The following is a 53,159-nucleotide window of genomic DNA, read 5'->3' on the forward strand; positions in this document are numbered from 1 at the left end:
ACGGCGAGGCCGGTGTCGGCTACATGATGAGGGAGGGTTTCGACCTTCCGCCGCTGATGTTCACGCGTGACGAGATCGTCGCGCTGGTCGCCGGCGCCCGCATGGTGCGCGCCTTTGGTGGCGCGGCCATGGCGCGAGCCGCCGACGAGGCGCTGGTCAAGATAGGCGCCGTGTTGCCCGACGCCGAAAAGGACCGCATCGCCCGTACCGAGATCCACACGCCGATGTGGGTGGTAAGCGATGCCGCCCGCGAAGCCATCGACCTGATCGAGCGGTCCATCGAGAAACGTCAGGTGCTGACCATCGACTATTCGGATGAGGCCGGCCGCAGCACCGCGCGCGACATCCGCCCGCTCGGCCTGTGGTTCTGGGGCAAGGTGTGGACCTTGGTCGCCTGGTGTGAGATGCGCGGCGATTTCCGCGCCTTCCGCATCGACCGCATCGCCTCGGTGGTCATCGCCGGCCGCACCTTCAAGCCGGAGCGCGGCAAGCAGCTCGCCGATTTCTATCGCGCGGTGGAGCGCAGCGAGGATTACGGCATGGCGCCGGACCGGGCGGCGCGAAGCTGACACGGAAGATCACAAAAAAGCCCGCTTGAAAGCGGGCTTTTTGTTTTGGATGCCAGACCTATTCCTCTTCGTCGGCGTCCTTGTCCTTCGACTTCAGCGCCGAAAGCTTGGCGAAGACGGCGTTGGCGTCGAGTTCCTGGTCCTCGTCTTTCGGCTTTTCCGGCGCCGGCACCAGTCGTTCGGTCAAGGCGGCCGGCAGCAGCGTATCGCCGACCGGCTGCGCCTGCTCACGGCCGCGCGAGGCGCGGTTGATTTCCATATCGAGGTCGATCTGCGACGTCAGGCCGAGTGTCACTGGATCCATCGGCTGGAGATTGGCGGAGTTCCAGTGCTTTCTGTCGCGGATCTGGTCGATCGTCGACTTCGTTGTGCCGACAAGGCGGGCAATCTGCGCATCCTTGAGCTCGGGATGGTTGCGCACCAGCCAGAGGATGGCGTTGGGCCGGTCCTGGCGCTTCGACAGCGGCGTGTAGCGCGGACCCTTGCGTTTGGATTCCGGCACCCGCACCTTGGGATCGGAGAGCTTCAGCCGGTGGTTGGCGTCCTTCTCGGCGCGCGCGATCTCGTCGCGAGTGAGCTGGCCGGTCATGATCGGGTCCATGCCCTTGATGCCTTGCGCCGACTCGCCGTCGGCGATCGCCTTGACCTCAAGCGGATGCAGTCCGCAGAACTGCGCGATCTGCTCGAAGGAAAGCGCTGTGTTGTCAACCAGCCAGACGGCGGTCGCCTTTGGCATCAGCAGCGTATTGGCCATTACAAAAATCCTTCTCGTTCGCCCGCGTTCCCGCGCGGGCGGTGGTTTAGAGCCACCAAATGGGAAAATCGCGGCCTATATAACCGCTCGCTCGCCGTTTCGCAATGTTTTTGGCAGGCGCGCGTCAAGGACGGCACGGCAGCGCGACCAGCAGACCGCGAAGGGTCGGCAGATGACGCCATGCAGTCGAAAGCTTCAAAAAGACAAAGCCCGCCAGACCAAGGTCGGGCGGGCTCGGAACCGGCGACGGAAATCCGTCTGCTGCGGCTCTGGCTTCTAAAGCTTGATCCCGAACCGCGGCTCGGCGTTGCGGAAAAGCAACGCCCGGTCTTCGGGCGGGATCGTGCTCGAGATCAAAGCCCTTGGCGGGCGATTCTCTCGATGTCGCCGCGGTTGATGCCGAGGTCGTTGAGCTGACGAGCGTTCAGCCGGTTCAGTTCGCGCACGGTTTCGTTGTACATGCGCCAGTTACGGAAAGCGCGGATCGGGTTCATGGTAGTCCTCCATCGTTTCGATGCCGCGTAAGTAGGCATCGGCGATGAAAAATTGAACAGACGCTTTTGCATGGCCGCAATGCGTTTGTTGCATTGCACCATTAAGCTTTCGTTCAGTCTGTTTGCCGGTCGTCAGGCGACATCGAGCACAATCTTGCCGATGTGCTCACCCTCCTCCATCCGCTCATGCGCCCGCCAGGCTTCCTTGAGCGGGAAGATCGTGTCCATCACCGGCGCAACCTTGCGCGTGCCGAGCAGCGGCCAAACCTGCGCCTCCAGTGCCGCCGCGACTGCCGCCTTGAACTCCACGGTGCGTGGCCGGAGCAGCGATCCCGTGTGCACGAGCCGCTTTGCCATGATCTTGAAGAAATCGGCGCTCGCCACCGCTCCGCCCTGCGTCGCGATCTGGACGATGCGGCCTTCCATGGCTGCAGCCTCATAGTTCCGCGCCACATAGTCGCCGCCGACCATGTCGAGGATGACATTGGCGCCCTTGCCGCCGGTTGCCTCCTTGACTGCGGCGACGAAGTCCTCCTCGCGGTAGTTGATCGCCCGGTCGGCGCCGAGCTTGAGGCAGGCGTCGCATTTCTCCTTGCTGCCGGCGGTGGTGACGACATAGGCGCCGAAAGCGGCAGCAAGCTGGATCGCCGTGGTGCCGATACCCGACGAGCCGCCATGCACGAGCAGGGTCTCGCCGCTCTTCAGGCCGCCGCGCTCGAAGACATTGTGCCAAACAGTGAAGTAGTTCTCCGGCAACGCCGCCGCTTCGGTGTAGGTAAAGCCGGCGGGCAGCGGCAGCACGCTGCCGGCGTGCACTCTGACATATTCGGCATAGCCGCCGCCCGCCGTCAGCGCACAGACCCGATCGCCGACGCGCCAGCGCGATATCTCATCACCAAGGGCAGCGACTTCGCCTGCTGCTTCCAGGCCCGGCAGATCCGACGCTCCCGGCGGTGGCGGATAGGCGCCCTTGCGCTGTTGCACGTCCGGCCGGTTGACGCCGGCGGCCCGCACCCGGATCAGGATCTCGCCGGGACCGGGAACCGGTACGTCGCGGGTTTCCGCTTTCAGCACCCGCGGCCCGCCCGGTTCCGATATGGCGATCGCCATCATCTTCGCCGGAATTTTCTGTGCGTTCGCCATGAATTTTCCCGTCGTGCTCCGCCGGTTTCTCGTGCCAGCTCTTGCCCGCCATTTGCATCCATACCCTTGCCCTATGTATGCTCATTGGCAAATCAGGCAAATGGGCAATCACGGAGGAGCGACGATGGCGATCTTCGACGACGAACCCAAGAAGAAAGCGCGCCCGCACGAGATCGGGCAGGATCTGTCGCTGCTTTCTGTCGATGAATTGTCCGAACGGATCGGCATCCTGCGCGACGAGATCGCCCGGCTGGAAGCCGAGCTCAAGACCAAGGGCTCGACCAAGTCGGCGGCAGAGGCGCTGTTTCGCCGTGGGTAGTTACTGCGGGTAATTCCAAAAGCTCGGGCACGCCGCCGAAAAGCCCGAATGCCGCTGTCTCCAGACTTGTGCCCTAAACCCCAGCCGGATTGAAAAATGTTCGCAAGCTACAGACCGATCCTCTCGCTGCTGCGCGGCACCGCGTTCCTGTTGGCGGCATCCGGACTGCACGGTCTGCTGTTGCCGCTGCGCGGCCAGGTGGAGGGCTTCTCGACGGCATCGCTCGGCCTGATGGGCACGGCTTGGGCCGGCGGCTTCGTCACCGGCTGCTTCTTTGCGCCACGCATCGTGCGCCGCGCCGGTCATGTCAGGGCTTTCGGCGCCTTTGCCGCATCGGGAGCGATCGTCGCACTGCTCACCGGCCTGATCATCGACGAATATACCTGGATCCTGCTGCGCGCCTTCACCGGCTTCACCATGGCCGGCGCCTTCATGGTCATCGAAAGCTGGCTCAACGAGAAGGCCACCAACGAAAACCGCGGCACCGTCTTCGGCCTCTACATGATGGTCACCTATGCCTCGATCATGGGCGGTCAGATGATCGTTGCCGGCGGCGATGTGAGATCGGCGTCGCTGTTCATGATCACCGGCATTCTGTTCTGCCTGTCGCTGATCCCGACGGCGGTCTCGACGGCGTCTCACCCCAAGCCGCTGCAGGACGTGTCGCTTGACGTCAAGGGGCTCTACGTCAATTCGCCGGTGTCGGCGATCGCTTGCGTGCTGATCGGCATCGCCAACGGCGCCTGGGGTACACTTGGTGCCGTCTATGGAGCGCGCATCGGCATCTCGACAGCCGAGATCGCGCTGATGATGAGCCTCGTGGTCATCGCCGGCGCTGCCATGCAGCTTCCGGCCGGGCGGCTCTCCGACACGACGGACCGTCGTTTCGTGCTGGCGGGCGCGGCCTTCGGCGCTGCGCTGTTTGCCATCGCCATCTTCCTGTTCGAACCGCGCTCCGGCGTCTTCGTCATCGTCTGCACCGCCGCCTACGGCGCCTTCGCCTACACGCTCTATTCGATCGCGGTGGCGCATGCCAATGACCATGCGCGATCGGAGGACTTCGTCAAAGTGTCGGGCGGCCTGCTGCTGCTTTATGGCTTCGGCACGATGATCGGTCCGCTGGTGGCCGCCGGCCTGATGGGCTGGATGCGCCCTGAGGGGCTGTTCCTGGCCACTGCGCTCGCGCATCTCAGCCTGGCTGGCTATACGCTGCTGCGCATCAGCCGTCGCGCGCCGGTGCCGATCGAAGGCCGCGATGCCTTCAAGACCCAGCCCGCCGATCGCTCGGTGACGCCGGAAGCGTTGCGGCTCGACCCGCGTAGAAAAGCTGAAGCCGACAGTTGAGATTCGAGGCGCTTTGCCCCACAAATAAGGCATGATGCTTTCCGACGCCTTCATGGCGATTGCCGATCCCAACCGGCGCCATCTCTTGGAAGAGCTCCGGCGCGGACCGAAGACCGTCAACGAATTGGCATCCGGCTTGCCGGTGTCCCGCCCGGCCGTTTCGCAGCACCTGAAGGTGCTGCTTGATGCGGGGTTGGTCAACGCCAAGCCGGAAGGCACCAGGCGCGTCTATACGGTCAGCAATGCCGGCTTCCTGAAGCTCAACATCTGGCTTGACCAGTTCTGGGATGCGGAGCAGCTCGGTTCACCCGGAAGCTGAGAGGCATCGTCAGCGCGTCGAGCAACTATGCAGCATCGGGCCTAGAGCAATTCCAGGAAAAGTGTGAAACGGTTTTCCGTGCGGAATTGCGCAAAAACAAAGAGACAGAGCGGTTCGGCGTTTCCGTGAACGATGAACTACTCTAGCCATTGTTGTAGGGGAAGAGCTTGAAATACGGCTGCGCTTCCTCGATCACACGGGCAACCGAGGGGCGTTGCAGCAACCGGTCGTGATAGCGCCTGACCGCAGGATATTCGTCTCCGAACGGCTCGACCTTGTTGGCGTAGAACAGCGCGGGGGCGGCAGCGCAGTCGGCCATGGTGAAGCTCGCACCCACCGCCCATGTCGTCGACTGCATGTCCTGTTCAATGATGGCGTAGGAGCTGCGCAGCTGGGCGCGGGCCTGCTCGACGCCGAACGGATCGGTCTTGCCCTCCGGCCGCAGCCGGTCACCAACGATCTTCTGCATCGGTTCCTGGACATAGAAGTCATAGAAGCGGTCGGCGAGCCGGGTCTGGCGAGCGAGATCGAGATCGGCGGGGATCAGTTCGACCGGCCCAGGATAATACGCGTTGAGATATTCGATGACGATCGTCGATTCCGGCACGGTCCGGTCCAGCGCTTCATCGCGCAGCACCGGCATCTTGCCGAGCGGCCACAATTTCAGAAACGCGGCGCGCGACTGTTCATTGCCGAGATCGACAACGACGGATGTGAATGGCGTGCCGTTCTCATAGAGCGCGATCAGCGGTTTCCAGCAGAAGGAGGCCAGTGGATGAAGGTGCATAATCAGGGACATTGTTTTTCGTTCCTTGGGTGGTCTGTCTCGCGGTGTCGGGGTCGGATAACTATCTGGCCTGGCTGTGGGCGACGATGGCATCGATGATCGCAGCCCAGTCGTCGGGATGCAGTTCGTGGCCACCGCCCTCGATCCGGAGCAGCCTTGCACCGGCGACCGCGTCGGCAAGAGCGGCGCCATGCTCGACTGGAAAGATGGGATCGTCGGTGCCGTGGATAACAAGGAGTGGGATTTTCATGTCGCGCAGCCGACCGGTCCAGTCCTCGCCGCTCCCATCTTCGCCACTTTTGAGCATGAAATGATTGGTCGCACTTAGAAAACCGCCGGACCGGTCATAATCCTGTTCGACGAAAGCCCGTGTTCGCTGCTCGTCGAAAGAGTGCGCCGCACCGGTGAGCGCATGCGCGTCCTTAACGATGAAATCGACCACTTGGCCCCGGTCCGACCAGTCGACCTTCGCGCCTTCGGCCGAATGTCTCCTATAGGCCTCGGTGGTTCCGCGCAGATGCGACGTATCGATGCCCAAGGGCGAGCTGCTGATCACCGTCAGCGAAGTGACACGCGACGGGTATTTCAACGCAACGAGCTGCGCGATCATGCCGCCCATCGACATGCCGACCATATGCGCCTTTCGGATTCCATGGTCGTCAAGGACGCTGATAGCATCGTCCGCCATGTCGTCGAATGTATAAGGCGGCTCGCCCGGCGCGTATTTGGTCGAACGGCCGGTATCGCGATTGTCATAGCGGATCACGAAGCAACCCTCGCCGGCCAGCTTCCGGCAAAACGCTTCGGGCCACCAAAGCATGGAAGCCATCGCGCCCATGATCAACAACACCGCCGGATGGGCCGGGTCGCCGAAGGTCTGCGATACGATTTCGGGGTGTCCGGCGCTTTTCATGGTTTTCCTCCGTGGGCTTCCGATCCGATTGCAAATTGCAATCAGTTGCACGATATTAAAACCGATACAATAATGCAACCGGTTTTGGAGATTCGCATGAACATCGATCGTCGGTCCGGATGCCCCATCAACCTGTCGCTCGAAGTGTTCGGCGACCGGTGGAGCCTGATCATCCTTCGCGACATCATCTTCGGCGGCAGACGCCACTTTCGCGAACTGCTCAACGGCTCGATGGAGGGCATCGCCTCCAACATCCTCGCCGACCGGCTGAAGCGGCTGATGGAGCTCGGCATGCTGACCAAGACGGGCGATCCCTCCCACAAGCAAAAGGCGATCTACAGCCTGACCGAAATGGCGATTACGCTGGTGCCGATCCTGGCCCATCTCGGCGCCTGGGGCCGCGTCTGGCTGCCGGTCAGCGACGAGCTCTCGATCCGTGCCGAGCTTCTGGAAAAAGGCGGCCCGCCGATGTGGGAGCAGTTCATGAACGAGTTACGCTACGAGCATCTGGGCACATCTCCCGCGCCAACTGGACCCGCTGTCCGCGCGATCTTGCAGGCCGGATACGATGCGGTGGTCGCCCGCAACGCGGAGCGAGTCGGCTGCGATCCGGCGCCATGACCAACTTATTTTCCCAATTGCGGGCTGGCTCTGCTATCAAGGGACTGAAGATAATTTACGGGATTGGATAACGCTCTTGGTCGAGAACTCTAAGGACACTGCCCGTGCGCGGGCCGATTTGCGTTTCAAGAAACAGGAAGAGGCAGCCACGGTGCGCCAGAAGGCGATGGCGGAATATGTCGCCGAGAGCGACGCGCGCCAAGCCAAAACCAACAAGCTGCGGGCGCTGCGCCTCGCCAAGGAAGCGGAAGACCTGGCCAATGCGCCTCCGGCGCCGGTGAAGAAGCCTCGCGCCAAGAAGAAATAAGCCGGCGCTCCCTGGATCCCACTGCTTCCTTTCGTACGCGAAACAGTTTCACCGCGATCTGTTCTGCCGGTTGATAACTGGCGTTTAGGAGACGGCCATGACCGCACTGACGCTCGACAAAGCCCTTGAAATCATCGCCGCCGCCTTTGCCAAGGGTGCCGAGCTCAAGCTCAGGCCGCTTGGCGTCTCGGTGCTCGACGCCGGCGCCCATCTGGTCGCGTTCCAGCGTCAGGACGGCGCGTCGTTCCTGCGTCCGCAAATGTCGGCCGGCAAGGCCTATGGCGCGCTCGCTATCGGCATGGGCTCGCGCCGGGTGGAAGCCTTCGCCAAGGAGCGCCCGCATCTGATCGCCGGCGTCTCCGACGTGTCGGGCGGGCGCGTCCTGCCGGTCGTCGGCGGCGTGCTGATCCGCGACGAGGCCGGCACGATCATCGGCGCCGTCGGCATTTCCGGCGACACGTCCGACAATGACGAAACGGCAGCCATCGCCGGCATCGAGGCGGCTGGCTTTGGCGCCGACCCGGGCTGAGCCGGGATCCTTAATTCATATTGATGTCGCGGCTGGCCGACCGCATCGACACCGAAAAGCCGGCCAGCACGTCGATCAGCGCTATGACCATCAGTGTGAAGAAAACAGAATGGGCGGCGCCCTTCACCAGCAGGAACTCGACCAGATAGGCCACAAAGACGAAGGTCGACAAAAGGTGGTCCATGATCGAGGCATTTGTCGTACGCGTCGACTTCACTACTTCGACGAACAAGAAGATCAGTGCGATCAGCACGATGAGATCGCCCAGGGTCATCGAGAACACGCCACCCGACATCATCCGGACCGAAAACATTTCGGTCGCCCACGGATCGTCGCCGCTACCGAATATTCCTAGAAGCCCGAGATTGTAGAGGATGAAAGGCACGATCAGCAGCGGGATGGCACCGAACATGTGGCGGCTCCGGTTGGACTGATCTTTGTAGAGTGCGCCCGGCGTTCGCCGTCAAGAATTTTCGTGCGACCGATAAACACGGACAAAGACGGCGTGAAACAACAATGTCAGGCCCGGCTGATACGATCAGTTGTCACAAACGCAAAAAGACCGGCCAATGGCCGGTCGCTTCGCAACCTGTAAACCGTCGAAAGCTCTCTCAGCTTTCCTTCGGCTCCAGAACCTGGCGACCGCGATACATGCCGGTCTTCAGGTCGATATGGTGCGGACGGCGCATCTCGCCGGAGTTCTTGTCCTCGACATAGGTCGGGGCCTTCAGTGCGTCGGCGGAACGGCGCATGCCGCGCTTCGACGGAGAGGTTTTTCGTTTCGGAACGGCCATGGATATGCTCCACTACATGGTCAAAACGCCCCGGCGGCCCTCGTGAAAGGGCCACATCAGGGGCCGGAATCTGAGAAAGTCGGCTGCCTATACACGCCCGATGGCGTTTTGGCCAGCGTCGCCGTGTTTTTTTTGACACTATCGCAGGCAACCGACATAGGCGCCGGCGCGGCCCGCGCGCCGCTCGATCAACGCGGCAAGCCGCCTCAGTCCTGGCCCGGGCTTCGCTGGATTGCGCACGATCGGGTTCGGCAAGGTGACGGCAAGCAGCGCTGCCTGCCGGCGCGACAGCTGTTTTGCCGAGACGCCGAAATGATGCTGGGCGGCGGCCTCGATGCCGTAGACGCCCGGTCCCCATTCGGCGATGTTGAGGTAGATCTCCATGATCCGCCGTTTCGACAGCACCGCATCGAAATAGACGGCCAGCGGCAGTTCGACGACCTTACGGACCGAGCCCAACGGCCGCGACCATAGATAAAGGTTCTTTACCGTCTGCATGGTGATGGTCGAGGCGCCACGTGTCATCTCGCCGGCGAGCGCATCGTCGACAACGCCGCGCAACTCGCCCAGATCGACGCCGCGATGGAAACAGAACTGCCCGTCCTCCGACATGATGACCGAATATGCCAGCACCGGCGCGACCTCGTCGATGGAAACCCAGCGCCGATCGTAGCCGGAAAACGTCGCCAGGTCCTTCAGCATCAATGTCGACACCGGATGCACGAATGACGGCAGGTACAGGAAGGTCAGCAGCACCGGCACCAGCGCCAGCACGACGGCGACGGCGATGCCGCGCCGGACCCAGCGTTGAAGACCGATGCGGCTGCCGCGTCTCGGTCTCGCCATGTCCAACCCTTCGGTTTCGTGATCGACGATCGGTTCCGCCAAGCCACCCAGTCCGCGCTACTCCCTGCCCCCGGCATAATGGCGCTTGGCTTCTTGCGCAACGTCTGAGTGTCGGCTACCGCTCCCGACCATGACGAAAGACGACCAAATGGCGTTCGAAGCTGCACTTATTGCCCGGGCAGTTCCGCTCGAGGCGCTGCTGAGGCGGTTGCTCGACGGACGCACGCTTTCAGGCGAGGTCGCGCGGCCCGAACGCCTGATGGCGGCAATGCGACATGGCGTGCTGAACGGCGGCAAACGACTGCGTCCCTTCCTGGTTATGGAAAGTGCTGCACTGTTTTCAGCCGACGGCGAGGCGGCGCTGCGCGTGGCGGCGGCGCTCGAATGCGTGCACTGCTATTCGCTCATCCATGACGATCTGCCGGCCATGGACGACGACGATTTGCGCCGCGGCCAGCCGACCGTGCACAGGGCTTTCGATGAGGCGACCGCCATTCTTGCCGGCGACGCCTTGCTGACACTTGCCTTCGACATCCTTGCCGACGAGGCGACAATGCTGCCGGCCGAGCGCAGGGCAGCGCTGGTGCTGGCACTGGCCCGTGCCGCCGGGGCGGGAAGCATGGTCGGCGGCCAGATGCTCGATCTCGAGGCCGAACAAAGCCGGCCGGACGAGGCCGGCATCATCCGGCTTCAGGCGATGAAAACCGGTGCGCTGATCCGCTTTGCCTGCGAAGCGGGAGCCATGCTTGCCGGCGCGCCGTCGGGCGACCGCGAAAGGCTGGCCGAATTTGGTTCGGCGATCGGGCTTGCCTTTCAACTTGCCGACGATCTGCTCGACCTGACCGCCGACGCGCATCAGATGGGCAAGGCCACGGGCAAGGACGCCGCGGCCGGCAAGGCGACGCTGGTCGCGCTGCACGGACCGGGCTGGGCGCGGGACCAGCTCCAGGGCCTCGTCGACCAGGCTCATGCGCTGCTCGAGCCTTTTGGCGCACAAGCCGCGCTTCTGAAACAAGCGGCGCAGTTCGTAGCAGCCCGCAACAATTAAAAGCGCTCCCATGGCGCCGTACAGTCACGGAGAATTGCCGACTGTTCGGCCAGATGCCTTGGAGCAGCCGATCGGGACTCCGGCGATGTCGGACCATATGGCTCGCCACGCCAGTTGCCGAGCCATTCTTCAACCCTCGGCGGCAGGGTTCCGCGGCTAGCGTCGACAGCGGTCAGCCTTCGCCAGTTGCCTTTTCCGCCACGGGCTGCGGAACCGGTACCAGCTCGGCCTCCGCCTCGACCGCCTGCGCTTCGGCCGGCTTGCGCCGGTTGCGGATGAAGGCGGCGATGCGGTCGCGGATTTCGCCGGCGCTGAGGAACACCGGAACGCGCGCCACCGGCGCGGTCGGCTCGAAGGACAGGCCAAGGCCGGTGATCCTGCCCTTGTCGTCGACGTCGCGCACGATCAGCTCGATCGGACCGAGCAGCACGCGGTCGGCGTATTCGGCGTGGCCGCCGAGCCGCGTCGTGACCAGGTCGCCGATGCTGAGCTTGCGTTCCGCTTCGGTCAGGCCCGGCGCATAGGCGGTCTCCAGTTCCTCGGCGGAGCGTGACGGATCGACAGCGAAGGCGCCGAAGAAGTCGGCATCCTCGGGATCGACCACGGCACGGCTGGCGAACAGCTTGTCGAGCAGGCGCGGATAGCGGTCCGGCACGAAGATGTAGACGTGGTCACCGGCCGCCAGCCGGCCCATATCCTGGAAGCGCATCGAGCGTCCGTCGCGCAACACAAGCGATGGCCGCGCCCAGCGCGGAATGCGTTCGCCGCGCGCCACCGGGCTGCCGGGTGCCACGCGGTAGGCGAGAAGCTCATGATGGGCGGAGCCCGGCAGTTCCAATTCGACCTTGTCGAGCGGTCCCAGGCGGGCCGGCACGATAAGGCCGAGGCGGCGCGCCAGCGGCCCGACGGTCCATCCCTGGATGATCAGCGAGACCAGCACGATGATGAAGGCGGTGTTGAAGATGAGGCGGCCGTTCTCAAGGCCGCCGAGCAGCGGCGTGATGGCAAGCAGTATCGACACGGCGCCACGCAGGCCAACCCATGAGACAAAGGCGACTTCCGGGCGTGGCAGCCGGAACGGCACTAGGCACAGCCAGACCGCGATTGGCCGTGCCACAAATATCAGGAACAGGCCGAGCAGCACTGCCGGCATCAGGATCGCCGGAAATTGCGAAGGCGTCGCGAACAGGCCGAGGATCAGGAACATGATGATCTGCGCCAGCCACGACATGCCGTCCTGGAAGCGCTTGAGGATGGTGACGGCCCGGATATCGGAATTGCCGGCAATCAGGCCTGCGAGATAGACCGCCAGGAAGCCGGAGCCGCCGACGGCGCCGGCGGCAGCAAACACCATCAGCGACAGCGTCAGTACGAAGATCGGCAGCAGGCCGTGATCGAGATTGAGGCGATCGACAAGACGCACAATGGCCATGCCGCCGAGAATGCCGATGACCGCACCGAGGCCCATGTTGACCAGGAAACCGACGGCAAGATCGGTAACCAGCACCTTTGCCTCGGGGTGGATGTTGGCGGCGATGACCTCGACCAGCGTGATGGTCAGGAAGATGGCGATCGGGTCATTGGTGCCGGATTCCACCTCGAGCGTGGACCGCACGCGCTCGCGCAAATTGATCTCGCCGGCGCGCAGCAGGAAGAACACCGCCGCGGCGTCGGTCGAGGCGACGGCGGCACCGAGCAGGAAGGATTCCAGCCAGGTCAGGTCGAGCAGATAATAGGCGGCGGCGCCGAACAGGCCGGTGGTCAAAAGGACGCCGAATGTCGCGAGCGACAGCGCCGGCCCGGCCGCCTGCCGCAAGGCGTTGAGCGGCGTACCGAAGCCGGAATCGAAAAGGATGACCGCCAGCGCCAATGAGCCGGCAAAATAAGCAACTCGGGCGTTGTCGAAGTGGATGCCGAGACCGTCGGTTCCGGTAGCGAGGCCGATGCAGAGAAACAGCAGCAGGAGAGGGGCGCCGAAACGGAAGGCGATCAAGCTCGAAAACGCGGCGGCAACGACAAGTGCTGCTCCAACAAGCGTCACCAGATAGATACCATGCTCCATTCGTTGGTCGCCCCTAGTCGATATGCTCCGGCATCACGGGAGAGTGGGGCGAAGACATGGCCGCTGCAAGGCAGCAGCGTGGCTTTTTGCCCCACGCTGCCGATCGTCGAAAGTTTTGGCATCCCCGAGCAGCAGAGCGTGCGTTGGCGGTTCGTGCTGCAACGAAAAACGCCCGGACTGAGCCGGGCGTCTTCCAGGTCGAGAAGATGGTTCTGCGATCAGGCGATGGTCCTGCCGAAGGCGACGGCGGTATCGCCCATGCGGTTCGAGAAGCCCCACTCATTGTCGTACCACGACAGCACCGAAACGAAGTTGCCGTCCATGACCTTGGTCTGGTCGAGCGCCACGATCGAAGAATGCGGATCGTGGTTGAAGTCGATCGAAACATTGGGGTGACGGGTAACGGCGAGGATGCCCTTCAGCTTGCCATTTGAGGCAGCGATCACCGCGTCATTGATCTCCTGGACGGTGGTCGGCCGCTTGGCGATAAACTTGAAATCGACGAGCGAAACGTTCGGCGTCGGCACACGGATGGAGATGCCGTCGAGCTTGCCCTTGAGCTCGGGCAGTACCAAGCCGATGGCCTTGGCGGCACCGGTCGAGGTCGGAATCTGCGACAGCGCGGCAGCACGGGCGCGGTAGAGGTCCTTGTGCATGGTGTCCAGCGTCGGCTGGTCGCCGGTGTAGGAATGGATCGTCGTCATCATGCCCGTTTCGATGCCGACCGCCTCATTCAGCACGGCCGCCAGTGGCGCCAGGCAGTTGGTGGTGCAGGAGGCGTTCGAGATGACGATGTGGTCCTTGGTCAGCTTGTCGTGGTTGATGCCATAGACGACGGTGAGGTCGGCGCCCTCTGCCGGAGCGGAGACGAGAACGCGCTTGGCGCCGGCGGTCAGATGGGCGACGGCCTTGTCGCGGGCGGTGAAGATGCCGGTGCATTCGAGTGCGATGTCGATGCCGAGCTCCTTCCAGGGCAGTTGCGTCGGATCCTTGATCGCGGTGACCTTGAATTTTTCCTTGCCGACGATGATCTGGTCGCCGTCAACCGTCACCTCATGCGGAAAGCGGCCATGCACGCTGTCGAAGCGCAGCAGATGCGCGTTGGTCTCGACCGGGCCGAGATCGTTGACCGCGACGACATCGATATCCTTGCGGCCGGATTCATGGATGGCGCGCAGAATGTTGCGGCCGATGCGGCCAAATCCGTTGATGGCAACTCTGACGGTCATTGTTCTCTCCCTGGGAGCTGGAGGCCGAAGATCAAGTCCGCAGCTTCATAACGGCGGACGGGCAAAGAATCCAGCCGCCGAGGCTTGGATTTAAATCGATTAATGCTCCACCGCCCGGCAAAACCGCTATGCCAGCCCTTGCCGGGCGGGCTCACCTTCATTTGCCGTGCAGACGGGCTTCCGCCGCCTTCACCGTTGCTTCGGCGGTGATGCCGAAATGCGGGTAGAGCTGTTCGATGGTGCCGGAGGCGCCAAACCCGGTCATGCCGATGAAGATGCCGTCGGTGCCGATGAAGCGATCCCAGCCCTGGCGGATGCCGGCTTCGATGGCAATCTTGAGCGGCGCATTGCCGATCGTCCTGCTGCGATAGTCGGCGCTCTGCTTATCGAACAATTCGAAGCACGGCACCGAGACGACGCGGGTCGCATGGCCGTGCTTTTCCAACGCCTGGCGGGCGGCCAGCGCGATCTCGACCTCGGAGCCGGAAGCGAAGATCGTCACCGCGGCTTCACCGCTCGCGGCGGCAAGTTCATAGGCGCCGCGGCTGCTGAGGTTTTCCGCAACGAAGTCGTTGCGTACCGTCGGCAGGTTCTGCCGGGTCAGCGCCAATGTCGAAGGCGTCTTTTCCGACTCAATGGCCAACTGCCAGCATTCCGCGGTTTCGACCGCGTCGGCCGGGCGGAAGACATTGTGGTTCGGGATGGCGCGAAGTGCTGCCAGATGCTCGACCGGCTGATGGGTCGGGCCGTCTTCGCCAAGGCCGATCGAATCATGGGTCATGACGAAGATCGAGCGGATGCCCATCAGCGAAGCAAGCCGCATCGCCGGACGGGCATAATCGGAAAAGCACATGAAAGTGCCGCCATAGCCGATAATGCCGCCATGCAATGTCAGGCCGTTGAGCGCTGCCGCCATGCCGTGCTCACGAATGCCGTAGTGGACATAGCGCTGGCCATAATCGTCGGCGGTGATGTTCTTGGTCTGGCTGGTCTTGGTGTTGTTGGAGCCGGTCAAATCGGCCGAGCCGCCGATGGTTTCGGGCACTGCGCCGTTGATGACCTCCAGCGCCATTTCCGATGACTTACGGGTGGCGACCTTCGGCTTGTCGGCGGCGAGCTTCTTCTTGTAGTCGCCAATGACGGCGTCGAAGTTGGCCGGCAGCGTGCCACTGATGCGGCGTTCGAACTCTGCGCGCAATTTGGCGTCGGCCTTGGCAAGCCGGCTTTCCCAGTCGGTGCGCGCCTTGACGCCGGTCCGCCCGGCGGTACGCCATGCGTCGAGGATATCGGCCGGAACCTCGAAGGGCGGATAATCCCAGCCGAAGAATTTTCTGGCGCCAGCGATTTCCTCGGCGCCGAGCGGCGAGCCATGCGCCTTGTTGGTGCCGGCCTTGGTCGGCGCGCCGAAGCCGATCGTCGTCTTGCAGGCGATCATCGTCGGCTTGTCGGAGTGGCGGGCCGCTTCGATGGCATAGGCGATCGCTTCCGGGTCCTGGCCGTCGATATGGCTGGCATTCCAGCCGGACGCCTGGAAGCGGGCGACCAGATCGGTGTTATCGGCGAGCGACACCGGGCCATCGATCGAGATGTTGTTGTTGTCCCAGAAGACGATCAGCTTGTTCAGCTTCAGATGCCCGGCAAGCGCGATGGCTTCCTGGGATACGCCTTCCATCAGGCAGCCGTCGCCGGCCAGCACATAGGTGTAGTGGTCGACGAGATCTTTGCCGAAAGCGGCATTCATGATGCGCTCGCCGAGCGCGAAGCCGACCGAATTGGCAAGGCCCTGGCCGAGTGGGCCGGTCGTCGTCTCGATGCCGGCGGCATGGCCGTATTCCGGGTGGCCCGCCGTCCTCGACCCCAATTGGCGGAACTGCTTGATCTGGTCGATGGTGATGTCTTCGTAGCCGGTCAGATAGAGCAGCGAGTAAAGCAGCATCGAGCCGTGGCCGGCCGACAGGATAAAGCGGTCGCGGTCCGGCCAATGCGGGTTTTTCGGATCGTATTTGAGAAAGCGGGTGAACAGCACCGTGGCGATGTCGGCGCAGCCCATGGGCAGTCCGGGGTGGCCGGAATTTGCCTTCTCGACGGCGTCCATGGCGAGAAAACGGATCGCATTGGCCAGCCGGTCATGTTGTTCGCGCGAGGTCATGCTTCCTCCAAAATGGGGGTTTGGGCCTTGGGAAAGCCCTTGAAAAGGGTGCGCGACACATAACAGGCGCGGCCTTTTAGTCAACAAATCGGTGTGCTTTTGCCGGTCTTGTGATGGCCATGCGCGACTTACATTAGCGTTAGCAGGGGACAGTCGCGACAGCTTTATTGACGTGCGGTTTACACGACGCGTAATGTTTCAAGGATAACGCGTTCTGAACGTGGATGATTCGGTGATGGGCAGGGCGCAGGACGAAAGCCATGACCGGGGAAACGACCCTCAAGGAAGTCATTGCCAGGCTGGGTAAGGCCATCGAAGGGCTGGAAAACGCCGTCGCGGCCAAGCTCGAGCACGAGCGGGACTATTCGGAAGCCGAGGCCGAAGTGCAGCGGATGAACGCCGACCGCTCGCGGCTGGCGCAGGAGCTCGACAATTCCGAAGCTCGCGCCGAACGGCTGGAAGATGCCAACAAAGAAGTGTCGCGAAGGCTGGTGACAGCCATGGAGACCATCCGCGCGGTACTGGACAGGTAGGCTAATGGCACAAGTCACGGTTTCCATCGACGGCAAGCAATATCGGATGGCCTGCGACGAGGGCCAGGAAGAGCATCTGATAGATCTTGCCGAGCGCTTCGACCGCTATGTCTCGCATCTGAAGGATTCTTTTGGCGAGATCGGCGACCAGCGGCTGACTGTGATGGCCGGCATCATGGTCATGGACGAGCTTTCGGAACTGCAAAAGCGCGTCAAGGGCATGGAAAGCGAAGTGCTGACGCTGCGCAAGACGCGCGACGATGCACTGACCAAGGCCGATAAGAACGATTCCGTGCTGACCGGGGCGCTCGGCGCGCTGGCCCAGCGCATGGAAGACCTGGCGACGACGCTGGCAGTGAACAAGGCGTAGCGCGTCGCGTCGCCTCATCGACCCGACGCCACTTAACGGCGGAATGGGCAGCATCTGAGCCGAACAATCGGCGGAAATGCCTGCGCGTTCAACCAACCTCCGGTGCTTTTTCGCCAGCGCGGAAATCACTGCTGTATTTCCCGCCTAAGTGACAAAAATTTTTTTGAGGCCGGCCACTATCCTAGCGTCAACAGCCACTTGAAGGATGACGCCGCAGTGTTAGAAATGCAAGCAACGCCGGTGGGGCGTTCAATGCCAGCGGCAAGCCAAACAGGTAGGGACACGCCATGAGCCTTCGCATCAACGACATCGCACCGGACTTCACCGCAGAGACCACGCAAGGACCGATCAGCTTCCATGAATGGATCGGCGACGGCTGGGCGGTATTGTTCAGCCATCCGAAGAACTTTACGCCGGTTTGCACGACCGAACTCGGCACGATGGCCGGGCTCGAAGGCGAGTTCAGGAAGCGCAACGTCAAGATCATCGGCATCTCGGTCGATCCCGTCGAAAGCCACGAAAAGTGGCAGAACGATATCAAGACCGCGACCGGCCATTCGCTGAACTACCCGCTGATCGGCGACAAGGATCTCAAGGTCGCCAAGCTTTATGAGATGCTGCCGGCGGGTGCCGGCGAGAGCTCGGAAGGCCGCACGCCGGCGGACAATGCCACGGTGCGTTCGGTCTACGTCATCGGGCCCGACAAGAAGATCAAGCTGGTTCTCACCTATCCGATGACGACGGGCCGCAACTTCGACGAAATCCTGCGCGCCATCGATTCCATGCAGCTGACCGCCAAACACCAGGTGGCGACGCCGGCGAACTGGAAGCAGGGCGAGGACGTCATCATCACCGCTGCCGTCTCCAATGAGGATGCCATCAAGCGCTTCGGTGCCTACGAGACGATCCTGCCATATCTCAGGAAGACCAAGCAGCCTTCCGCCTGAGCAGGCAGGGGCGGCACGGAGAATTTTCGGTTTTCCTGACCCTATGAGCATGAGGTGCTTGACGGCGCTTGGTTGACGGACAACCATGCCTTTCATTTGCCGTGGCAGAGAAAATCCTTCCTGCCGTGGTGAGGGGCGAAGGAGGCTGGGATTGGACGCATTATCGGCCAGGTCGCAGGTCACCGGCTTCTATGACGAGCCGAGCGGGTCCGTCCAGTATGTGGTCGCCGACATGGCGACCCGCAAATGCGCCATCATCGATCCGGTGCTCGACTTCGACGAAAGGGCCGGTGCAACGGCAACGAAGAACGCCGACGCCCTGCTCGACTTCGTCAGGGAAAGCGGGCTGGAGGTCGAGTGGATCCTCGACACGCATCCGCATGCCGATCATTTCTCCGCCGCCCATTATTTGAGGGGGAGAACCGGAGCGCCGACGGCAATCGGCGAAAGGATCATCGACGTCCAGAAATTGTGGAAGGTGATCTACAACTGGCCGGAATTCTCCGCCGACGGTTCGCAATGGGATAGGCTATTCGCCGATGGCGCAACTTTTTCGGTCGGCGGCCTTCCGGCGAGAGTGCTGTTCTCGCCGGGCCACACACTGGCCTCGATCACTTACGTCATTGGCGACGCCGCCTTCATCCACGACACGTTGTTCATGCCGGACAGCGGCACCGCCAGGACAGACTTTCCGGGCGGCAGTGCCGAGCGGCTCTGGCGTTCGATCGAGGACATCCTGGCGCTGCCGGACGAGACACGTCTGTTCGTCGGTCACGACTACCAGCCGGGCGGTCGTGAAGCGCGCTGGGAAAGCACGGTCGCGGAGCAGAAAGCCGGCAACATCCATGTTGCCGGCGGCAAGACGGAAGCCGACTTCGTCGCGCTCCGCCAAGCCCGCGACAGGACGTTGCCGATGCCGCGGCTGATCCTGCACGCGCTGCAGGTGAACATGAACGGCGGACGCCTGCCGGAACCGGAATCCAACGGGCGGCGCTATCTGAAGTTTCCGCTCGATTGCCTGTGAGGAGATGGGTCGCTGGCACTACAGTGCCATCCAAACTTGGCGCCGCCCTCATCGTTCTGCGACGGTCATCCAAGTTATTGATCGTTATTGATCCTGATTCGATTTTTGCGATGTTTGAATCCGATAGGTCCATGCGGGAAGACGGTGGCGGCAGCCGGATGAGGAGCGGCGCAGAACGCCAGCTAGGTGTTTACTCAGCGTCAGGGTTTTGTTCGGCGGGCTAAATGTTCATACGTGCTTTGCCAAGGGTCGCCCTCGGAAGATCTTTCCTCGCCGATCCAATGGAAGTTGTTGGCAGTGATCTCTGTGAAACGCCAACGAGTTTTCAGACCGCGCGAGTCATCGCCGAGCTGGACAATGTCCTTACCCTCGGCTCGGCCGATCTGGCGCGAGTGATCCCGGTTGAGCGGGTCGTTCCATATGATGTGCCAGCCATCGATCCCAGGGTCGAAGATGCGCAGGGTCGTGCCGTACATCGTGGACGGCGCAGGGCGCCTGGGCCTGATCCAAACGTCCTGAATCGCGCGGCCTTCGAGCACCCAGCCAAAATGGCATTCGCCATCCCATTTCTGGATTGTGCCGTCGTCGAGGTAGTGGACCGAGTCCATTTCCCAGCTTCCAATTAGCCACCCATAGAGGGCCATGTCTTTCGCCCGATCGGCTGGGGGGCCTTCGGATCCAAGAGCGGTCAGAAACGGGGAAATCGTCATCGTCATACTGCCTTTCGTTTCCAACAGACGAGCTCCAACTGGCTGAGGCAGCCCGAGCGGCCCGTTATCAGCGGCCCGTTATCGCGCCACTTGCTGCGAGCGCCGGGTTGTGGAATGCGCCGGTCGGCGCCGGAATATCGACGCCACAGCTTGCAGCGTTACGGTTTTCAGGGCTTGGGGAAAATTGCGGTAATGCCGTTATCAATGCGATCGTCTGCGGACGCCATGGCGAGGCTACGGCAGTTACGGCGGCGGATCGGACATCCGCGAAGGCGCCGCCGGTCGAACGCGACGCCGCTTTGGAAAAAACGGCGGCGCCAGTTACCTGACGCCGCCGTTTTTTTGGTTCTCTTGGAGGCCTTATGCCGCCGGCTGCGCCTCAATCGTGCGCAACGCCTGCGTCTGGCGCTTGGCCGCGGCCTTGACCGCGTCCTGCACCTTCTCGAAGGCACGCACCTCGATCTGCCGCACCCGCTCGCGGCTGATATCGAACTCGGCCGACAGCTCTTCCAGCGTCAACGGCTCATCGGCGAGGCGGCGCGCCTCGAAGATGCGACGTTCGCGGTCGTTGAGCACGGCAAGAGCGCCGGACAGCATGCCGCGCCGGTTTTCCAGCTCGTCCTGCTCGATCAGCATCTCTTCCTGGCTTTCGTGGTCGTCGACCAGCCAGTCCTGCCATTCGCCGGACTCGCCTTCACTGGCCCGGATGGGCGCATTGAGCGAGGCGTCGCCCGACAGACGGCGGTTCATCGACACGACTTCCGCTTCCGAGACGTTCAGCCGGGTGGCAATCTCGGTGATCTGGTCGGGCTTCAAATCGCCTTCATCGAGCGCCTGGATCTTGCCCTTCACCTTGCGCAGGTTGAAGAACAGGCGCTTCTGGTTGGCGGTGGTGCCCATCTTGACCAGGCTCCACGAGCGCAGGATGTATTCCTGGATCGAGGCCTTGATCCACCACATCGCATAGGTGGCGAGACGGAAGCCGCGCTCCGGTTCGAATTTCTTGACGGCCTGCATCAGGCCGACATTGCCTTCCGAGATCACTTCGCCGATCGGCAGGCCGTAGCCGCGATAGCCCATGGCGATCTTGGCGACGAGCCGAAGGTGGCTGGTGACGAGCTTGTGCGCAGCCGTGGTGTCCTCATGCTCGGCGTAGCGCTTGGCGAGCATGTACTCTTCCTGCGGCTGAAGCATCGGAAAGCGGCGGATTTCTTCCAGGTAGCGGCTGAGACCGCCTTCGCCGGAAACGATACTGGGTAATGACTGGGCCATGATAGCGCCCCCTCTCTATTGGAGTGATGCCCCCGAAACGCGGCGGGCATGTGGCACGAATGCCAAAGGCACATTCGCGCCAACCGACATATATAGGAACAAAACCAGAAAGACAGGCATTTGTTCAACACGAAACAGTGTGTCACGCTGAAGTGAACAACGCCGGTCAGGTTTTCAGGTGGTTGGTTCAGAGCTTGCGGAAGCCGTCGACGAGTTCCTCCATGTCCCACGGTATCGGTGCTTCGAACCTCATCGTTAGATGGGTATCGGGATGGCGAAATGCAAGGAGGCGGGCGTGCAAAGCTTGTCGCGGAAACGCCTTTACCTTGCTCTTTAGCGGCTCGGGCAACCGATTGGCCTTGGTGCGGAAAGCCTGGCCGTATTCGGGGTCGCCAATCACCGGATGGCCGATATGGGCCATGTGGACGCGTATCTGGTGAGTGCGACCGGTTTCCAGCCGGCATTCGACTAGGCTCGCCGTGGCGAATTCCTGCTGCTGCTCGCCAAAGCGCTCGACGACGGTGAAATGCGTTATGGCATGGCGCGCATCGTCGCGGCCTTGCGGCACCACGGCACGGCGTACCCGGTCGGCGGCGCGGCCGAGCGGCGCGTCGACCGTCCCGGTCGGCCTTGCCGGTATGCCCCAGACCAACGCCAGATAGGCGCGCTCGAGATCGCCGGTCAGGCCGTGGTCGGCAAAGGCCTCCGACAACGCCTTGTGGGCGCGGTCGGTCTTGGCGACGACCATGACGCCGCTGGTCTCCTTGTCGAGGCGGTGGACGATGCCCGGCCGTCTCACGCCGCCGATGCCGGACAGGCTGTCGCCGCAATGATGGATCAGCGCGTTGACCAGCGTACCGGTCCAGTTGCCGGCGCCGGGATGTACGACCAGCCCGGCCGGCTTGTTGATGACGATTAGCGCGTTGTCCTCGTAGAGGACGTCCAGCGCAATATCTTCGCCTTGCGGCGCCGCCGGTTCAGGCTCCGGCATGTCGACCGACACGCTGTCACCTTGTGCCATCTTGCGCTTCGTCTCTTCGACCTGCCTTCCGCCGATCCTGACCGCGCCTTGCTTTATCAGCATCTGCACCCGGCTGCGCGACATGTCGGGGCCGAGCCTGGCCGCCAGCCATTGGTCGAGCCGCTGGCCGGCGGCATCGGCGCCCGCCTCCAGCACGATCGGTCCGGCCCCTATTAATTGTCTGACCTCTTCGTTATGAGCGCTCATCGAAAACAGTTCCGGAATCTGCTGCCATGGCCCGGCCGCTTGCCGACGAAGACGAGGAAAAGCCACTCGACCCCGAGGTCGAAAAGGTGCGGACGAAGCTCGTTCGCTTCGTCGCCATCAATCTCGGCCTGCTGTTCCTCGCCCTTATGGTGGTGATAGCAGCACTTGTCTACAAAGCGCGCAACGCGCCGCCTGCCGCCCCGCCGTTGACCAGTGACTTCCAGGTGCCGGCAGGCGAGCCGGTCAACGGCGACATCGTGCTGCCGGTCGGCGCCAGGGTGGTCAGCCAATCGCTCTCCGGCAATCACCTTTCGATCGACGCCGAGCTGCCCGACGGCAGCCGCGCCATCTTCGTCTATGACATTACCGAGCGCCGCATCGTCGGCCGTTTTTCGATCAGGAACAAATGACCGGTTTTGCCGAACACCGCAGCATTGCCACGGTCGCGCTTGTCGTCGCAAATTATGACGAGGCGATTTCCTGGTATGTCGACCGGCTGGGTTTTGTGCTCACCGAAGATATCGATCTCGGCGGCGGCAAACGCTGGGTCACGATCACGCCGGGCAAAGGGCAGGGCGCGCGGCTGCTTCTCGCCGAAGCATCCGGCGATGCGCAAAGGCACGCCGTCGGTAACCAGACCGGCGGGCGGGTCTTTTTGTTCCTCGAAACCGACGATTTTGCCCGCGACCATACGCTGATGCTCGAAAAAGGCGTCGAGTTCCGCGAAGCGCCACGCCATGAGGCTTATGGCACGGTCGCGGTCTTCGCCGACCTTTATGGAAATCTCTGGGACCTGATCGAGCCAAAACGATAGGCTTGCAGCGGATTTTTCGTCTGTGCGAGCAGTGGCCCTGAGCCTAGTTGCTTTTTCCCAGCCGTCAGCCTATATCGCCGGTTCTTGAACGCGCCCATCGTCTAGCGGTCAGGACACCGCCCTCTCACGGCGGGAACAGGGGTTCGATTCCCCTTGGGCGTACCAAGTCTCTCCAAGCTCTCGGCAAACCATCAATCCGATCCATCGCCTTAGGTCGCGGCGGATTTGGCTCATTGCCGCTTCTGACGCAGCGGAGCCGATTGCATTAGTATTGCATCATGGGTCTTGCGGCACAGAATTAGCGGCGCGCAGAACGTCGCGCTGAACAGGGCAGTCGATGCCACGCGGGGAGGAGCCAGATATAGAAACTACAATCGCCAGGCGTCCATCACGCTGGTCGGCACTGCCTGGAGCCGACCTGAGCTACAGCGGCCGGCGGCGGATCGTTTTGGCGAGCTCGGCGAAGGCGCCTCTCCCTTGAAGGGTGGATGCCGGGAATACTCGGCCCTTAGCACCGGCCAGCGAAGCTGCGCGCGACGCGCATGGCTGGGCTCTAAACGCGCCATACTCCAGTTGCAGTATCGTAGTTTCTTTGCCGTTCGAACTTCTCTCATGGTTTCGCACGATACCAAGATGTGCTGCGAACGACACATCCACGGCGCGCTCAACCATTCGATCTATTCCGGCAAGCCGAAAAGTGTTTGCGCGCCTGCTATTCCTCCGAGCGGATGACTGCCCATGGCGATCATCGGCTCGGTAGTTTCTGCTTCGAACACTGTCGACGCGAGCACCGTCCGTCCCAACGGCTTGCACAACCCTTCGATGCGGCTGACAAGATTTACAGCCTTGCCGATCGCGGTGAAGTCCAACCTGCCGGCAGTGCCGATATTCCCCCAGAGTATCTCGCCGACATGCAGGCCAATGCCATATCCGAGCTCAGGGCCGCCATTGCGGCGCCGAGTTTGGTTGAGATGATCTATCCCGGCGCGCGTAGCCTTCACGGCTCGGACCGCAGCGTCACATGCGGCATTTGCATCGCGCTCGCCAATCGGGAAAATCGCGAGGACGCCATCACCTATAAACTTGAGAACCTCACCACCAAATGCGTGCACCGCGCCGGCGACGCAATCGAACCAGGCATCAATTACCAATACGATCTCGTCTGCATCATAAACCTCGGATAGATCAGTGAAACCTCGAAGGTCCGCGCACAGAAGCGCAGCCCGTATCGTCTCTCCCTTTACTCGACGAGAATGACCGTTGAGTACATGTGCTGCACTGCGCTTTCCCAAATATGCTTCGAGCAATGCGCGTTTCGCGGACCGTTCTGCGAGTGCGGTCATCGGAGCCGCGGCAAACCGGGAGATTTGCCGCAGCAGCTCTGACTGCGCATCATCCGGAGTATGATCGAACGCCCACACCAAAGTCGGTGCGACACCGCCCGCTCGCTCGTCGAACACGATCGCCCGCGTCGTGCCAAGCCACTCCCGCAGCACGAGCCGGGGATCGGCATTCTGGCGGTCGGCGCCTATCCCCAAAGCCTCGACCACTTCACCCCCAGGCGCTCGCCAGAGCCAGATGCGGCGTGAAATGATCGGGTCGGGAGCATCCTGCGCCAGCGCGCCGGCGACGATCGGCAGGCCGTCTTCCATCAAATGCGTTGAGAGCTGCAATAGAAGTCGCCCACCGTCGTCAATATGCGCGGCGTCGTCCAGAAGGAATGAAAGCGAGTTTGCGAGAAGCATCGGTAGAAGGTCACTCGGCACCGGCTTATGCTTACGCCTCGAACATCTTCTTGCAACTCCCCATATTCGCTTGCACGGCATTCGATGCGGATGTGACCTGGAGTGAGCGATGGCGGAATCGGTTTACACAGAGATTGAGGTCGCGGCGCCACAAGCGACCGTGTTCGCGCTTTTGACGGATCCGGACCAGATCGTGCGATGGATCGGGACCGAAGCGAATTTGGATGCATCGCCGGGCGGTCTGTTCCTCGTCAATGTCGGTGGTCGCCATATGGCGCGCGGTGAGTTCACCGAGGTGATCCCGGTCCACCGTCTTGCCTACAGTTTTGGCTGGGAAGACAACGAGACCGTGCCGCCCGGCTCCAGCCATGTCGAGATCGACCTGATCGCGAGGGATGCGGGGACACTGATCCGCTTCACGCATAGCGGACTGCCGAACGCAAAGGAGCGTGACAGCCACCGAAGGGGATGGGAGCACTACCTCTCAAGGCTGAAGATCACTGCCGATGGGGGACATGTCGATCCCGATGTGCCGATGGAGAATATGTGATTTTCGTCTAAGGGGCCACGGATGCCGGTAATCCGAACCAGGCGCGGCATGCGTCAACGAGGCCCCTTTGACCGGCCGTCGCCAAACCGGCTGCTCGGGAACCCAGCGACCTGCGGGCTGCCGCACCATTACAGCTGCCGGCGACGGATCGTTTCGGCGAGCTCGGCGAAGGCGTCCGCGCTCTTGCGCCTGCGTGGAGTTCTTGAAACTCAGCGCTTCTGGCGCAACGCCTCGGATTGAACTAGCATCCGTTCATCAAAGCTCCGGCCGCACTCCTGCAGGATGCGGAATGCGGAGCGCAGGCGAGCGAGGCCGGGCGCGGTCACATGCCGGGCGCTGATCCAAGCGCGACTGGGCATCCGAACTTCCGTTCGGCGGCAAGACGGCGTGGCCGGGAGGAGTCAGATGCAGAAGCTGCAGTCACAAGGCGTTCATCACATCACGCTGGTCGGCGCCGGGCGTCAGACCTCGATCGATTTCTGGGAGGGCGTGCTCGGCATGCCTTTCATCTTCGAGCAGCCCAACCTCGACAAAGCCACCGAAAGCCATCTCTATTTCGATCCGGGCGATGGCCGGCTGATCACCGTCTTCACCGATGACAGCCGCACGCCGGAGAAACGGCGCACGCCGACCGATACGGGCTGCGTGCATCACATCGCGTTTGCGGTGTCGCGCGTCACCTTCCTGCAGGCGGTCGCCCGGCTCGACGAGCGCGGCATCAAGCACAGCGGCGTCAAGGATCGCGGCTTCATGGACTCGATCTATTTCGAGGATCCGCTCGGTCTGCTGATCGAGCTCGCCTCCTACCGCTTCGAGCCGCCGGCCGGCTTCAGCCATGCCGACGTGCTGATGGAGGCGCACAAGCTGCGTGTCGCGCGTGGCGACTACAACATCGCCGAGGTGCACCTTGCCGATGCGATCCAGGCGCTTGTCGAGCGTTCGCGCACGACCTTGTCGGAGGATCGCGCACCGAAAAATCCGTACTGACGGCACGCCGAACAAAGGGAGGATTTAATGGCAAAGACAGCAACCAAGAGTGCAAAGAAGCCCGCGGCCAAGGCAGCCAGGCCAGGAGCGAAGCCGGCGGCCGAAGCCGCCGCCAAGTCAGCGGCGAAAGTGGCAAAGCCGGCGACGAAGGTCTCCGCCAAAAAGGCCGCGAAGACCAAGGCGAAACCGGCGAAAAAGCCGGCGCTCACGCTCAGCATGCTGAAGCCGAGCGTCAACAATATGAGCGTTCGGGTGTTTGCACGCGCCGCCGGGCTCGACCATTCCGAGACCGACGTATGGGGCCTCACGCGCTCGCCCGAATACATGGCGCGAAACCCGGCCCATTTGACGCCGATGATCGAGGACAAGGGCCTGCCGAGAGGTGTCTTGTGGGAAAGCTGCGCCATTATGCAGTACCTCGCCAACAAGCACGGCCTGGAGAAACTATATCCCAAGGCGCCGGCCAAGCGGGCAATGATCGACAGCGCCATGTTCTACCTGATCGGCACGCTCTACCCCTATGTGGCGCGCGCCACCTATCCTGCACTGAATTTCCCGCAATATGCCGGCGAGGTCGGCCACAGCGACGCTCATCCCGACAAGAAGTCGGAAGCCCAGAAGGCCGCTATAAAAGCGATAGCCGAGCCGCTGGAGGTGTTTCACTCCTTCTTCAGGAACGGCAAGCCGTTCATTGGCGGCAAGGACCCGTCGATCGCCGACATCCGTCTGGCGGCGACGCTCGAGTTCCTCGCCGTCATCGACTACGCGTTGCCCCAATGGGCAAAAGACTATATGGCGGCAATCGAGAAGAAGCTCGGCAAGGCCTATGCCGAGCCGGCCGGCGACGTGCGCGGCTATATCGCCTATGTGAGATCGCAGGCCAACGCCTGAGGCACATGCCAATAGCGGTCGTCCGCACGTCTGCAGGAGCCGGTAATGAATTGGGGATTTTTTTAATCTCCCCTGTTTGCACGATGTGGGGAGCTTAAGGTTTCGTTAACCTAAACCCTTTCTACTGAATCCACTTCCAGCCCGCGACCACGGATGTACTGGCGCGGATGGGAAGCAAAGGTCGGCTGCGCGCCGGCCTTTTGCTTATTTCAGCCCCTGCCGAAGTTGCGCCAGACGGCGTTTCACGACGCCTGCATGGCTGATGAAACGCGTCGCCGCCATCTTGTCATCGCCGCTGTCGGCCCTACCATCGAAGTTCGTCCCGTCCTCGAGGGCGGTTCAAGGACAGAGGCCCTGCCATGAAAAGCATTGCTGGAATGATCGTGATTGCAGGCGCCATGCTGGTGGGCGCAACCGGTCAATCGAATGCAGCGACGCTCAACACCATGCCCGAGGTCGGGGCTGCCATCCAGGCGTGCTGGACCCCTCCGGCGAATGCCGGGAATTCCACCGTCACCCTGAGCTTCAGCTTCAGGCGCGATGGCACGCTGATCGGCCGGCCCAAGCCGACCGCCATCCGCGTCGCCGGCGAGGAGAAGGCGCGCCAAGCTTTTGTCGACGCGGCGGTCGCGGCCGTGGACCATTGCCTGCCGTTGAGCTTTTCACCGGCGCTGGCTCAAGGCATCCCGGGCAAGGTGTTCACTCTGCAATTCAACTCGCCCAAACAAGAACAGGCTGCACCGCGAGTGAAGGCTTCGCCTTGATCTTTTCCAAAAACCGGATTCCACTTTTCGGGATCTAGTGGCGGCTTCGTCTGGCCTCGACATGTCGCGCCAGTTCCGGCATCTCGAAGACATAGTCGCTCCAGGCCGATTCCGGAATCTGGCCGGCGAGATAGCACTCCAGCAAAAGCCTCTGCTCGTGATCGAGTGGCCTTGGTGCGCGTTCATGGTCCAGCCCAAGTGAATGGAACAGATTCCTGGTCAGCCCCGCGACAGTGAAGTGGATCGACATCTTCGGTCTCCTCCTTTGGCCGCTCAACGCCGAACCTGGGGCTAAGGTTTCAGCAACGGCCGGCCGGCAACGCCGGATTGATCGCGGTGCGGAACCAGCCGCGCGCTTCAAATTTCGCCGTGGCGGGCGTCGTTGCTGCCGGTTCGTCTCAATCTTGAAATAAAAATGTAATATTGAATTCACGCGAGTGGATTTACTACACTAGAACTGAAGTCTCCGATGGTGTTGTGGTCTACTTCAATTAGGTATAAATGATTTAGCCAGCACTTATCCATAGTCGACAAAGAAATCCTGTTCTCGGTGCAACAAGGACAATGGTCGTTCCAATGACACGCTTCTGGCTCCTCACGATTCTGATGCTGGTGTCGGCAATAGCCATTGCGCTCGGCACATCCTTCTCCTACGCGGATAGCTGCCGTGCTATCAGGAGCCAATTGCTTTCGGCGGGGCGCAGCGGCGGGACCAGCCCCGAGCTTGCCCGACTGCGCCGGCAACTCGCCGCGCTTCAAAAGCTGGAGAGACAACGCCGATGCACGGCGAAAACGGCCGGCTTCTTCTTCAACCCCTGCGCCGACCTGGTCGCCGGCAAGGCGGAGGTGCAACGCCAGATCGTCAGACTGTCGAATTCGGGCAGGGACACGTCCGGATTGAAGGCCAGGTTTGTCGCGCTGGGCTGCGCCGCCCCCGCTGCCAAGAAACAGCCGGCGCAGCAGCGCACAGCAGCCAAACCCCAATTCGCAGGCGCAACAATGGGCGGCAATCGGATGCTGTTTTGCGTTCGCTTGTCGGACGGATATTTCTTCCCCGCGCCAAGATCGCAGTTCGCCAAGAGCGACGATCTGAAGGAAACGGTCGATCAGTGCCGCTATATCTGCGACGATGCCGGCGTCGACCTCTACACGCTGAGCGACGCCACTCGCGAGACTGAAGAGATGGTCGCGCTCCAGTCGGGAAAACCCTATGTGGAGCTACCTGCCGCGTTCCGGTACCGCGACGACGCGAACTTCAAGGCCTGCGACGTCAAGCGCTATTATCGGCGCGTCGCCGAACTCAGGGCACGAACCGTGACACCGGCCAACATGACCAACGCCATCATTCCTTTGCCGACGGCAAAGCCGGATTTTGGCATCGTCGCGGAAATTCCTGAATCCGGGATCGAAACCGCCGGTGCCGTTCCTGCAGAGGCAAAAACGCCGGTTGCCGAGGTGCAAGGCGCTGCCCAGCATCAGTCGATCGAAAGGGCGATCGGCGCGCGGCCGGTGAGAGTGGTCGGGCCGGCCTTTTTCCCGGCGAACTGACCTAGGCGGGCGATGTTCCGAGACGGCGAACTTTTGACCGGATAGCCGCTTCGAGGCGTAGGGCCGTCGACCGACGTCGGCTGGTTATTCGCAGACCATGCGGGCACGTTTGCCGGGCTCGCTGACGTTCCTGCAAGTTAGCGCCTTCGTCGGCTCCGGCGACAGCACGGGTGGGTTGTTGGTGGCCCTCCTCCGTGGCGCTGCAACGGAAGCTGCATTCCTGCGCATCGCCGGCCTTTTCGTCGTTTGCGGCGCCACTGGAAAGACGTCGGTCTCCAGTTGCGACTGTTCGGCTTGCGCCTGCGGCGAAGGCCGGTCCCAGAACCGGCGAACATCGAGCGGCTTGGGAATGATCACGGTGCCGTCATAGCTGCGAGCGCAGCCGCTTCCCAGAGGCAGCGCCAGGCACAGGAAGACAGGCAGAATCCGTCGAGACATCAGCAATACCCCTGCAAGCTTATAACGCCGCTTCGGCCTAACCGACAACCGGCGGAATAGGGCGAAGGGAGTAGATACCGTGAAGTAGAAGTCGTCGCGCTTCCCGTCGAAGGCCTTGCTCGAAGATCGAGCGCCGAGTCGGGCGCGAATGGGGATCCAGCGCGAGTTAGAAACTTGCGATTCGTCAACGCTTCCAGCGTAAGGCCATGGTGCGATCGCACCATACCAAAGCCGCGCTCAGTGGCGACAATGGGATGTTCGAAGTTCCGCTCCTCCAGTTACGGGCGGGAGCAGCGACCGCCGGCAAGAAACAGGGTCAGATTTACCCCAACGGACCTGTTTCGGCGATGGCGCGGCCATGACACGTTCTGGCTGCATGCAACGCGCTCCCGTCCGGTTTTTTTCTTTTAAAGCCGGTGGCTGCGATCGCCGAGCCGACGATGCCGGCCGGAAATCACGCAAGCTGCTGATTCCAGCGGCAAACCGCGGCCCATGCCGACAAAGCCCGCGGCCGCTCCTTCTTAACCCGGCTGGACGACGTTACCGGAGCGACATGAAACTGTCATGCGACTGTAATAATCGGGGGCTATTGGCCTCAGCGGGCGCCGGAGGAATGGCGCCGAGAGACCATATTCCGAACAGGAGCAGGCCACATGAGACATTTCATCCGCTCGGCGGCCGTTGCGATTGCAATGGCGGCGACGACCACCCTCACTCTGTCCGCCGCGCTCGCCGCGGACATCTCCGGCGCCGGCGCCACCTTCCCCTACCCGATCTATGCGAAGTGGGCCGACACCTACAAGAAAGACACCGGCGTTGGCCTCAACTACCAGTCGATCGGTTCCGGCGGCGGTATCAAGCAGATCAAGGCCAAGACCGTTACCTTCGGCGCTTCGGATGCGCCGCTCAAGGGCGACGAGCTTGAAGCGTCCGGACTGGCTCAGTTCCCGATGGTGATGGGCGGCATCGTTCCGGTCGTCAATCTCGAAGGCATCAAGCCGGGCGAGTTGGTTCTCGACGGCCCGACGCTGGCCGACATCTTCCTCGGCAAGATCACGAGCTGGGATGACGAGGCGATCAAGAAGCTCAATCCCGACGTCAAGCTGCCTTCGCAAGCGATCGCGGTCGTTCACCGTTCCGATGGTTCGGGCACGACGTTCAACTTCACCTATTACCTCGGCGACGTCAGCGCGGACTGGAAAGAAAAGGTTGGCGTCGACAAGGCCGTGGAATGGCCGGTCGGCATCGGCGCCAAAGGCAATGAGGGCGTTGCCAACAACGTCTCCCAGACCGGCGGCGCGATCGGTTATGTCGAATACGCCTACGCCAAGCAGAACAAGCTCACCCACACCGACATGATCAACAAGGACGGCAAGAAGGTCGAGCCCACCGCAGCCGCGTTCTCGGCGGCAGCGGCCAATGCCGACTGGAGCTCGCAGCCGGGCTATGGGGTGATCCTCGCCAATGAGCCGGGCGCCGAGTCCTGGCCGATGACGGCGGCGACGTGGATCCTCCTGTATAAGAAGCCGGACGACGCCGCGACCACCGGCGAAGCGCTCAAATTCTTCGCCTGGGCGTATGACAAGGGCGACGAGATGGCCGGCGAGCTGGACTACGTTCCGATGCCCGACAAGGTGGTTGAGAGCGTCAAGGCCATGTGGGCCAAGGAAGTCGTCGGCGACGATGGCAAGCCGCTCTACTCGGCTATGTAATCTCCTCCAGGGAGGGCGTCGACGGCGCCCTCCCTGTTGCCTTTAATCGCGAGGACCCAATGACCATCGCTTCCGATGCCATGCCATCATCTGCAGCAGCCCGGGCCAGGGACGCTACGGTGCGGCGCTTCGCGCTCACAGATGCCATATTTCGCGGACTCACCCGCGCTTCCGCAATCCTTGTGCTGGTCATCCTCGGCGGTGTCGCGATCTCGCTGTTTGCCGGCTCATGGCAGGCGCTGTCGTCCTTCGGCTTTTCTTTCCTGACGACTGAGAGCTGGAATCCGGTCACGGAAAAATTTGGCGCACTGGCGCCGATCTACGGCACCCTGGTAACGGCGGCCATCGCCATCCTGATCGCGGTTCCGATCGGCATCGGCATTGCGATCTTTCTCACCGAGCTCTGCCCGCGCCCGCTCAGGCGCCCGATCGGCATAGCGGTCGAGCTATTGGCCGGCATTCCCTCGATCATCTATGGTATCTGGGGCCTGTTCGTGTTCGCGCCATTCCTGCAGACGACGATACAGCCCTTCATCATCAACATCTTCCACGGCGTGCCGGGACTATCCAGCCTTTTCGCCGGCCCTCCTTACGGCATCGGCCTTCTGACCTCGGCGCTGATCCTCGCCATAATGGTGTTGCCCTTCATCACCTCGATCACCAAGGATGTCTTCGATACGGTGCCGGCGGTGCTGAAGGAATCGGCCTACGGCATCGGTTGCACGACCTGGGAAGTGACCCGGCGCGTGGTCATTCCCTATACCCGCATCGGCATCATGGGCGGCGTCATGCTTGGCCTCGGCCGGGCACTCGGCGAAACCATGGCGGTGACTTTCGTCATCGGCAACGCGCATCGCATCAGTGCCTCCCTGTTCGCACCGGGCACGACGATTTCGGCGACCATCGCCAATGAATTTACCGAGGCCGACGGCGACCTCTACACCTCCTCGCTGGTCGCGCTCGGCCTGATCCTGTTCGTCATCACCTTCCTGATCCTTGCCGCCGCCCGCTATATGCTGATGCGGATCGACGCCCGTACGGGAGCCTGACCGATGTCGACATCCTCATCGCTCCACAGCCGCCGCAAAGCCAGGAATTCGGTGATGATGGCGCTTTGCGTCGTCGCCGCCGGCATCGGGCTTGCCTGGCTGGCGCTCATCCTCGGTGCGTTGGTCTATAAGGGCACAGCCGGGCTTTCGTTCGCGGTCTTCACCGAGATGACGCCACCACCGGGCGAGGCCGGCGGCCTGCTCAATGCCATCGCGGGCAGCCTGCTGATGACGATCATCGCCGTTGTCGTCGGCACGCCGATCGGCGTGCTGGCGGGAACCTACATGGCCGAGTATGGACGCTTTTCGCGCATCACCACCGTCGTCCGCTTCATCAACGACATCCTGTTGTCGGCGCCGTCGATCATCATCGGCTTGTTCGTCTATGAATTGATGGTGCGGCCAATGGGACATTTCTCGGCCATTGCCGGCGCCGTGGCGCTTGCCATCCTGGTCATTCCGGTGGTCGTGCGCACCACTGAAGACATGCTCAACCTGGTGCCGAACGCGTTGCGTGAAGCCGGTGCCGCGATCGGCGCGCCGCGCTGGGTGGTGATCCGTTCGGTCGCCTACCGCGCCGCATTGTCCGGCATCGTCACCGGCATATTGCTGGCGATAGCACGCATTTCCGGCGAGACGGCGCCGCTGCTCTTCACCGCGCTCAACAACCAGTTCTGGAGCAGCAATATCAACGCGCCGATGGCCAGCCTGCCGGTGACCATCTTCCAGTTCGCTCTCAGCCCTTACGAGGAATGGCAGCAACTGGCGTGGACCGGCGCACTCATAATCACCCTGACGGTTCTGGGCTTGAGCATCCTCGCCCGCAGCCTTACCGGACGCAGAGAGGACAGATGACACAGATGTTGTCCCCGGACATGACGATGACCGAAACGGTCACCGAGAAGACGAAGATCGAGGTCAAGAACCTCAACTTCTACTACGGCCAGAGCAAGGCGCTGAAGGACATCAGCCTGTCGCTGCCCGAGCGCAGCGTCACGGCCTTCATCGGCCCTTCGGGTTGCGGGAAATCGACGCTGCTGCGCGTCTTCAACCGCATCTACGAGCTCTACCCGAAACAGACCGCCGAGGGCCAGGTGCTGCTCGACGGCAAGAACATTCTCGACCGGTCGCAGGATCTCAACCTCCTCAGGACAAAGATCGGCATGGTATTCCAGAAGCCGACGCCGTTCCCGATGTCGATCTACGAGAACATAGCCTTCGGCGTCAGGCTCTACGAGAATCTCGGCAAGTCCGAGATGGACGGCCGCGTCGAGCAAGCGTTGAAGCGGGCCGCGCTGTGGAGCGAGGTCAAGGACAAGCTAAACGCCAGCGGCTTGAGCCTGTCCGGCGGCCAGCAGCAGCGGCTCTGCATTGCCCGCACCGTGGCAGTGAAGCCGGAAGTCATTCTGCTCGACGAACCGGCTTCGGCCCTCGACCCGCTGTCGACGGCCAAGATCGAGGAACTGATCGACGAGCTGCAAGCCGACTACACGATCGTCATCGTCACCCACAACATGCAGCAAGCGGCGCGCGTGTCGCGCCAGACCGCCTTCATGTATCTGGGTGAACTGGTCGAGTTCGACCGGACCGAGAAGATATTCACGTCGCCCCGCGAGAAGCGCACGCAGGACTACATCACTGGCCGCTTCGGCTGAGCCGTTCCGATCATGCATATGAGGACAGGACCATGGGCGAACACACAGTCGCTTCTTTCGACGAGGATCTCGAGCAGATCAGCAAGCTGATCCGCGACATGGCCGACCTCGCCGGTTCGATGGTCGGCGGGGCGACCAAGGCCCTGTTGAATTCCGATAACGTGCTGGCGCAACGCGTCGTCTCCGACGACGCCATCATGGATGCGCGTCAACGCGAACTGGACGATCGCGCCATCACCCTGATCGCCAAGCGCCAGCCAATGGCTCACGATCTGCGCCATGTCGTCGGAGCGATCCGCATGGCCGGCGACCTCGAACGCATCGGCGACCTTGCCAAGAATATCGCCAAGCGTGTGAGCGCGGTCGGCCTCAGCGCCACGCCGCGCGACCTATCGCATTCCATCGATGCGATGGCGCAGCTAGTGCTCATCCAGGTGCAGGGCGTCATCGAGGAGTATGCTGCAGGCGATGCGGCCGCCTTGGCCAAGCTGCGCGCCGCCGACGAGCGTATCGACGTCAAATACACGTCCGTGTTCCGCGAGCTGTTAACCTACATGATGGAAGATCCGCGCAACATCACTGCTTGCACGCATCTGCTGTTCTGCGCCAAGAATCTCGAGCGGATCGGCGACCATGTCACCAACATCGCCGAAAATGCGTATTATGTGCTGACCGGCGAACAATTGCCGGTCAATCGTCCGAAGCAGGACGAAACGACAATGTCCGCGCCGGTGACATGATGGGGGTGCCCAGCCGATGATCGCACCACGCATAATGGTGGTGGAGGACGAGGAGCCGTTGGGCGTGCTGCTCCGCTACAATCTCGAATCCGAAGGCTACCAGGTCGAGGTGGTGACACGCGGCGACGAAGCCGAGATCCGTTTGCAGGAGAATGTGCCCGACCTTCTGGTGCTCGACTGGATGATACCGGCGGTTTCCGGCATCGAGCTCTGCCGCCGGTTGCGCGTGCGCCCCGAAACCGAGCGGCTGCCGATCATCATGCTGACCGCGCGCGGCGAGGAGAGCGATCGGGTGCGCGGTCTTTCGACCGGCGCCGACGACTATCTCGTCAAACCGTTTTCGACGCCGGAATTCATGGCCAGGGTCAAGGCGCTGCTGCGGCGCGCCAAGCCGGAAGTGCTGTCCAGCGTGCTGAAGGTCGGCGACATCGTGCTCGATCGCGAATCGCACAGGGTCTATCGCAAGAAGAGCGAAATCAGGCTCGGGCCGACCGAATTCCGGTTGCTCGAGTTCATGATGCGGCATCCGGGCCGCGTCTTCTCGCGTAGCCAGTTGCTCGATAATGTCTGGGGCGAGACGATCTACATCGACGAACGCACCGTCGACGTCCATGTCGGGCGGCTGCGTAAAGCCGTCAATAACGGCCGCATGCCGGATGTCATCCGCACCATCCGCGGTGCCGGCTATGCGATCAGGGAAGATTGACCCGCCTGGTCAGGCGACGTTCTTTCTGACGCCGGGCCTCATTTGCGCGCCCGGCGCGAAAATCTCCTGGTCGACGAAGCTTAACGCCCGCATCGCGCAGCCTTCGCGGATCAGCGGCAATTCGTTCGGCTCGGTATCGAAGGAGATCGAGCCCGAGTGCTGGCCGCCGGCGGTCTGGGCGATGGCCTTGCGCAAGGCCGGCTCGATCAGATCGAAGGCGGCGGCACTGGCGCCGACCATCGCGACCGGTGCCGGATCGATCAGCGCGAACAGCGAGCCGAGACCGAAACCCAGCGCTTCGCCGGCCTTGCGGTAGGCCTCGCGTTCCGGCCCATCCTTCTCGCGCGCGCGGGCGGCCAGCGCGCGCATGTCGGCGTCGCTGACGTCGGCGATAGGTTCGCTGTCTTCGCTCATCTGCCTGGCGTTGCGCCAGATGGCATAGTTGCCGGCATAGGCTTCGATGCAGCCGCGCCGCCCGCAACGGCAGAGCGCTCCGCCCGGACGATGGATCATGTGGCCAAATTCGCCGCCCGAGGAATGCGTCCCGGTGAACAGTTCGCCCTTCAGCACAAGCCCCATACCGATGCCATGCGAAAGCAGGATGGCGATGAAGTCGTCGCGATAGCGATCCGGATCGCGCCAGCGCAAAGCCACCGCCATCATATTGCAGTCGTTCTCCACCGTGGCCGGGATACCGAATTCGTCTTCCAGCATGTCGGCAAAGGCGATGTCGGTCTGCGGCGTGATCGGCGACCACAGCATGGCGCGTGCAGGGGAGTCGGTAATGCCCTGAATCGCCAGGGCGATGCGGGCGACACTGCGGGCGTCAAGGTCTGGGTCCTCGAGCCGGCGCCGGACGATGGCCATGCATTCGCGGATCAGCTCGTCGCGCGGCATGGTCAGCGTGTCCAGCCGGCGCTGTTCCTCGGCGACCACCTGTCCCGCATAGTCGATAATGGCGGCCGACAGGAAATTCAGTGACAACACCACGGTCAGCACCGCCGCCGCTTCCGGGTTGAGGGCGAGGCCGACCTGCGGACGACCGCGTTTCAACGAAACGGCCTCACTTGCCTTGCTCTCGGCGAGGATGCCTTCCCGTATCAGGTCGGAGGAGATCGCCGATATGGTTGAATGACTGAGGCCGGTGGTGGCTGCGATCTCCGTACGCGACGGCTGGCCGGCCCGGCGCACCGCCGAGATCACCATCGCCCGGTTGCGCCGGCGCAAATCGTCGTGGCGGATTCCGACCGACATCGTTTTGCTTTCCTCCCGGTTGCCGCGGCCGCTCATGAACCGGAAGCCGTCGGTAATGTCCGACAAATAGTGTCGGATGCGGCAAATAGTGTCAGATGCAGGTGGCGCTGTCATCGTTTATTCCGACGCTCGAAAAAACTCGCACAGTCATCAAAATCCATCACAATCGATGTTGACAGCAGCCGGAGATCGGGCCAGTATTTTTTCGAGGCTCGAAAAAATTAGAGCTTCTAAGCTGGTCGTTGAGCAATTGGTCACGCCGTACGCGGCGCAGGGAGGATATGATGAAGAAATTCACGACCGCCATTCTGGCGGGTGTCGCCATGACGCTGGCGCTGGCGTCGGTGGCGCAGGCGAAAGACAAGGTCATCGGCGTTTCCTGGTCGAACTTCCAGGAAGAGCGCTGGAAGACCGACGAGGCCGCAATGAAGGCGGCCATCGAGGCCGCCGGCGACAAGTATATTTCCGCCGACGCACAGTCCAACCCCGGCAAGCAGCTCACCGACGTCGAGAGCCTGATCTCGCAGGGTGCCAATGCGCTGATCATCCTGGCACAGGATGCCTCGGCCATCGGGCCGGCCGTGCAGAAGGCACTGGACGAAGGCATCCCGGTCGTCGGCTATGACCGGCTGATCGAGAACAAGGACGTGTTCTATCTGACCTTCGACAACAAGGAAGTCGGCCGCATGCAGGCCCGCGAAGTCTTCAAGGTGAAGCCGGAAGGCAACTACGTCTTCATCAAGGGTTCGGGTTCCGATCCGAATGCCGATTTCCTGTTTGCCGGTTCGATGGAGGTGCTGAAGGAGGCCATCGACAGCGGCAAGATCAAGAATGTCGGCGAGGCCTATACGGACGGCTGGCTGCCGGCCAACGCTCAGAAGAACATGGAACAGTTCCTGACCGCCAACGACAACAAGGTCGATGCCGTGGTCGCGGCCAATGACGGCACCGCCGGTGGCGTCGTCGCCGCGCTGACGGCGCAAGGGCTGGCCGGATCGGTTCCGGTCTCGGGCCAGGACGGCGACCACGCCGCACTGAACCGCATCGCGCTTGGCACACAGACCGTGTCGGTGTGGAAGGACGCGCGCGAGCTCGGCAAGAACGCCGCCGAGATCGCCTCGCAGCTTGCCGACGGCAAGCAGATGACCGACATTGCCGGCGTGAAGGATTTCACCACGCCCGGCGGCAACACGGTCAAGTCGCTGTTCCTGACTCCGGTCGCCATCACCAAGGATAACCTCAACGTCGTCATCGACGCCGGCTGGATCAAGAAAGAAGAGGTCTGCGCCGGCGTGGCGGCTGGCACTGTTGCGGTCTGCAACTGAGCCGACGTTTCCGAGAAGTCCGAACGCCGCGGCCGCTCGCCGCGGCGTTTTTTCAAAAAGAATTGTTTTTCCGCTTCCGGCGGATAACTTCTAGGCTGCTTCCGGCATCCGCGGCAGACGGCAACCCGGCGGGAGAAACATGATGACCGACACGACTTCCAACACGCCGGTCGACAGCACGGCAGACCGGGCGCGGGAATCCGAGCTCGGCATCGTTGCCCGGTTTCTCAAGGCAACCGAGATCGACACCCGCATGCTCGGCATGGTCGGCGCGCTGTTGGTCATCTGGGTCGGCCTGCATGTCGTTTCCAGCGTACGGCTCGGCGTCAATCCGTTCGACTTCGACAGCCGGACTTTCCTGACGCCACGCAATCTCTGGAACCTCTCGGTGCAGACTTCCGCCGTGGCCATAATGGCCGCCGGAATGGTGCTGGTTATCGTCATGCGCAATATCGACCTGTCGGTCGGTTCCGCCGAAGGCCTGATCGGCGTGGTCATGGGCTTTGCGCAGGTGCATTTCCTGGTGCGAATGATCGGTCTACAACTCGGCAACCCCTGGATCTGGATCCTGGCGCTGGCCATTGGCCTGGCGCTCGGCCTTCTGATCGGAGCGTTCCAGGGATACATCATCGCTTACCTCGAGGTGCCGGCCTTCATCGTGACGCTGGGCGGCCTTCTGGTCTGGCGGGGTGCCGCATGGTGGGTCGCCAGCGGTCAGACGATTGCGCCGCTTGATGCCACTTTCCAGCTGATGGGCGGTGGGCCGGCGGGTTCGATCGGCGCGCGATGGAGCTGGATCGTCGGAATTATCGCGTGCCTGGCGGTTGTGTTCATGCTGCTCAACGGACGGGTGCAGCGCAAGCGGTTCCGCTTTCCGTTGCGCCCGATCTGGGCCGAGACGTTCCTCGGTGTCCTCACCTGCGCTGTCATCATGGGCGCCATATGGCTCGCCAATTCCTATCCTTGGCCGGTCGGCATCGTGAACAGATACGCGGCGGCCAACAATATAACAGTTCCCGAAGGCGGGCTGTTCATCGCCCATGGCATCGCCATACCCGTGCTGATGGCTGTGGCCGTCGGGCTGATCATGACCTTCATCACCAAGCGTACCCGTTTCGGCCGCTATGTCTTCGCCATCGGCGGCAATCCGGAAGCCGCCAACCTTGCCGGTATCAACACGCGTTGGGTGACCATGAAGGTGTTCATGATCATGGGCGTGCTGGCAACGATCGCCGCGGCGATCTCGTCAGCCAGGCAGAACTCGTCGACCAATGCGCTGGGCACGCTAGACGAACTGCTGGTCATCGCCGCCGCGGTCATCGGCGGCACGTCACTTGCAGGCGGCTCCGGCACGGTGCTCGGCGCCATGCTCGGCGCCCTTTTGATGCAGTCGCTGCAATCCGGCATGGTGCTGCTCGGCATCGATTCACCGCTGCAGAGCATCGTCGTCGGTGCCGTGCTGGTGCTCGCGGTCTGGCTCGATACCGTCTATCGCAAACGCGTTTAGGGAGGAGGAACGATCATGGCCGACAAGACCGCTCCCACGGGCACGCCGCTGATCGACATGCGCAACATCTCGATCGCCTTCGGCGGCATTCGCGCCGTCGACGATGCCTCGGTCGATCTTTTCCCGGGCGAGGTGATGGCTTTGCTCGGCCACAACGGTGCCGGCAAATCGACGTTGATAAAAATCCTGTCCGGCGCCTACAAGCGCGATGCGGGCCAGATTTTCGTCAACGGCGAGGAGGCTTCGATCTCCAACCCTCGCGACGCCAAGAAGTACGGCATCGAGACGATCTATCAGACGCTGGCGCTGGCCGACAATGTCGATGCGGCCGCCAACCTTTTTCTCGGCCGCGAGCTGATGACCGGCTGGGGTACGCTCGACGACGTCGCCATGGAGGCCGAGGCGCGCAAGGTGATGGGCAGGCTCAATCCGCGTTTCCAACGCTTCAAGGAGCCGGTGGTAAAGCTTTCGGGCGGGCAGCGGCAGTCGGTGGCGATCGCCCGCGCCATCCTGTTCAATGCTCGCATTCTGATCATGGACGAGCCGACGGCGGCACTCGGGCCGCAAGAGACGGCGCAGGTCGGCGAACTGGTCAAGCAGCTCAAGGCCGACGGCATCGGCATCTTCCTGATCAGCCATGATATTCACGACGTGTTCGAGCTTGCCGACCGTGTCTGCGTCATGAAGAACGGTCGGGTTGTCGGCACGGCGCGCACAACCGACGTCACCCAGGACGAAGTGCTCGGCATGATCATCCTCGGCAAGTGCCCACCCGGCGCCATTCCGGGGCCGGGCGCGCTGAAGATCGCCGCATGAACGAGAATTAGCCGGCTAATCACAAGCCGCCAAAATGTGCCAGCCGTCACCATGCTTTGGCCTGGGCATTGTGTTGGCGTCGGGACTTGCCCATAAAAGATGCCGAACCGTCCACGGGACGTATCAGCAATTGAAGAAGCTGTTTCCGACCGTCGCTTTTATCGCCGTCGCGCTGATCAGCCTGACGATGGCGGGCTTTGCCTATTTTGCCACCCAGGAGGCGGCCCGCATAAAATTCGAGGCGACGGCGGACGACGCGCTTAACCGGATCGAAAGCCGCATCGACCTGGACCTGTCGCTGCTGCGCTCAACGCGAGCGCTGTTCGACGCTCGCAATGGCGGTATCTCGCAAGGCGAGTTCAAGGCTTTCTTCAACGCGCTCGACATCGACAATAATTTCGCCGGCCTGCGCGGCATCGGTTTCCTCCGCCTGGCGAAAACTGGCAACGAGGCGGCGGTCGAGCGCGACATCCTGCACGATCACGGCGCAAGCCATCCGATCTACCCCGACACGAACTTACCGTGGCGTACGCCCATCGTGCTGTTCGAACCGCTGGATCCGTCCAACCAATCCAGCATCGGCTACGACATGTTCACCGGGCCGGCGCGGCGCGAGGCGATCGAAAAGGCGATGGCCGACGATCAGCAGCACGCCAGCGGGCTCGTGCAGCTCGGCAAGGATACGGGTGCCGCGCAGACCTTTACCGGGTTCCTCGTCTTCGTCCGGCTCAATGTCGAAACCGCGCCGGACGCCGTGAACGCGACGAGATCCTCGACTGCCGGCTTCCTTTATGCGGCCTTCCGCGCCCGTGACCTGTTCCAGGCTGCGCTCAGTCGGGCACCATTGCTGCCGGTCAACACCGAGATCTATGACGGCACAGTTGACAGCGACAACCTGCTGTTCCAATCGGAAACGCCGCCTGTTTCGAGCCTCGGCGACAGGCTGCTGGTCACCCGCAAGATCACCGTCGCCGGCCGGCCGTGGGTCGTCCTGTTCAGGCCGACAAGTGCTTTCTCGCAACCTTCCTCGCGCGCCATCCCGGTGATGCTCGGATTGTTCGGACTGCTGCTTGCGGGCGCCATCGCGCTGGTGGCCCGCTATCAGGAGCGGGCCTATGAGGCGATCTCGCTGCTTCACGAAACGACCGAAAAGAGCCTGCTGGAAAAAGACCTGATGCTGCAGGAGATGAAGCATCGCATCAAGAACTCGATCACGCGGGTGCTGGCAATCGCGCGCCAGACAGCATCGCACACTACCGACGTCCAGGAATTCTCGGCTTCTTTCTCGGCCCGGCTGCAGGCGATGGCGGCTTCCCAGGACATGCTGACGCGCTCACGCTGGCAGAAAGCCGATCTCGGCGACCTGCTGCGCATCGAGCTAGGCCAGGTGTTCGGCAGTGAGCTTCCTGAAGGGCTGCTGTCGGGACCGCAGGTTCTTCTCGATGAAAAGACGACGCAGGCACTCGGCCTCGTCTTTCACGAACTGGCGACTAACGCGCTGAAGCATGGCGAAGCCGGCAATTCAGTCGGTGCGCTGAAGGTCGACTGGTCGCTCGAAGGCCGTAGCGGCGCCCGGACATTGGCCCTCAACTGGCGCGAGGCCGGTCAGAAGAAGCTCGCGACACCGGCAAAGAGCGGTTTTGGCACCAGACTGATCGATCTCAACATCACACGCGAATTGCGTGGCACAATCAGGCGCGATTTTCGCGAAGATGGTTTGAACGTGGAAATCAGGGTTCCGCTGCCGGCCTGAAACGCCTCTCGCGGGCCGCGTCGCAACAGCGCTTCAAAGGGCAAACGCGAAGACAGGTGGCCTGCCTCCGCGTTTGCTATTCGCCTGGAGCTCGAAACTAGTTGCAGCGAGCTGTGTAAATCCGGCCGTGACGATCTCTGTATTGGCAGTAGCCATTTTGCAGACGGCGAACCAGCAGACCGCCAATCGCACCAGCGCCAGCGCCGATCAAAGCGCCCTTGCCGCCGCCGACAGCGCCACCAATGAGCGCGCCGCCCACAGTGCCGATACCCACGTTCTCTTCCGTGGTGGTGCAGCCGCTGACCGCAACCACGGCAACCATGGCAATAATCATCTTCCGCATGAAGTCATCCTCACTTTTGTCCTCACTTTAATAAGCTCCAGCCGCCATTTAGCATGAAAGTACGGCCTTTGCCCGCACGATTTCATTGTTGATTAAGATAGTCTTTTTCGGGGCGTGCGCCGTTCGATGCTACCACGAACCCGGAAATCTCCAAGGACGCATCGAGCGTGCCGTCGGGACGCACGTTCCAGACGATCCTGTCATAGTCGTCCTCGAGCGCCGGATCGACGGCAAGGCATTTGGCGACGAGATGTTGGGCCTGGCCTTGCAGGTCGGTGACCGCGAATGGGCACGGCCAGTACTCGGGCAGTGGTTTCAAAGCGATCAAGCAGAGGCGAACTCGATCAGATCAACTGGGACGCTGCGGTCAGGACGATCGCGGCCATAAGCGCGACGGCGGCGAAGCGGAGGGGCGAAGCACGAGGCGCGGGCGCTGCGGACGCTTCGGGATCCTGAAAACCGCCCATCGAGACACGAGCGGCCTGTTCCAGTCTGTTCAAGTCGGCAGCCGTCAAGGCCCATTCCTTTCATTTTGTGCCAAACTCAATCGATGGATCGACACGTCGGACAGGATCGGACTTTATGGTGAACAGTCGGTTAAAGTTGGCGATGCGCAGAACCCTTCTCGCGGCGGCCGCCGTTCGTTCAATCCGTCTCGAAATTGCCGTGAGGAACAAGAAGGCGGTATTCGAGGCGGTTCCCGGTGATCTCAAGTGTCGCCGTTCCATTCAACGATGTGGGTACGACGCGTTCAAGCGCGACGCTGCCAAAACGCTTCTCGCTGCGCTGATTGTCGTTGGCTCCGATCGCTTCTGCCCATGTCAGCGACAGCGCAGGCTCGCCAGCGGAAGCTGCCGTCAGATCGGCCGTCACCTCGACGAAACCGTCGCTGCGCGACAGCGCGCCATAGCTGACCGAATTGACGGCGAGCTCATGCATGGCCAAGCCGATGTGCAAGGCGGCATTGGGGTTGAGATATGGATTTGCGCCGCGGAAACGCAGGCTGTGTAAAGGGTCCGCGCCGTACCTGCCGACCTGACCGGAAACCAGCTCGCGCAGCGCTGCGCCCCGCCAGTTGGATGACGTGACTAGGTCCTGCGAGGAGGCCAGCGACTGCAATCGGCCACGGAAACGCGTCAGGAAATCATCAATGCTGCCGGAATAACGGCCTGTCTGGGTGGCGATGCTCTGGATGATGGCCAAAAGGTTCTTGGAGCGATGACTGACTTCACGCAGCAGCGCCTTCAGCGTCTGCTCCCGGCGTTTCTGCTCGGTTGTTTCGACCATGGTGGTCACGACGCCCTGCACCGCGCCGGTGTCGCTGCGGTCGGCGTCGATCCACACCTGAAACCAGCGGGCGCCATCATCGGCCGGCACGCTGAGTTCGAGATGTTGAGGATTGCCGGAGACGATGACGTCGTGCTTGGCGGCGCCGATACGCTCTGCCTGCGCCGGTGGCAAGATGCCGTTGTTGTCGGAGGCATCGGAATTCCATGGTGCGCGCATGTTGCGCGCCCACACAGTTTTCATCTCGCGATCCTGGTATAGAACGGAAATCCCGGTATTGTGCAGTGCATGGAGAAGGACCCGGCCAAGCTGCATTCCGGGATGCAAAGCGATGATCTCATCACTCCGGCCGCGGTCTTTCATTTTTCCGACTCTGGAACGCATCGGTCAATTTTGCTCAACCCACGTCAGGCTGAACGGCTCACGGAAAAATGGGTTCCAAAAGGAGGAGCTGCGGATCAAGCCCTAAAAGCGGTCCGCCGAGCGGCATCCCGTTGGAGGACACTGCCCGGCGGTGGCTGGAAACCGTTTGAGGGGTGCGGCTTCCAGTGTTCGCTTGAATGGCCGCTGGCATTCACGCCCGTCTGATCAGGCCGGCAATTAGCGATATGATCAGGAAGGCGAGAAAGATGAAGAACAATATCTGCGCTATGCCGGCCGAAGTGCCAGCGATGCCGCCGAAACCAAGCGCACCGGCGATGATCGCCACGACTAGAAATACGAGCGCCCAGTAAAGCATGATCCATCTCCTTCCAATGCTGCGGTGAAAACGTGATTCGCCTCCGTTTGTTCCACCATTTCCCGAAAAAGACGATGCTGAAAATCGTTACGGCCCGAATTGCTGCGATGTGTGCGAAAAGGTCCTCGTCAGGTTCGGCAGCAGTTGGCTGCGTATGTTAAGCCGGCGTCACGCCCCCTCGGGTCCAAGAAGAGTGGCTATCCCACACCCTGGCGGCGGCAACTCGGCCGCCCGCTGTTCATGCCGCGGCTTTCGCGTGCCGGTCAAAGAACAGGGCCTGGCTGATAAGAGCCTTGACCATATCCGGGTTGAACGGCTTGGTGACGAGGAAAGCCGGTTCCGGCCGCTCGCCGGTGAGCAGGCGCTCGGGAAAGGCGGTGATGAAGATCACCGGCACCGAGGTGGACGACAGGATCTCATTGACGGCCGCGATGCCCGAACTGCCGTCGGCAAGCTGAATATCGGCAAGCACCATCTTTGGCCGCGTCTTGCCGAACATCGCCACCGCCTCGGCGTGGGTGCGCGCCGTTCCGACGACGCGGTGGCCGAGGCTTTCGACCATTTCCTCGATATCCATGGCGATCAGCGGCTCATCCTCGATGATCAGCACATCGGTTGCCACCTGGCGGGAGATCTCGTTGCTCGCCTGCGCGAGAAGTTCGGAGAATTCCTGTTCGTCGACGTCGAGAATCTCCGCCGCCTCGTCTTCGCTGAAGCCTTCAACCGCGACCAGCAGAAAGGCTTGGCGGGGACGAGGCGCAATTGCATTCAGATTGGCCGCGGCACGCTGTTCCCATGCCGACTGGGCATGCTCCTGCGGAACGCGAATGGCCACTGAGGTGAAGAGCTTGGCAAAGACCTTGTAGAGCGCGATGCGGTCGTTCGATGCGTTCGGAAAGATGTCGACATCGGCAATGATGGCCTCGAGCATTGCGGCGACCAGCGCGTCGCCGCTCTCCTGCGATCCGGATACAGCGCGCGAGAAGCGACGCAGGAACGGCAGGTGCGGAGCGATGGTTGCTGATAGGCTCATATTGGACGTCTCCCTCATATGACGTGATGCATGTTACAGCTAAAAACGGTTCGCAGGGCCCAAGGGTGAAAACGCAGGTTCTGCGAAAAAGTTCCGATCATGCGGAACTAAGTATATGGGCTGGCGTTTAAGGGCGGGTTGGGCAACCAGACGAGGCTGCCGCTTGCCTTGCGTTATGTGTTGAAGGGCGGCTTAAGGCTGGGACAAAAGGGCGAATGAAGAACATGACGAAAGCTACCATGGGTGGCGTTGGCAATGGGCGCCGGGCTGCTTCCCGCGACCCGCTTGGGCCGAACTCGGAAATCGGCCGCAAACTCAAACAATACTACGACGAGCTGGTCTCCGACAATGTGCCGGATCGCTTCGCCCAACTGCTCAGCCAGTTGGAAAAGGCCGAACCTGTACAAAAGAAGGACTGAGGCATGGCGGCCGTCTCCCAGGGCTTCAAGACCGACTTGCTCGGCTCGATCCCGAGCCTGCGGGCTTTTGCCGTGTCGCTGACGCAAAACGCCGACAAGGCCGACGACCTGGTGCAGGAAACATTGGTCAAGGCCTGGGACAAGCATGAAAGCTTCCAGCCCGGCACCAATCTGAAGGCATGGCTGTTCACGATCTTGCGCAACGAATTCTATTCGCAGATGCGCAAGCGCGGCCGCGAGGTGCAGGACAGCGATGGCGTCATGACGGCCAGGCTTGCCGTTCACCCGGCCCAGCACGGCCAGCTTGACCTCGAGGACTTTCGCGGCGCGCTCGAATTGCTGCCAGAAGACCAGCGCGAAGCCATTATCCTCATCGGCGCGTCCGGCTTCTCCTACGAGGAAGCGGCCGAGATCTGCGGCTGCGCCGTCGGAACGATCAAGAGCCGCGTCAGCCGCGCCCGCACACGGCTGCAGGAAATCCTGAAGATCTCCGGTGAAGACGAGTATGGCCCGGACGCAATTTCGGCTCAGGTAACCGGGTCGACGGCTGCGTGAGGCGCGGCGTGTTCGAACCGCTCCGCGCCTCAGCGGAGAGGCGTTCGCCTGCAGGCCGCCGCCACTGCCTCGAGGAGATCGTCTCCCGAATAGGGCTTGGTGACCAGCCTGACGCCGGGAAAGGATTTCTTGATCTCATCGGTATCCGAATAGCCCGAGGCGAAGACGAACGGGATGCCCGCTTCACGCAGCCGCGAAGCAAATTGGAGCGTCGAAACGCCGCTCAGCATGAGGTCGACGATGGCGACATCGAACTGCGCGGCAACGTCTTGCTGTTCGATCTCAGTCAGATCACGGGCGATGACCACATTGAGCGCGCCGTAGTCGCGGCAAAGCTGCTCGATATCCATGGCAATCAGGAACTCATCTTCCAGGATAAGAATCCGCAAACCGTCAAGTGATGCGCGCACGCAGCAATATCTCCTTAAATGCGTATCGTGAAACGAGGGAAGTCATGATCGTTATTTGGCATGCTGTCATTTAAAAAAGACGTGCCGGCGCGGATGCGTCGGCCTCGGCCCATGCAAGGCATTTGCAACGCGCGCTGCCGGAGATGGGGTTAGAAGAGGTTCGCGCCGGAACCTTGGGGTCTGTCGGGCGTTTCGACCGAGCAAAATCATGGAGAGTGAAGCAATGGCGACTGCCGCAGGTAAGGCCGGGAACGAAGCCCGCACGAATTCCGATATTGAGGCCGACATCGCACAATTGAAGGCCGACATCGATCAACTTACCAAGCTGTTGGCCAAAACTGGCGAACATGGCTACGGGGCAGCGCGGCGAGCCGCCGCCGAAGGCGTCGAGCAGTTGCGAACCCAGGGCGAGGCAGCTTTCGATAGCTTGCGCGCCAACGCCAGGGACATCGAGGCGCAGATGATAGCGCATATGCGCGAAAAACCGGTGACTTCGCTGGCGATCGCCGCAGGCGTCGGATTCCTCTTCGCGCTTCTCGCGCGCCGCTAGTTCTGCACGCATGGGAATGCTTGCATCGCTGATCTCGGGCCTTGCCTCGGGCGAAACCATTGCGGCGGTGCAACGCGTGCGCGTCGCTGCGATTGTCTATTCGGTCGCAGCGCTCGCGGCGCTGTGCGGCCTCGGGTTCCTCGTCGGGGCGGCCTATATCTGGGCGGCGGCCCGCTATGGGCCGATGGCAGCTTGCCTGAGCTTCGGGATCGGCTTTCTGGCAATCGCCGGTCTCATCCTGCTCGTCTACCGGATGTCGGCCGGCTCGCGCGCCAGGCGCCGGGCGAAGCGACGCAACGCCGACATGAAGGCTATCGGCATCACTGCGGCACTCGCCGTGCTGCCGGCGCTGCTCAAGGGCAAAGGTGGCCTGGCGAAGGGCGGGTTGGGCGCCATTCTCGGCCCGGCGATAGCACTCGCTGCCTACGCCATCTACCGCGAGAATGTGAAGCGCGGCTCGGATAATCCGGATACCGGCAAACCCGAATAGTTCGGAGGGGATAGTTCAGGGCAAACGGTTCTGGCGCCGGTCGCAAAATGCCGGCGTTACAAATCTTCGAGCGGAATCGATATTTCCGCGACCACGCCATCCGGCCGGAATTCATGGGTCACCTCGCTGGAAATGACCTTGGCCAGGCTGCGGCGGATCAGGATCGAGCCGAAGCCATGGCGTTCGGGCGGCGCAACCCGCGGGCCGCCGCTTTCGCGCCAGGCCAGCAACAGACGCCGTGCACCCTTCCTGCCTTGTACCTTCCAATCGAGATCGACCTTTCCGGAAGAAACCGAGAGCGACCCGTATTGCAGTGCGTTGCTTGCCAGTTCATGCAGGATCAGCCCGAGTCCGACTGCCTGGTCGGGTGAGAGCAAGACATCGGCGCCGGAGATCGCCATCCGCGATTGTCCGGCGGCTTGGAACGGCTTTACCTCGATCTGCACCAGCTCGCGGATGCCGATGCCGCGCCACTCGCGGTCCGACAGCAGGCTGTGCGCAACGCCCAGTGCCTGCAGCCTGGCGCTGAAGGCGCCGAGGAATTCGCTTGGCTGGCGGGCATGGCGAACGGTCTGCGTGGCCAGCGCCTGTACAGTTGCCAACGTGTTCTTGACGCGATGATTGAGCTCGCGCAGCAACAGCCGTTGGCGTTCGTCGCCTAGCTTGCGTTCAGTGATGTCGTAATTGACGCCGAAGATCAGCGTCGGCTTGCCCTCGCCGTCGCGCTCTATGACGCGGCCGCGCGTTGCGACCCATCGTGGCGGATCGAGGCCTCTGACACGGTATTCGCCAAAATAGTCATCGCTGCCGGTCAGCGCGTCGCGAAAGCGTGTTTCGGTCTGGTGAACGTCGCGCGGGTCGATGGCGGTCAGGATGTCGCGCGCCCTCAGCCTGTTCGACTTCGGCAGGTTGAACAATTCGGGCAGCAGGACGTCGCAGTCGATCATGTCGCTGCGGATATCCCATGCCCAGCTGGCAAGCGAAGCCGCGTCGAGCGCGATAGCGCGCCGCTTTTCCTCTCGAACCAATGCGGCCTTGGCGATCGCCGCGCTGCGGGTTGCATCCTTCAGCGTGAACAGGCTGGCGGCGAGTCCAGCCAGCGCCGACAACTGGTCGAGCTGGACAGAGGAGGGATGCGCGTGCGGCTTCCGGTCGAGCACGCACAGCGTGCCGATCAGCGCGCCGTCGATCATGATCGGCACGCCTGCGTAAAAGCGGATATGATGCTCGCCGGTGACCAGCGGATTGGCTTTGAACCGCGGATCGGCCGCCGCGTCGGCCACCACCATCGGCACGTTGCCGGCTGCGATGGCATAGGCACAGAACGATGTCTCGGTCGCGGTTTCGGTCTGGTCGAGGCCGATACAGGACTTGAACCACTGCCGCTCGGCGTCGAGCAGCGTGATCAGTGCGACAGGCGTTTGCATCGCCGAAGCGGCAAGACCGCCGATGCGATCGAAATCAGGGTCGGCAGCCCTGTCCAGCGCGTCGAGGCCGTGCAGCACGGCAAGACGGTCCGCGGCGCCCACCACACGGCGAATATCGGCCGGCAGACCCGGCGTGTTCTGGCTATTGTCGTCCACTATGCCCCCAGTGGCCGGCTCCGCTGATTGATCAGGCCAACCGGCCCGTTTGCCGCCTTGCAGAGCCGGAACTTTCGCTGCGGGGGACCGTTACCAGCCAACGCCCCGCCAGTTACGCCTGCCGGCGCCAAATATGGAGCCAGACAATGCCAAAAACCATTCCTGAAAACAAAGCCCGTCAAGGGCGGCGGGGTCGGCATGTCCTTCGTATCCTGATCGCCGCGCTGCTGCTGGCCTTTATCGCCTGGGGCGTCGCCGAAATCTACGGCTGGATGATCGAGACGCCGAAGACCGAACAGGGCAACACGCCCAGCGGCTAGGTTCTCCCCATCGCTCGTGCCAGCTCGCATCACGCAACCCCACATCAGGCATCCCACGTCAGGCAACCTTTGCCTCGGCGGCGCGCGCCGGGACGAGAACATTCAACGCGCGCGGATGGATTTCGACGGTCGTCTCGCGATCGAGCTTTACCAGTTCGCCGTCCATGACGGCCTGAACTTTCCTGTTCGTCGAATGGATTTTCAACACGGCGCGGTTTGCCTGATGGATTTCGACATGCTCGTTGCCGCGCCATTTCCCACGGGCGACGTCAAAGAGGAACCTGATCAATTCGCCGCGCCGCCGTGCCACGGTGACATAGATGCCCAGCACGCCGCCTGCCGGATCATCGGCATAGGGCAGGTGGCCCTCGCCAAACAGATTGTTGGTGATGCCGATACCGGTGGTCCGGGTTTTGATCTCGGCCTCGCCGATCGTCAGCGTTACGTTCATCGCCGGCGGGTTGTTGATCGTTGCCCAAGCGGCTCGCACCGAGGCACGCATCTTCCCCAGCCGCGAGCCGAATTCCATCTTCTGGCGCAGTTGCACCATCCTGGCATGCATGCCGATCGAAAATTGATGCACGAAAGGCCGGCCGTTGGCTGTTGCAATGTCAATCGCCATCACCCCGCCGTCGGCAAACGATTTCAGCGCCGCATCGAGGGTCTGCGGAATACCGAGGCCGCGCGCAAAAAGGTTCATTGTGCCAGCCGGCAGAATTGCCAGTGCCTTCTCCCCATTCATCAAACGGGCTGCCGCGGCCGAAATGGTGCCGTCGCCGCCGCCGGCCAGCACGACGTCGATGTCGCGCCTGGAAGCTACGCCGTCCAGCGTGGCGACGATATCCTTGCCGGCAACGATTTCGATATCGATCGAGTGGCCGGCAGTCTCAAGCGTGCTGCGCATCCGACTGGCGAAGGCCTCAAGATCGATGGTGCGCAGGGTGCCGCCGTCCTTGTTCAGCACCGCTGCAAACCGCATGGCCGTTCCATTTTTTCCAGCACCTATCCGGCCGGGACGGGGTCCCAGCCGGGAGTGGAACGGCGCGGTCGAGAAAATGTTCCTTTCGACCAGCGCGGTGAATCCGAGAACCATTGACATCATACCGGGTGCACCACGGCTTTTTTCGGAACAACAGTGTGGTCACAACGTTGTGAACATGCAGAAGACGCTGCGCCCGCAGTGACGCCAGGCGGGCAGGGCGTGCACGAAATCACCGACGAGGAGACACTAAGATGATCCGCACCCTTTTAACCACGACAGCAGTCGCAACATTGATTGCGACGGGTGCCTTTGCGCAGTCAGCGACGACCCCGGCGCCGGCGCAGCCACCCGCAGTAGAGAACCCTGCTCCAGCCGCTCCTGTGCAACGGGCCGAGGGCAGCCTTGCTACCAACATCATCGGCGAATCCGTCTATAACGGCACCGGCGCCGATGCCCAGAATATCGGCAATGTCAGCGACATCGTCTTCGACGAGCGCGGCGAGGTAAAATCCGTCGTCATTGGCGTTGGCGGTTTTCTTGGCATAGGAACCAAAAACGTCGCTTTCGACTACAAGAAGATGCAATGGGCCGAAAAAAATGGCGACCGTTGGCTGATAGCGCAAACGACGAAGGATGAGTTGACGGCTCAGCCGGATTTCGACCGGAAGCCTTACGATCCGCCTCCGCCGCCAGCTTCGGCCGATAACGCGGCACCCGCCGCCCCTTCGGCTTCCACCAGCGCGCAAAATACAACGCCAGCGCCTGCCGCGCAGGCTGAGCCAGTGAAGCGCGCCGAAGGCAATCTCGCCACCAATATCATCGGCGAGACCGTCTATAACGGCACCGGCGACGACGCCCAAAACATCGGTGACGTAAACGACATCGTCATCAACAAGGAAGCCAAAGCGCAATCGCTGATCATCGGCGTCGGCGGCTTCCTCGGCATCGGCGAAAAGAACGTCGCCTATGATTTCGACAAGGCGCAGTGGGCCGAGAGGAACGGCGATCGCTGGCTGGTCGCGCAAACCACTAAGGAAGAGCTGCAGGCGCAGCCGGACTTCAACCGCAAGGCCTATGATCCGGCGCCGGCATCCACTGCGTCGAACGATGCCAATGCGCCTGCTACCGTCACGCCTACCGTGATGGCCAGCAACACCGCGCCGACCAACAACACCGCGACGACCAACAACGCCGACCAGGCCGGCAAGACGGCTCAAAACGCCCCAGCGCCCGCAACGGCCGACCAGACCAAGACCGGGTCGATCGACAAGTCGACGTTGACTGAAATGCCGATCGGCCAGATCCGGGCCGAGGATCTGGTTGGCACCACCGTTTATGGCGCCAACGATGTCAATGTCGGCGAGATCGGCGATATCGTGCTGGGCGCCGATAAAAAGGTCGATGCAGTCATTATCGATGTCGGCGGGTTCCTCGGTGTCGGCGAGAAGGAGGTGGCGGTCGGCATGGACAACCTGAAATTCATGACCGACAAGAACGGCAAGCGCTATCTCTACACGAACTTCACCAAGGAGCAGCTCGAAGCGCAGGCCCCCTATGACAAGGCCACCTATGCGCAAAACCGCGACAAACAGCGCATGATCATGCGCTAAGCAGCACACAGGTCGATAGAAGCCCGCGCCCGCCCAGGCGCGGGCTTTGTTTATGGCGAGGGAAAGCCGGCGACATGACCGGCAACGCCATTGTCCGTCAATTCGGCGAGCGCCAGAGATTGGTCGAGATGCTCGGCCCGCCAGGCAAGCAGCCTTTCGGCAAGTTCCAACCGCACCGGCAGATAGGCTGGGTCGTCAGCGACGTTGGTCAGCTCGCCGGCATCTTTTTCCAGGTCGAAGAGCAAGGGCGGCAGGCCGCCCCCGAAATTCACA

General features: G+C 62.1%; 63 protein-coding genes, 1 tRNA gene and 1 pseudogene (2 of these 65 running past the window's edge). 37 read left to right on the forward strand and 28 right to left on the reverse strand.

All coding sequences use genetic code 11. The annotated features are described in order from the left end of the window. A protein-coding gene (locus tag NKJ84_RS01135) for a helix-turn-helix transcriptional regulator (protein ID WP_023678491.1) crosses the window boundary here: on the forward strand, positions 1–569 show its 3' portion. The gene continues 151 nt to the left of window position 1, outside the view; the window shows 569 of its 720 coding nt (coding positions 152–720); its start codon lies beyond the left edge, outside the window; it ends in the stop codon at positions 567–569. Between the two features lie 58 nt (positions 570–627). Here the strand turns inward: NKJ84_RS01135 and NKJ84_RS01140 are convergent, their stop codons facing one another. From NKJ84_RS01140 to NKJ84_RS01150, 3 genes are all read right to left on the reverse strand, one after another. After that, positions 628–1,323, reverse strand: coding sequence for a DUF1013 domain-containing protein (locus NKJ84_RS01140; RefSeq protein ID WP_352505004.1), 696 nt, complete (start codon positions 1,321–1,323; stop codon positions 628–630). 353 nt (positions 1,324–1,676) lie between these two features. Further along, positions 1,677–1,817: a DUF1127 domain-containing protein gene (locus NKJ84_RS01145; RefSeq protein ID WP_023720976.1), complete on the reverse strand. Its 141-nt coding sequence runs from the start codon at positions 1,815–1,817 to the stop codon at positions 1,677–1,679. A 132-nt stretch (positions 1,818–1,949) separates the two neighbouring features. After that, positions 1,950–2,960 (reverse strand): NAD(P)H-quinone oxidoreductase, encoded by a 1,011-nt coding sequence (locus NKJ84_RS01150; RefSeq protein ID WP_352452476.1) that lies wholly within the window; start codon positions 2,958–2,960, stop codon positions 1,950–1,952. 124 nt (positions 2,961–3,084) lie between these two features. On the opposite strand from NKJ84_RS01150, the gene NKJ84_RS01155 reads away from it, so the two are divergent. The 3 genes from NKJ84_RS01155 to NKJ84_RS01165 all read left to right on the forward strand — a co-directional run bounded on the left by NKJ84_RS01155 (position 3,085) and on the right by NKJ84_RS01165 (position 4,942). Continuing rightward, entirely contained in the window at positions 3,085–3,279 is a 195-nt protein-coding gene (locus NKJ84_RS01155; protein WP_023678495.1) for a DUF1192 domain-containing protein, read from the forward strand. Positions 3,280–3,375: 96 nt separating this feature from the next. After that, the gene (locus tag NKJ84_RS01160; RefSeq protein ID WP_023678496.1) at positions 3,376–4,623 is read left to right on the forward strand and encodes an MFS transporter; all 1,248 of its coding nucleotides are present in this window, start codon (positions 3,376–3,378) and stop codon (positions 4,621–4,623) included. 31 nt (positions 4,624–4,654) lie between these two features. Further along, positions 4,655–4,942 carry an ArsR/SmtB family transcription factor gene (locus NKJ84_RS01165; protein WP_023678497.1) on the forward strand — a complete coding sequence of 96 codons (288 nt, stop codon included), beginning with the start codon at positions 4,655–4,657 and terminating at the stop codon, positions 4,940–4,942. A gap of 142 nt (positions 4,943–5,084) precedes the next feature. On the opposite strand, the gene NKJ84_RS01170 is transcribed toward NKJ84_RS01165, so the two are convergent. Then, the gene (locus tag NKJ84_RS01170) at positions 5,085–5,741 is read right to left on the reverse strand and encodes a glutathione S-transferase family protein (RefSeq protein WP_352505005.1); all 657 of its coding nucleotides are present in this window, start codon (positions 5,739–5,741) and stop codon (positions 5,085–5,087) included. 49 nt (positions 5,742–5,790) lie between these two features. Then, positions 5,791–6,642, reverse strand: coding sequence for an alpha/beta fold hydrolase (locus tag NKJ84_RS01175; RefSeq protein WP_352505006.1), 852 nt, complete (start codon positions 6,640–6,642; stop codon positions 5,791–5,793). 96 nt (positions 6,643–6,738) lie between these two features. Between NKJ84_RS01175 and NKJ84_RS01180 the strand changes: the two genes are divergently transcribed. The 3 genes from NKJ84_RS01180 (at position 6,739) to NKJ84_RS01190 (ending at position 8,099) form a co-directional block, all read left to right on the forward strand. After that, positions 6,739–7,263: a winged helix-turn-helix transcriptional regulator gene (locus tag NKJ84_RS01180; protein ID WP_352505007.1), complete on the forward strand. Its 525-nt coding sequence runs from the start codon at positions 6,739–6,741 to the stop codon at positions 7,261–7,263. A 76-nt stretch (positions 7,264–7,339) separates the two neighbouring features. Further along, entirely contained in the window at positions 7,340–7,570 is a 231-nt protein-coding gene (locus NKJ84_RS01185; RefSeq protein ID WP_023678501.1) for a hypothetical protein, read from the forward strand. Positions 7,571–7,667: 97 nt separating this feature from the next. After that, entirely contained in the window at positions 7,668–8,099 is a 432-nt protein-coding gene (locus NKJ84_RS01190) for a GlcG/HbpS family heme-binding protein (protein WP_352505008.1), read from the forward strand. Between the two features lie 10 nt (positions 8,100–8,109). Here NKJ84_RS01190 and NKJ84_RS01195 read toward each other — a convergent pair whose 3' ends face one another. The 3 genes from NKJ84_RS01195 to NKJ84_RS01205 all read right to left on the reverse strand — a co-directional run bounded on the left by NKJ84_RS01195 (position 8,110) and on the right by NKJ84_RS01205 (position 9,790). Next, complete coding sequence (locus NKJ84_RS01195) at positions 8,110–8,511, reverse strand: hypothetical protein (RefSeq protein ID WP_023720966.1); 402 nt, start codon at positions 8,509–8,511, stop codon at positions 8,110–8,112. Between the two features lie 199 nt (positions 8,512–8,710). Continuing rightward, positions 8,711–8,893 carry a 50S ribosomal protein L32 gene (rpmF, locus tag NKJ84_RS01200; RefSeq protein WP_006203806.1) on the reverse strand — a complete coding sequence of 61 codons (183 nt, stop codon included), beginning with the start codon at positions 8,891–8,893 and terminating at the stop codon, positions 8,711–8,713. 138 nt (positions 8,894–9,031) lie between these two features. Continuing rightward, a complete protein-coding gene (locus tag NKJ84_RS01205; RefSeq protein ID WP_352505152.1) occupies positions 9,032–9,790 on the reverse strand; it encodes a biosynthetic peptidoglycan transglycosylase in 759 nt (252 codons plus the stop codon). Positions 9,791–9,869: 79 nt separating this feature from the next. On the opposite strand from NKJ84_RS01205, the gene NKJ84_RS01210 reads away from it, so the two are divergent. Then, positions 9,870–10,787 carry a polyprenyl synthetase family protein gene (locus NKJ84_RS01210; RefSeq protein ID WP_352505009.1) on the forward strand — a complete coding sequence of 306 codons (918 nt, stop codon included), beginning with the start codon at positions 9,870–9,872 and terminating at the stop codon, positions 10,785–10,787. Positions 10,788–10,959: 172 nt separating this feature from the next. Here the strand turns inward: NKJ84_RS01210 and NKJ84_RS01215 are convergent, their stop codons facing one another. The 3 genes from NKJ84_RS01215 to tkt all read right to left on the reverse strand — a co-directional run bounded on the left by NKJ84_RS01215 (position 10,960) and on the right by tkt (position 16,227). Beyond that, positions 10,960–12,849: a potassium/proton antiporter gene (locus tag NKJ84_RS01215; protein WP_352505010.1), complete on the reverse strand. Its 1,890-nt coding sequence runs from the start codon at positions 12,847–12,849 to the stop codon at positions 10,960–10,962. Between the two features lie 218 nt (positions 12,850–13,067). Beyond that, positions 13,068–14,078, reverse strand: a complete 1,011-nt coding sequence (gene gap / locus NKJ84_RS01220; RefSeq protein ID WP_352505011.1) for a type I glyceraldehyde-3-phosphate dehydrogenase — start codon at positions 14,076–14,078, stop codon at positions 13,068–13,070. A gap of 157 nt (positions 14,079–14,235) precedes the next feature. Then, on the reverse strand, positions 14,236–16,227 hold the full coding sequence (gene tkt / locus NKJ84_RS01225) for a transketolase (RefSeq protein ID WP_352505012.1): 1,992 nt from the start codon (positions 16,225–16,227) through the stop codon (positions 14,236–14,238). A 260-nt stretch (positions 16,228–16,487) separates the two neighbouring features. Between tkt and NKJ84_RS01230 the strand changes: the two genes are divergently transcribed. The 4 genes from NKJ84_RS01230 to NKJ84_RS01245 all read left to right on the forward strand — a co-directional run bounded on the left by NKJ84_RS01230 (position 16,488) and on the right by NKJ84_RS01245 (position 19,101). After that, complete coding sequence (locus tag NKJ84_RS01230) at positions 16,488–16,760, forward strand: DUF4164 domain-containing protein (RefSeq protein ID WP_006200774.1); 273 nt, start codon at positions 16,488–16,490, stop codon at positions 16,758–16,760. Between the two features lie 4 nt (positions 16,761–16,764). Then, entirely contained in the window at positions 16,765–17,130 is a 366-nt protein-coding gene (locus NKJ84_RS01235; RefSeq protein ID WP_254816554.1) for a cell division protein ZapA, read from the forward strand. A 287-nt stretch (positions 17,131–17,417) separates the two neighbouring features. Continuing rightward, the gene (locus NKJ84_RS01240) at positions 17,418–18,077 is read left to right on the forward strand and encodes a peroxiredoxin (protein ID WP_352476179.1); all 660 of its coding nucleotides are present in this window, start codon (positions 17,418–17,420) and stop codon (positions 18,075–18,077) included. Positions 18,078–18,228: 151 nt separating this feature from the next. After that, positions 18,229–19,101 (forward strand): MBL fold metallo-hydrolase, encoded by an 873-nt coding sequence (locus tag NKJ84_RS01245; protein WP_352505013.1) that lies wholly within the window; start codon positions 18,229–18,231, stop codon positions 19,099–19,101. A gap of 200 nt (positions 19,102–19,301) precedes the next feature. On the opposite strand, the gene NKJ84_RS01250 is transcribed toward NKJ84_RS01245, so the two are convergent. From NKJ84_RS01250 to NKJ84_RS01260, 3 genes are all read right to left on the reverse strand, one after another. Further along, complete coding sequence (locus tag NKJ84_RS01250; protein ID WP_352505014.1) at positions 19,302–19,835, reverse strand: hypothetical protein; 534 nt, start codon at positions 19,833–19,835, stop codon at positions 19,302–19,304. A gap of 336 nt (positions 19,836–20,171) precedes the next feature. Further along, complete coding sequence (gene rpoH, locus NKJ84_RS01255) at positions 20,172–21,083, reverse strand: RNA polymerase sigma factor RpoH (protein ID WP_023678514.1); 912 nt, start codon at positions 21,081–21,083, stop codon at positions 20,172–20,174. Positions 21,084–21,270: 187 nt separating this feature from the next. Then, complete coding sequence (locus NKJ84_RS01260) at positions 21,271–22,311, reverse strand: RluA family pseudouridine synthase (protein WP_352505015.1); 1,041 nt, start codon at positions 22,309–22,311, stop codon at positions 21,271–21,273. A gap of 26 nt (positions 22,312–22,337) precedes the next feature. On the opposite strand from NKJ84_RS01260, the gene NKJ84_RS01265 reads away from it, so the two are divergent. The 3 genes from NKJ84_RS01265 (at position 22,338) to NKJ84_RS01275 (ending at position 23,290) form a co-directional block, all read left to right on the forward strand. Further along, positions 22,338–22,721: a fimbrial protein gene (locus NKJ84_RS01265; protein ID WP_352505016.1), complete on the forward strand. Its 384-nt coding sequence runs from the start codon at positions 22,338–22,340 to the stop codon at positions 22,719–22,721. Continuing rightward, complete coding sequence (locus NKJ84_RS01270) at positions 22,718–23,125, forward strand: VOC family protein (protein ID WP_352505017.1); 408 nt, start codon at positions 22,718–22,720, stop codon at positions 23,123–23,125. The genes NKJ84_RS01265 and NKJ84_RS01270 overlap by 4 nt, the downstream gene beginning before the upstream one ends. A 90-nt stretch (positions 23,126–23,215) precedes the next feature. After that, positions 23,216–23,290 (forward strand) — tRNA-Glu (locus tag NKJ84_RS01275). Between the two features lie 512 nt (positions 23,291–23,802). On the opposite strand, the gene NKJ84_RS01280 is transcribed toward NKJ84_RS01275, so the two are convergent. After that, on the reverse strand, positions 23,803–24,870 hold the full coding sequence (locus NKJ84_RS01280) for an adenylate/guanylate cyclase domain-containing protein (protein WP_352505018.1): 1,068 nt from the start codon (positions 24,868–24,870) through the stop codon (positions 23,803–23,805). 109 nt (positions 24,871–24,979) lie between these two features. On the opposite strand from NKJ84_RS01280, the gene NKJ84_RS01285 reads away from it, so the two are divergent. The 4 genes from NKJ84_RS01285 (at position 24,980) to tolA (ending at position 28,062) form a co-directional block, all read left to right on the forward strand. Then, a complete protein-coding gene (locus NKJ84_RS01285; protein ID WP_254816562.1) occupies positions 24,980–25,420 on the forward strand; it encodes an SRPBCC family protein in 441 nt (146 codons plus the stop codon). 405 nt (positions 25,421–25,825) lie between these two features. Continuing rightward, a complete protein-coding gene (locus NKJ84_RS01290; RefSeq protein WP_352505019.1) occupies positions 25,826–26,407 on the forward strand; it encodes a VOC family protein in 582 nt (193 codons plus the stop codon). A 27-nt stretch (positions 26,408–26,434) separates the two neighbouring features. Further along, positions 26,435–27,298: a glutathione S-transferase family protein gene (locus NKJ84_RS01295; protein WP_352505020.1), complete on the forward strand. Its 864-nt coding sequence runs from the start codon at positions 26,435–26,437 to the stop codon at positions 27,296–27,298. A gap of 359 nt (positions 27,299–27,657) precedes the next feature. Beyond that, complete coding sequence (tolA, locus tag NKJ84_RS01300) at positions 27,658–28,062, forward strand: cell envelope integrity protein TolA (RefSeq protein ID WP_254816565.1); 405 nt, start codon at positions 27,658–27,660, stop codon at positions 28,060–28,062. Between the two features lie 34 nt (positions 28,063–28,096). Here the strand turns inward: tolA and NKJ84_RS01305 are convergent, their stop codons facing one another. Further along, positions 28,097–28,312, reverse strand: a complete 216-nt coding sequence (locus NKJ84_RS01305; protein ID WP_254816566.1) for a hypothetical protein — start codon at positions 28,310–28,312, stop codon at positions 28,097–28,099. Positions 28,313–28,638: 326 nt separating this feature from the next. Between NKJ84_RS01305 and NKJ84_RS01310 the strand changes: the two genes are divergently transcribed. Continuing rightward, a complete protein-coding gene (locus NKJ84_RS01310) occupies positions 28,639–29,610 on the forward strand; it encodes a DUF2865 domain-containing protein (protein ID WP_352505021.1) in 972 nt (323 codons plus the stop codon). 84 nt (positions 29,611–29,694) lie between these two features. Here the strand turns inward: NKJ84_RS01310 and NKJ84_RS01315 are convergent, their stop codons facing one another. Then, positions 29,695–30,048 carry a hypothetical protein gene (locus NKJ84_RS01315; RefSeq protein WP_254816568.1) on the reverse strand — a complete coding sequence of 118 codons (354 nt, stop codon included), beginning with the start codon at positions 30,046–30,048 and terminating at the stop codon, positions 29,695–29,697. A gap of 653 nt (positions 30,049–30,701) precedes the next feature. Between NKJ84_RS01315 and pstS the strand changes: the two genes are divergently transcribed. From pstS to phoB, 6 genes are read left to right on the forward strand one after another with little or no spacing between them, the layout of a single operon-like run. Further along, on the forward strand, positions 30,702–31,760 hold the full coding sequence (gene pstS / locus NKJ84_RS01320; RefSeq protein WP_352505022.1) for a phosphate ABC transporter substrate-binding protein PstS: 1,059 nt from the start codon (positions 30,702–30,704) through the stop codon (positions 31,758–31,760). Between the two features lie 59 nt (positions 31,761–31,819). Further along, complete coding sequence (gene pstC, locus NKJ84_RS01325) at positions 31,820–32,809, forward strand: phosphate ABC transporter permease subunit PstC (RefSeq protein ID WP_254816570.1); 990 nt, start codon at positions 31,820–31,822, stop codon at positions 32,807–32,809. Positions 32,810–32,812: 3 nt separating this feature from the next. Then, a complete protein-coding gene (pstA, locus tag NKJ84_RS01330; protein WP_023720929.1) occupies positions 32,813–33,664 on the forward strand; it encodes a phosphate ABC transporter permease PstA in 852 nt (283 codons plus the stop codon). Then, entirely contained in the window at positions 33,661–34,464 is an 804-nt protein-coding gene (gene pstB, locus NKJ84_RS01335) for a phosphate ABC transporter ATP-binding protein PstB (protein ID WP_254816571.1), read from the forward strand. Before pstA ends, pstB begins: the two co-directional genes overlap by 4 nt. Positions 34,465–34,496: 32 nt before the next feature. Continuing rightward, a complete protein-coding gene (gene phoU / locus NKJ84_RS01340; RefSeq protein WP_023678534.1) occupies positions 34,497–35,204 on the forward strand; it encodes a phosphate signaling complex protein PhoU in 708 nt (235 codons plus the stop codon). 16 nt (positions 35,205–35,220) lie between these two features. Further along, positions 35,221–35,910, forward strand: coding sequence for a phosphate regulon transcriptional regulator PhoB (gene phoB / locus NKJ84_RS01345; protein ID WP_031212149.1), 690 nt, complete (start codon positions 35,221–35,223; stop codon positions 35,908–35,910). 9 nt (positions 35,911–35,919) lie between these two features. On the opposite strand, the gene NKJ84_RS01350 is transcribed toward phoB, so the two are convergent. Then, positions 35,920–37,164, reverse strand: a complete 1,245-nt coding sequence (locus NKJ84_RS01350; RefSeq protein WP_352505023.1) for an ROK family protein — start codon at positions 37,162–37,164, stop codon at positions 35,920–35,922. 284 nt (positions 37,165–37,448) lie between these two features. On the opposite strand from NKJ84_RS01350, the gene xylF reads away from it, so the two are divergent. The 4 genes from xylF to NKJ84_RS01370 all read left to right on the forward strand — a co-directional run bounded on the left by xylF (position 37,449) and on the right by NKJ84_RS01370 (position 42,565). Next, positions 37,449–38,489, forward strand: coding sequence for a D-xylose ABC transporter substrate-binding protein (xylF, locus tag NKJ84_RS01355; protein ID WP_352505024.1), 1,041 nt, complete (start codon positions 37,449–37,451; stop codon positions 38,487–38,489). A 142-nt stretch (positions 38,490–38,631) separates the two neighbouring features. After that, complete coding sequence (locus NKJ84_RS01360; RefSeq protein WP_352505025.1) at positions 38,632–39,996, forward strand: sugar ABC transporter permease; 1,365 nt, start codon at positions 38,632–38,634, stop codon at positions 39,994–39,996. Positions 39,997–40,011: 15 nt separating this feature from the next. Beyond that, positions 40,012–40,812: an ATP-binding cassette domain-containing protein gene (locus NKJ84_RS01365; protein ID WP_254816576.1), complete on the forward strand. Its 801-nt coding sequence runs from the start codon at positions 40,012–40,014 to the stop codon at positions 40,810–40,812. Between the two features lie 130 nt (positions 40,813–40,942). Continuing rightward, positions 40,943–42,565 carry a CHASE domain-containing protein gene (locus NKJ84_RS01370; protein ID WP_352505026.1) on the forward strand — a complete coding sequence of 541 codons (1,623 nt, stop codon included), beginning with the start codon at positions 40,943–40,945 and terminating at the stop codon, positions 42,563–42,565. 97 nt (positions 42,566–42,662) lie between these two features. On the opposite strand, the gene NKJ84_RS01375 is transcribed toward NKJ84_RS01370, so the two are convergent. From NKJ84_RS01375 to NKJ84_RS01390, 4 genes and pseudogenes are all read right to left on the reverse strand, one after another. Continuing rightward, positions 42,663–42,908 (reverse strand): YMGG-like glycine zipper-containing protein, encoded by a 246-nt coding sequence (locus tag NKJ84_RS01375; protein WP_006328050.1) that lies wholly within the window; start codon positions 42,906–42,908, stop codon positions 42,663–42,665. Between the two features lie 82 nt (positions 42,909–42,990). Continuing rightward, a pseudogene (locus tag NKJ84_RS01380) lies at positions 42,991–43,197 on the reverse strand (hypothetical protein); the annotation flags it as partial. Between the two features lie 55 nt (positions 43,198–43,252). Continuing rightward, positions 43,253–43,423: a hypothetical protein gene (locus NKJ84_RS01385; RefSeq protein WP_352476202.1), complete on the reverse strand. Its 171-nt coding sequence runs from the start codon at positions 43,421–43,423 to the stop codon at positions 43,253–43,255. A 130-nt stretch (positions 43,424–43,553) separates the two neighbouring features. Next, positions 43,554–44,579, reverse strand: coding sequence for a sensor histidine kinase (locus NKJ84_RS01390; protein ID WP_352505028.1), 1,026 nt, complete (start codon positions 44,577–44,579; stop codon positions 43,554–43,556). On the opposite strand from NKJ84_RS01390, the gene NKJ84_RS01395 reads away from it, so the two are divergent. Then, positions 44,484–44,783, forward strand: coding sequence for a hypothetical protein (locus tag NKJ84_RS01395; protein ID WP_352505160.1), 300 nt, complete (start codon positions 44,484–44,486; stop codon positions 44,781–44,783). The genes NKJ84_RS01390 and NKJ84_RS01395 overlap by 96 nt on opposite strands. Here the strand turns inward: NKJ84_RS01395 and NKJ84_RS01400 are convergent. Together NKJ84_RS01400 and NKJ84_RS01405 are read right to left on the reverse strand one after the other, a co-directional pair. Beyond that, positions 44,770–44,934, reverse strand: a complete 165-nt coding sequence (locus tag NKJ84_RS01400) for a DUF1328 domain-containing protein (RefSeq protein WP_023678541.1) — start codon at positions 44,932–44,934, stop codon at positions 44,770–44,772. The two genes, NKJ84_RS01395 and NKJ84_RS01400, sit on opposite strands and share 14 nt — an antisense overlap. Before the next feature lie 238 nt (positions 44,935–45,172). Next, complete coding sequence (locus NKJ84_RS01405; protein ID WP_352476204.1) at positions 45,173–45,967, reverse strand: response regulator; 795 nt, start codon at positions 45,965–45,967, stop codon at positions 45,173–45,175. A gap of 215 nt (positions 45,968–46,182) precedes the next feature. On the opposite strand from NKJ84_RS01405, the gene NKJ84_RS01410 reads away from it, so the two are divergent. Together NKJ84_RS01410 and NKJ84_RS01415 are read left to right on the forward strand one after the other, a co-directional pair. Continuing rightward, positions 46,183–46,386, forward strand: coding sequence for a NepR family anti-sigma factor (locus NKJ84_RS01410; protein ID WP_023678543.1), 204 nt, complete (start codon positions 46,183–46,185; stop codon positions 46,384–46,386). 3 nt (positions 46,387–46,389) lie between these two features. Further along, positions 46,390–46,941 carry a sigma-70 family RNA polymerase sigma factor gene (locus NKJ84_RS01415; protein ID WP_023678544.1) on the forward strand — a complete coding sequence of 184 codons (552 nt, stop codon included), beginning with the start codon at positions 46,390–46,392 and terminating at the stop codon, positions 46,939–46,941. A 29-nt stretch (positions 46,942–46,970) separates the two neighbouring features. Here NKJ84_RS01415 and NKJ84_RS01420 read toward each other — a convergent pair whose 3' ends face one another. Then, positions 46,971–47,291, reverse strand: a complete 321-nt coding sequence (locus tag NKJ84_RS01420; protein ID WP_502896068.1) for a response regulator — start codon at positions 47,289–47,291, stop codon at positions 46,971–46,973. A 283-nt stretch (positions 47,292–47,574) separates the two neighbouring features. Here NKJ84_RS01420 and NKJ84_RS01425 point away from each other — a divergent pair, with 283 nt between their 5' ends. Together NKJ84_RS01425 and NKJ84_RS01430 are read left to right on the forward strand one after the other, a co-directional pair. Continuing rightward, the gene (locus tag NKJ84_RS01425) at positions 47,575–47,901 is read left to right on the forward strand and encodes an ElaB/YgaM/YqjD family protein (protein WP_352505030.1); all 327 of its coding nucleotides are present in this window, start codon (positions 47,575–47,577) and stop codon (positions 47,899–47,901) included. A gap of 10 nt (positions 47,902–47,911) precedes the next feature. After that, positions 47,912–48,391: a hypothetical protein gene (locus NKJ84_RS01430; RefSeq protein WP_352505031.1), complete on the forward strand. Its 480-nt coding sequence runs from the start codon at positions 47,912–47,914 to the stop codon at positions 48,389–48,391. 56 nt (positions 48,392–48,447) lie between these two features. On the opposite strand, the gene NKJ84_RS01435 is transcribed toward NKJ84_RS01430, so the two are convergent. Then, positions 48,448–49,974 (reverse strand): sensor histidine kinase, encoded by a 1,527-nt coding sequence (locus tag NKJ84_RS01435; protein ID WP_352505032.1) that lies wholly within the window; start codon positions 49,972–49,974, stop codon positions 48,448–48,450. A gap of 146 nt (positions 49,975–50,120) precedes the next feature. Here NKJ84_RS01435 and NKJ84_RS01440 point away from each other — a divergent pair, with 146 nt between their 5' ends. Further along, entirely contained in the window at positions 50,121–50,294 is a 174-nt protein-coding gene (locus NKJ84_RS01440; protein WP_292659198.1) for a hypothetical protein, read from the forward strand. Positions 50,295–50,352: 58 nt separating this feature from the next. Here the strand turns inward: NKJ84_RS01440 and NKJ84_RS01445 are convergent, their stop codons facing one another. Continuing rightward, positions 50,353–51,273, reverse strand: a complete 921-nt coding sequence (locus NKJ84_RS01445; RefSeq protein WP_352505033.1) for a diacylglycerol/lipid kinase family protein — start codon at positions 51,271–51,273, stop codon at positions 50,353–50,355. Between the two features lie 254 nt (positions 51,274–51,527). On the opposite strand from NKJ84_RS01445, the gene NKJ84_RS01450 reads away from it, so the two are divergent. After that, positions 51,528–52,886 (forward strand): PRC-barrel domain-containing protein, encoded by a 1,359-nt coding sequence (locus NKJ84_RS01450; protein WP_352505034.1) that lies wholly within the window; start codon positions 51,528–51,530, stop codon positions 52,884–52,886. A gap of 50 nt (positions 52,887–52,936) precedes the next feature. Here the strand turns inward: NKJ84_RS01450 and NKJ84_RS01455 are convergent, their stop codons facing one another. Beyond that, on the reverse strand, positions 52,937–53,159 hold the 3' portion of the coding sequence (locus NKJ84_RS01455; protein WP_352505035.1) for an alkaline phosphatase family protein. The gene runs 1,370 nt beyond the window's last position; only the last 223 of its 1,593 coding nucleotides appear in the window; the start codon falls outside the window, past its right edge; its stop codon occupies positions 52,937–52,939.

It is taken from the genome of Mesorhizobium sp. M0048 (assembly GCF_040323405.1).
Taxonomy (GTDB): Bacteria; Pseudomonadota; Alphaproteobacteria; order Rhizobiales; family Rhizobiaceae; genus Mesorhizobium.

What these genes read in the sequence shown, in the direction of transcription:
- NKJ84_RS01140 (WP_352505004.1), bottom strand. Translation starts at nt 1,323, where the DNA reads ATGGCCAATACGCTGCTGATGCCAAAGGCGACCGCCGTCTGGCTGGTT.
- NKJ84_RS01145 (WP_023720976.1), bottom strand. Translation starts at nt 1,817, where the DNA reads ATGAACCCGATCCGCGCTTTCCGTAACTGGCGCATGTACAACGAAACC.
- NKJ84_RS01150 (WP_352452476.1), bottom strand. Translation starts at nt 2,960, where the DNA reads ATGGCGAACGCACAGAAAATTCCGGCGAAGATGATGGCGATCGCCATA.
- NKJ84_RS01155 (WP_023678495.1), top strand. Translation starts at nt 3,085, where the DNA reads ATGGCGATCTTCGACGACGAACCCAAGAAGAAAGCGCGCCCGCACGAG.
- NKJ84_RS01160 (WP_023678496.1), top strand. Translation starts at nt 3,376, where the DNA reads ATGTTCGCAAGCTACAGACCGATCCTCTCGCTGCTGCGCGGCACCGCG.
- NKJ84_RS01165 (WP_023678497.1), top strand. Translation starts at nt 4,655, where the DNA reads ATGATGCTTTCCGACGCCTTCATGGCGATTGCCGATCCCAACCGGCGC.
- NKJ84_RS01170 (WP_352505005.1), bottom strand. Translation starts at nt 5,741, where the DNA reads ATGTCCCTGATTATGCACCTTCATCCACTGGCCTCCTTCTGCTGGAAA.
- NKJ84_RS01175 (WP_352505006.1), bottom strand. Translation starts at nt 6,642, where the DNA reads ATGAAAAGCGCCGGACACCCCGAAATCGTATCGCAGACCTTCGGCGAC.
- NKJ84_RS01180 (WP_352505007.1), top strand. Translation starts at nt 6,739, where the DNA reads ATGAACATCGATCGTCGGTCCGGATGCCCCATCAACCTGTCGCTCGAA.
- NKJ84_RS01190 (WP_352505008.1), top strand. Translation starts at nt 7,668, where the DNA reads ATGACCGCACTGACGCTCGACAAAGCCCTTGAAATCATCGCCGCCGCC.
- NKJ84_RS01195 (WP_023720966.1), bottom strand. Translation starts at nt 8,511, where the DNA reads ATGTTCGGTGCCATCCCGCTGCTGATCGTGCCTTTCATCCTCTACAAT.
- rpmF (WP_006203806.1), bottom strand. Translation starts at nt 8,893, where the DNA reads ATGGCCGTTCCGAAACGAAAAACCTCTCCGTCGAAGCGCGGCATGCGC.
- NKJ84_RS01210 (WP_352505009.1), top strand. Translation starts at nt 9,870, where the DNA reads ATGACGAAAGACGACCAAATGGCGTTCGAAGCTGCACTTATTGCCCGG.
- NKJ84_RS01215 (WP_352505010.1), bottom strand. Translation starts at nt 12,849, where the DNA reads ATGGAGCATGGTATCTATCTGGTGACGCTTGTTGGAGCAGCACTTGTC.
- gap (WP_352505011.1), bottom strand. Translation starts at nt 14,078, where the DNA reads ATGACCGTCAGAGTTGCCATCAACGGATTTGGCCGCATCGGCCGCAAC.
- tkt (WP_352505012.1), bottom strand. Translation starts at nt 16,227, where the DNA reads ATGACCTCGCGCGAACAACATGACCGGCTGGCCAATGCGATCCGTTTT.
- NKJ84_RS01230 (WP_006200774.1), top strand. Translation starts at nt 16,488, where the DNA reads ATGACCGGGGAAACGACCCTCAAGGAAGTCATTGCCAGGCTGGGTAAG.
- NKJ84_RS01235 (WP_254816554.1), top strand. Translation starts at nt 16,765, where the DNA reads ATGGCACAAGTCACGGTTTCCATCGACGGCAAGCAATATCGGATGGCC.
- NKJ84_RS01240 (WP_352476179.1), top strand. Translation starts at nt 17,418, where the DNA reads ATGAGCCTTCGCATCAACGACATCGCACCGGACTTCACCGCAGAGACC.
- rpoH (WP_023678514.1), bottom strand. Translation starts at nt 21,083, where the DNA reads ATGGCCCAGTCATTACCCAGTATCGTTTCCGGCGAAGGCGGTCTCAGC.
- NKJ84_RS01260 (WP_352505015.1), bottom strand. Translation starts at nt 22,311, where the DNA reads ATGAGCGCTCATAACGAAGAGGTCAGACAATTAATAGGGGCCGGACCG.
- NKJ84_RS01265 (WP_352505016.1), top strand. Translation starts at nt 22,338, where the DNA reads ATGGCCCGGCCGCTTGCCGACGAAGACGAGGAAAAGCCACTCGACCCC.
- NKJ84_RS01270 (WP_352505017.1), top strand. Translation starts at nt 22,718, where the DNA reads ATGACCGGTTTTGCCGAACACCGCAGCATTGCCACGGTCGCGCTTGTC.
- NKJ84_RS01280 (WP_352505018.1), bottom strand. Translation starts at nt 24,870, where the DNA reads ATGCTTCTCGCAAACTCGCTTTCATTCCTTCTGGACGACGCCGCGCAT.
- NKJ84_RS01285 (WP_254816562.1), top strand. Translation starts at nt 24,980, where the DNA reads ATGGCGGAATCGGTTTACACAGAGATTGAGGTCGCGGCGCCACAAGCG.
- NKJ84_RS01290 (WP_352505019.1), top strand. Translation starts at nt 25,826, where the DNA reads ATGCAGAAGCTGCAGTCACAAGGCGTTCATCACATCACGCTGGTCGGC.
- NKJ84_RS01295 (WP_352505020.1), top strand. Translation starts at nt 26,435, where the DNA reads ATGGCAAAGACAGCAACCAAGAGTGCAAAGAAGCCCGCGGCCAAGGCA.
- tolA (WP_254816565.1), top strand. Translation starts at nt 27,658, where the DNA reads ATGAAAAGCATTGCTGGAATGATCGTGATTGCAGGCGCCATGCTGGTG.
- NKJ84_RS01305 (WP_254816566.1), bottom strand. Translation starts at nt 28,312, where the DNA reads ATGTCGATCCACTTCACTGTCGCGGGGCTGACCAGGAATCTGTTCCAT.
- NKJ84_RS01310 (WP_352505021.1), top strand. Translation starts at nt 28,639, where the DNA reads ATGACACGCTTCTGGCTCCTCACGATTCTGATGCTGGTGTCGGCAATA.
- NKJ84_RS01315 (WP_254816568.1), bottom strand. Translation starts at nt 30,048, where the DNA reads ATGTCTCGACGGATTCTGCCTGTCTTCCTGTGCCTGGCGCTGCCTCTG.
- pstS (WP_352505022.1), top strand. Translation starts at nt 30,702, where the DNA reads ATGAGACATTTCATCCGCTCGGCGGCCGTTGCGATTGCAATGGCGGCG.
- pstC (WP_254816570.1), top strand. Translation starts at nt 31,820, where the DNA reads ATGACCATCGCTTCCGATGCCATGCCATCATCTGCAGCAGCCCGGGCC.
- pstA (WP_023720929.1), top strand. Translation starts at nt 32,813, where the DNA reads ATGTCGACATCCTCATCGCTCCACAGCCGCCGCAAAGCCAGGAATTCG.
- pstB (WP_254816571.1), top strand. Translation starts at nt 33,661, where the DNA reads ATGACACAGATGTTGTCCCCGGACATGACGATGACCGAAACGGTCACC.
- phoU (WP_023678534.1), top strand. Translation starts at nt 34,497, where the DNA reads ATGGGCGAACACACAGTCGCTTCTTTCGACGAGGATCTCGAGCAGATC.
- phoB (WP_031212149.1), top strand. Translation starts at nt 35,221, where the DNA reads ATGATCGCACCACGCATAATGGTGGTGGAGGACGAGGAGCCGTTGGGC.
- NKJ84_RS01350 (WP_352505023.1), bottom strand. Translation starts at nt 37,164, where the DNA reads ATGTCGGTCGGAATCCGCCACGACGATTTGCGCCGGCGCAACCGGGCG.
- xylF (WP_352505024.1), top strand. Translation starts at nt 37,449, where the DNA reads ATGAAGAAATTCACGACCGCCATTCTGGCGGGTGTCGCCATGACGCTG.
- NKJ84_RS01360 (WP_352505025.1), top strand. Translation starts at nt 38,632, where the DNA reads ATGACCGACACGACTTCCAACACGCCGGTCGACAGCACGGCAGACCGG.
- NKJ84_RS01365 (WP_254816576.1), top strand. Translation starts at nt 40,012, where the DNA reads ATGGCCGACAAGACCGCTCCCACGGGCACGCCGCTGATCGACATGCGC.
- NKJ84_RS01375 (WP_006328050.1), bottom strand. Translation starts at nt 42,908, where the DNA reads ATGCGGAAGATGATTATTGCCATGGTTGCCGTGGTTGCGGTCAGCGGC.
- NKJ84_RS01395 (WP_352505160.1), top strand. Translation starts at nt 44,484, where the DNA reads ATGGAGAAGGACCCGGCCAAGCTGCATTCCGGGATGCAAAGCGATGAT.
- NKJ84_RS01390 (WP_352505028.1), bottom strand. Translation starts at nt 44,579, where the DNA reads ATGCGTTCCAGAGTCGGAAAAATGAAAGACCGCGGCCGGAGTGATGAG.
- NKJ84_RS01400 (WP_023678541.1), bottom strand. Translation starts at nt 44,934, where the DNA reads ATGCTTTACTGGGCGCTCGTATTTCTAGTCGTGGCGATCATCGCCGGT.
- NKJ84_RS01405 (WP_352476204.1), bottom strand. Translation starts at nt 45,967, where the DNA reads ATGAGCCTATCAGCAACCATCGCTCCGCACCTGCCGTTCCTGCGTCGC.
- NKJ84_RS01410 (WP_023678543.1), top strand. Translation starts at nt 46,183, where the DNA reads ATGAAGAACATGACGAAAGCTACCATGGGTGGCGTTGGCAATGGGCGC.
- NKJ84_RS01415 (WP_023678544.1), top strand. Translation starts at nt 46,390, where the DNA reads ATGGCGGCCGTCTCCCAGGGCTTCAAGACCGACTTGCTCGGCTCGATC.
- NKJ84_RS01420 (WP_502896068.1), bottom strand. Translation starts at nt 47,291, where the DNA reads ATGGATATCGAGCAGCTTTGCCGCGACTACGGCGCGCTCAATGTGGTC.
- NKJ84_RS01425 (WP_352505030.1), top strand. Translation starts at nt 47,575, where the DNA reads ATGGCGACTGCCGCAGGTAAGGCCGGGAACGAAGCCCGCACGAATTCC.
- NKJ84_RS01430 (WP_352505031.1), top strand. Translation starts at nt 47,912, where the DNA reads ATGGGAATGCTTGCATCGCTGATCTCGGGCCTTGCCTCGGGCGAAACC.
- NKJ84_RS01440 (WP_292659198.1), top strand. Translation starts at nt 50,121, where the DNA reads ATGCCAAAAACCATTCCTGAAAACAAAGCCCGTCAAGGGCGGCGGGGT.
- NKJ84_RS01445 (WP_352505033.1), bottom strand. Translation starts at nt 51,273, where the DNA reads ATGCGGTTTGCAGCGGTGCTGAACAAGGACGGCGGCACCCTGCGCACC.
- NKJ84_RS01450 (WP_352505034.1), top strand. Translation starts at nt 51,528, where the DNA reads ATGATCCGCACCCTTTTAACCACGACAGCAGTCGCAACATTGATTGCG.